Below are 57,671 nucleotides of genomic sequence, written 5' to 3'. Positions count from 1 at the left end.
CGGGCGCGGCGGAGCGCTGTTATCCGTCGGCTCGATTCACCGGGCCAGCGAAAGGTGTTGCCTTATAGCGTAAGCGGCCCGACTCGGCGTTTCCGGGCGACGATGGTCCGCAGCGGCGGCGCGGATGGCTATTCGTGGCTCGGTTCGAGCAAGGTGGCGATCATCGCCGTGGCGAGCCACCGCTCGAATTCCCGGTGACTCCAGCCGCGTTCGTCGACCAGGCGCTGATAGTTCGTGTACTGGAGTTGCAACCAGAGCACGTCGATGGCCGCGCGGCGGGAGATCCCCCGGCGCAGCGATCGGGTCGCCGCGACGGCCGCCACGACGCTACCGGCTGTCTCGAGGAGTCGCTGCTGCGTCGATTTCAGGAGTTCCGCCAGCTCGGGATCGGTGCCCGCGGCCTGCTCGAGCACTCCCTGCAACGGCCGCGCTCGCCGCATGATCGCGGCCGTGTGCGTGGCGAACCGCTCGAGCAGCCGGCGGGGGTCGTCGATCTCGAGAATCTGCGTCATCGTCGAATCGGCTTCGGCGCCGTCACCGTCGTTGTCTACGTATTGGCGGGCGAGCGCGAACAATTGGGCTTTATTGCCCGCGGCGAACACCGTCGGACGGGAGACGCCGGCGCAGTTCGCTATCTGGTCGATGGTGGCGCCGGCGTATCCGCGTTCCGCGAACACCTGCATCGCGGCGCGCACCACGATGTCTCGGGTGCGCCGCGCAGCATCCTCGCGCACCGGGGAACGGTAGGTGCGCTGTAAGCGATTGTCGTCTGCCATCTGGTCCGATTTACTCTCAGTTACGTTAATTTATTCATGATAAGCGGAAGGCGGGCGGACGTGAACATGCCGGGATCGCAGGTTCAGTGACCTGAGGCAGTGCGGCCGCCGGTAGATGTCGGCGCACGCCACTCTCGTTGGCGTCTAGCTGATGTCGGCCTCATCCGGTGTCGTCCCCTCCCACCTGCGGCGGTGTCCGCCGGAATGTTTTCTACGACAGGGAGCGTATCAGTCCGATGTGCGAACTTGTCGGACGCTGGTGACAATGCCGTTCGGGGATAGAGAAACGGCCGATCGAAACAGAAACTGACGGATGCTGGCGCGCGCAACCGAATTCAATGATGTCATCGAACGGCTCACAATACCTATGAGGCTCCCGTGCATTCTCCGGAAAGTCCGGGCGCGGACCGGGTGATGAGATGTTCGCCAGAATGCAGGAATACGCGAGATGAGCAGCAGGCTACTGCCTACGCCGACTACCTGTGCACGCCAGGCTCGAACAGCAGATGCTGGACGGAGGAGGGCCGAAAATCGGTCGTGCGCCGCATGGCGTGGTTGCTACCGTGCATCTATGAAGGTCAACTCAGGAATCGCTGCCGCCGCCGCACGAGCTCTCAGCTCGCCGGTCGCTGCCGCCTGACCTTCTCCCCACGCCGGCTGACCGGAAACGGTCCGCTGGCATGCGTCGGTCTTGTTGCAGGACTTGCCATCTGCGGGCGCTTCCGGTCGATTTCCCATCGATGGAGCAATCACCGTGATCACGACAGACCAGACTGTTCGAACCTTCCTCGACTTCTTCCGCGAACGCGGGCACGAACTTGCGCCGGGCGGATCGCTCATTCCCCCGCCGGGGGATCAGGTGCTGTTCACCACCTCCGGCATGCACCCGTTGACCCCCTATCTCATGGGCAGACCTCACCCGCTGGGCCGGCGGCTCACCGGCCTGCAACGCTGCCTGCGCACCACCGATCTCGCGGAGGTCGGCGACGACACCCACCTCACCGTGTTCGAGATGCTCGGGTCCTGGTCGCTCGGTGACTACGACGGGCCGCAAAGCCTGCGTTGGGGATTCGAGCTGCTGCGCGACGGGTTCGGTATCGATCCCGGCCGGATGCACGTCACGGTGTTCGGCGGTGACGAACAGGTCGAGCCGGACCATGAGTCGTGGCGCACATGCGATGGACTGGACTTGCCGGTCGAACCGACCACCGACGAGAACTGGTGGTCCAACGGCCCGACCGGACTCTGCGGACCCGATGCTGAGATCTTCGTCTGGACGGGAGACGAAATGCCGCAGGGGACACCGACATCCGATGACCGGTGGGTGGAAGTGTGGAATCACGTCATGATGCGATACGTCCGGCATCCCGACGGCATCCTCGAACCGTTGCGCCGGCCTGGTATCGACACCGGGCTGGGTCTGGAACGACTGGTGCGCATCCTGCGAAACACGCAGTCCGTCTTCGAGATCGACGTCTTCCTGCCCTGGTTGACCACTCTGCGCCGACTTTGGGGCCCGCTGGACGAACGGTCGCTGCGATTGCTGTCCGACCATTTGCGATCCAGCATCGTTGTCCTCGGCGATCGGGTCACTCCCTCCCCGTCCGGCCGCGGTTACGTACTCCGCCGGTTGATCCGCCGCACCCTGACCACGCTATGGCGCGACGACCCGACCCGGACCCTCTCCGATCTACCGATCGAGCTGATCGAACACACCCTCGGGCACTTCCGGCAATCTGTCCACCCACACGATGTGCGCGCCGTCCTGCTCGACGAGGAACGCAAATTCGACCGGCTGCTCCAGCGTGGACGAAAGATATTGTCCCACAGCCGTTTCACCGGACGCTCCCTGACCGAGGACGACTACCGCTATCTGCACGACACCCACGGCCTGCCCCGCGATCTGTTGGTGTACCTGAACATCGGAGCCGATGTCGGTTGACACCGGGCTGTGTCGGGTCAACTCGGCAGTATCGAATGTCGAACGCCATAGGCCGCCTTCACCGTGCTCTGGTACGCGATGGCCGACCTGAGGTGGCGTGGCTCGTCGGCGGTCTCCACCGAACTGGCTCGGGACGTTGCGTACTTCGGCAGGCAACCCCCTTTGCTTTGTTTCCATACAGATGACATAATACAGTTGACTTGGAAAGGGGTGTCGAACGATGACCGCTCGACCAGGGATGTTCGCCAGCCTCGAGCTGGAAGCGGAATATTTCGCGGCCTACGACGCGGTAATGAGGTATTGGCCGGTACCGGCCGAGACGGTAGATCTTCCGGGTCGGTACGGAACGACACGAGTCACGTCCGCAGGTTCGACCGCAGCGCCGTCGCTGGTCCTGCTCCACGGATACAGCGGGACGGCCGGAATGTGGTATCCGGTCATCGGTTCGCTCGCCGAGGAGCATCACGTGCGGGCCGTGGACATCATCGGCGAGCCGGGCCGCAGTCGGCACACCGGCGCGGCCGTGACCAATATGGACGATCTCGTGGACTGGCTCGCGGAAACGTTCGATCTGCTCGGACTGCCCGCCGCCGACCTGTGCGGCCAGTCGCTGGGCGGGCACCTCGCGTTCCGGTTCGCGCTCGCCCATCCCGAACGGGTGCGGCGGCTGGTCCTGCTCGATCCGCCGCTGGTCTTCGCCGGGCTCAGCCCCGAGTTCGAGGAGTTGGGCCGCAACCGCGACCCGCACCCGACGTTCGAGGATGCCCGCGCGATGCTCGCACCGGGCGCGCCCGGCAGCGGGCCTGCGCATCTGGAGGCATACCTCGATCTGCTCGCGCACGGGGCCGCGCATTTCCCGGCCTCGCCGATCGTTCATCCCCACCTGCCGGACGGGCTGCCGCACCTGCCGGTCCCGACCCTCGTTGCTCTGGCCGGGGCGAGCCAGGTGCACGATTCGGCGGCGGCCGCGCAGGTCGCACGGCGTGCCGGGGCGCACACGGTGATTCTCCCCGGTGCGGGGCACGGCCTCCTGGCCGACATCGAACCGGTCCGCAGCCTCGTCCTCGAACACCTCCGGCAGACGGACTCGCCGACCTGATACCGCGACAGCGAACCCGACAGGACCGATGGACATCGTGGCGGTGCGCGCCCGCGTCGGCAACGCGTGCACTGTCCCGGCGAAACATGTTGGCGGTGGGCGGCGGAGGTCGGTCACCGAGAGCTGGCGTTCGCCGCTCGTCACCCCCCCCAGTTGGATCCGGACGTCCCGGTGAACGAGTGACTAGTGGCGGACACTCAGGCAGGCGACCCGCGCGCCTGCCATACCCGCGTTGCCGTCAGTGGTGTCGGTTCTCTTCTCGTGCAAGACAATCGAGGCGGGCTGGCCCTTACGGAAGGGCCATTCGACGGTGGCGACCTGTGCGGCCTTGCCGTCCTTGTCGGTGGTGAAGTCGAGCCAGAGCTCGTTCTGCGGGTTGGCATATCGCGCGTCCATGGACATGGTGTCCTTGGCGTTCGGGTCTTGCACATTCTGGTAGTGGAAACCGGAATCAGCCGGCTTGGCGCCACACGGCTTCAGGTGCGCGTGCGAGCCGTAGACGCGGTTGGGGAGCAGCCCGCTGACGAGCAGGACCGCCGTGGTCTTCTCGTCGTCGCTGACGGCGACGAGCATGGCACGGCTGCCGGCGGGGGCGAGTTTCTGGTCGTAGGTGACGGCGTCGGCACCGTCCCGCCAGGGCTCGAAAGTCCCTGAGGAATAGATGGGTTCGGCGGCGCTCGCGGGCGCCGCAGGAATCAACAGAGCGGCGGCAATGGCGCCGAGAAGCAGCGGCTTGTAGTTCATGCGACCAGGCTCCGCCGCGGTGACAAACCACGTCAATGCCCTCATGTGGGGAATGCCCGCGTCTGCCCTCGGTGTGATTGCTGTTGGGCAGCAACCTGTCTGGGCAGTACACTTAGTTCAATACTTGAACAAAATAGGAATGAATATGGCGAAGCCGACTGCTGTGGACAAGTTCTCGTTCGGGTTGTGGACCGTGGGCTGGCAGGGGAGAGATCCGTTCGGAGACGCCACCCGGCCGGAATTGGACGCGGTCGAGGCGGTGCATCGGCTCGCTGAGCTCGGGGCCTACGGCCTTAGCTTCCACGACGACGACCTGTTCCCGTTCGGGTGTACTGCCGCCGAACGGCAGCGTCGCATCGACCGGCTACGCACGGCGCTGGCCGACACCGGAATGGTGGTGCCGATGGTCACCACCAACCTGTTCACTCATCCGGTGTTCAAGGACGGCGGCTTCACCAGCAACGACCGAAGTGTGCGCAGGTTCGCGCTGCGCAAGGTGCTGCACAACGTCGAGTTGGCCGCCGACATCGGTGCGCGGACCTACGTGCTGTGGGGCGGTCGCGAGGGTGCGGAATACGACTGCGCGAAGGACGTGCGAGCGGCGCTCGACCGCTACCGCGAAAGCCTGAACCTGCTCACCGAATTCGTGCGCGACCGCGGCTATGACCTGCGCTTCGCGCTGGAGCCCAAACCCAATGAGCCGCGCGGGGACATTCTGCTGCCGACCGTCGGACACGCGCTCGCGTTCATCACCACCCTCGACCATCCCGAGCTGGTCGGCGTGAATCCCGAAGTGGGGCACGAGCAGATGGCGGGATTGAACTTCACGCACGGAATCGCGCAGGCGCTGTGGCAGGGCAAGCTGTTCCATATCGATCTCAACGGCCAGCGTGGCATCAAGTACGACCAGGACCTGGTGTTCGGCCACGGCGACCTGATGAACGCCTTCGGTCTGGTAGATCTGCTGGAGAACGGCGGCCCCGGCGGCGCACCTGCCTACGACGGTCCGCGCCATTTCGACTACAAACCCTCTCGCACCGAAGACATTGCCGGAGTGTGGGATTCGGCGGCCGCCAATATGCGCACCTACCTCCTGCTGAAGGAACGCGCCGGCGCCTTCCGGGCGGATCCCGAAGTGCAGCAGGCACTGTCGGTCGCGGGGGTCGCCGATCTGCGCACCCCGACGCTGGCCGCGGGAGAGGGATACACACAGCTGCTGACGGATCCCGCTACGGCCGACTTCGATCCTGCCCGTGCCGGGGAACGCGGGTACGGGTTCGTCCGGTTGAACCAACTGGCGCTGGAACATCTGCTGGGCGCGCGGTGATCGGATGACACCGGTCGCCGGGGGCGATTTCGCGACCCGGTCGCGGTGTCTCGGCCGATGAGTTCGCGGCCCGGCCCGGCCCACTTGCGGCAGGTGCGCACCGGAAATCTGCGGGCGCTGCTGCTGGCCGTGCTCGACGGCCCGGCCTCGCGGGCTGAGCTCGCCAAGCGCACCGGCCTGACCAAGGCCACAGTCGCCAGCATCGCGGAACCGCTACTGCGGCAACGAATTCTGACCGAGGACCCGGTGGTGAACACCGGCCGCGGCCGGCCGTCGCGGCCGTTGCGCTTTTCGGAGGCTGCTCCCGTGGCGATCGGCGCGGAGATCAACGTGTCCCACCTCGCGGTCACCGTGCAGCGACTGGACGGGTCCACCGCGCTCGAACGACGTCTCGACCTCGACAACCGGCACCGCGAGACCGAGGATCTGATCGAGCGGCTGGCCGTGCTCGTCCGCGGGGCGAGGACGGAATCGGGGGCGGACCTGCTGGGCGTCGGGCTGGCCGTGCCCGGCCTCGTCCGCGACGGAACGGTCCTGGACGCCCCGAACGTGCCCGGCCTCAATGGAATCCGGATCGGTGACCGCTTGGCCGCCGCGCTCGGAGAGTCCGCGGTGGCGGTGGACAACGAAGCCAATCTCGCCGCCCTTGCGCACGTGTGGCCGCACCGCTTGGCCGGTGACGACTTCGTCCATGTGTCCGGCGATGTCGGTATCGGCGCTGGAATCGTCATGGGCGGGAGCCTGTTTCGCGGGAGCGGCGGTTTCGCCGGTGAGCTCGGGCACGTCGTCGTCGAGCGCGGCGGCCGGCACTGCACGTGCGGCAGCCGCGGCTGTGTCGAGCAATACGCGGGCTTGGCGGCGATTCTCGCTGCCGCGGGCACGCCGGGACTCGCCACATTGCGCAGCGCCCTGGATCGGGGCGACACGCGCAGTCGTTCCGCCGTCGACTGCGCCGGATCGGCCCTGGGTACCGCGCTCGCGTCCTTGATCAACATCTGCGATGTCGCAACCGTCGTGCTCGGCGGCGGCTACGCAACGTTTTTCGACGATCTCGCGCCCGGTGTTCGCGCCGAACTCGGTACCGGCGTCGTAGCGGCCGCCGATCGCCCGGTCACACTCACCGCCTCGCCGCTGGGACGCGGCGCCGTCGTCCGCGGCGCCGCCGCACTCATCACCCGCCGCAGTTGCCTCGAACCCGAACTCCTGCTGGCCGCGGCGCCGAGCCGGCTCTGACCTCAGCGCAGATATTTGGCGGGCCTGGTGGTCGCGTTGAGCAGATACTCCAGGGGCCCGCGCCGGAAGAAGCGGGACCAGATCGTCGCGAACACCATGGCCCCGAGGATCAATACCAGCAGCGGGGTCCAGGAGGCCGCGGACGGCGGGCCGGACTTGCCGGGCGGCAGGGCCAGTGCGGACATCACGACGAAGTGGCCGACGTAGGCAGTCAGGGACATCGCGCCCACGGCGATGAGCGGCCCGGCCATGCGGCGTAGCCGCGGCAGGTACTCCGTCGCCGCTGTCGCGCCCACGATCACCAGGATCGCGAATCCGACGCTGCCGATGATGTCGAATGTCGTGTTGCTGTGCGGTCCGGCCGCCAACAGCGACGAGGCCGGCATCTGCGAGATGGCCTCGCTGCCGACGGGCGGCATCGCACCGCTGTCGGGGCCGGATTCCGCCGTGCTCTTCAGTGCGTCGGGGCCACCGAGCAGCCGGGACGAGCCGTATCCGAGGACGGTGAGGGTCGCGCCGAGTGCGGCCACGCGCCGCTGCACGGCGCCCGAGGCCAGGTCGAGGCGGGCCAGCGCCATGCCGGCGACGATGAACGACATCCACGTGATCGTCGGGTACATGCCGGTGAGCGCCAGATCGACAACGCCCACGCCACTGATCCTTTCGAGGGGGTCGTAGGCATCGATGGCCTGCCGGACCGGCTCGGTCAGCGCCGATCGCAGCAGGTACGCGAGCTGCGGCGTGCTGAGTGCGAGCGCGGCCGCGATGATCGCGAGCGTCTCGGCCCGCAGCCGGGCCAGCGGCAGGGCCAGCAGGAAATAGCAGCCGTAGCAGGCGAGGATCACCACGTCCCCGTAGAACACCGTCATCAGGGTGCCCAGCGCGATGAGAATCAGGGCCCGGATCGCGATCCGGGCCTTCGCCTGCCGACCCGCCCGGCCGGTCTTGGGCCGGCGTCCGGCGATGAGCACCAGCGAGAACCCGGCCAGGGTGGCGAACAGAATCGAGGAACGCCCGTCGACCAGATATCGAATCCAGCCGCCGACGCCGTGGGTGGCCGACAGTGGCGGGCCGACGTGCACGGCATACATGCCGAAAACGGCCAGCGCCCGAGCCAGGTCCACGCCGACCAGCCGTCCGATCGAGGAATCGGACGGAGTCGGCGCGGTGTCGTCGCGCGGTGACGAGGATGTCTGTTGCGACGGCTGTACCGAGGTCATGGATCCAGCGTCGCGGCGCGATGGGCGGATCGACCATCCGCCAGTTTGCGGTTTCTACCCCGCCGGTCGGCGGCCCGCGGTCAGTCGCCGATGCGGGCGATGGTCTCGGCCACTCGCTCCAGATGCTCGGCCATCGCCGCCCGCGCCTGCTCGGGCGAGCCCGCCTCGATGGCCCGCACGATCGCCTCGTGCTCGCGATCGGAGTCGGCGCGACGATCCTGGGTGACATTGAGGAATTCGGACTGCGGGTCGAGCGCGCGGCGGGTGTCGGCGACGAAGGTCGTGAGCATGGCGTTTCCGCTCGCGGCCGCAATGGCGGTATGCAATTCGCCGTCGTAGCGCACCCATTCGCGGGCGTCGGTGGTGTCGGACAGTTCGGCCAAGAGGGTGAACAGGTGGGCCAGCTGCTGCGGGGTGTGGCGTTCGGCAGCGTACCCGGCGGCGGGAATCTCGATGAGGCGGCGGGCCTCGATGAGATCCGCGGCCTGTACACCCGCGAAGGTCAGCCGCGGGCTCTCCTTCTTCGAGATTATGAAAGTGCCTCGGCCGGTATGGGTTTCGGTGAGCCCCAGGGTGGCGCAGGCGTGCAGTGCCTCGCGCACCACGGGACGGCTCACGCCGAACTCCTTGGCCAGGGCGAGTTCGCCCGGCAGCCGGTCGCCGACCGCGTACTGCGTGCCCTGGATCAGGCTCTTGAGTCGCCGGAAGACCGCTTCTGTAGCGCCGATGCGCTGCACCTGTCCCTCGTCGACCGTCACGCGACCAAGTATCCAGAGCGGGTCATACGGCGTCAAAGTGGTCGGGCTACCGCATGTCGGGGGTGCGTTGACAGTACGTTGTGACCCGCGTTACTGTCTGCCTGTCTTACAGCCAGACAGGTTGGCGTCGCCGCCGTCGCGGGCTGGATTCGGCCGAGGAAGGTTCCCATGCAGCACCACGACGAACTGCCGGCGCCCGACGCGTCGGCAGCCAAAGTCGACGTCGGCGATGCCGGCTATCACAAACAGCTCCGCAAACGCCATATGCAGATGATCGCCATCGGCGGATCCATCGGCACCGGGCTGTTCCTCGGCGCGAGTGGGCGCATGGCGCTGGCCGGCCCGTCGCTGGCGATCGTCTACATCGTGTGCGGCATCTTCACCTTCATGGTGGTGCGAGCGCTCGGCGAGCTGGTCATGTATCGGCCCTCGTCGGGAGCCTTCGTCTCCTACGCGCGGGAGTTCCTGGGCGAGCGTGGCGCCTATACCGTGGGGTGGCTGTACTTTTTGAACTGGTCGACCACGCTGGTCGCCGATATCACCGCGGTGGCGCTGTACGCGCACTTCTGGGCAATGTTCGTGCCGGTGCCGCAGTGGGTGCTGGCGCTCATCGCGCTGGCAGTGGTGGTCGCGCTCAATGTGGTTTCGGTGCGGCTGTTCGGCGAACTGGAATTCTGGTTCGCGCTCATCAAGGTCGCGACCATCGTGATCTTCATGCTGGTCGCCGTGGGGTTGATCGTCACCGGCACTTCGATCGATGGGAATGTCCCAGGCATTTCCACGATCACCGACAACGGCGGCCTGTTCCCGAAGGGCTTGGCCCCGATGCTGACCATTGCCCTGGGTGTGGTGTTCGCCTTCGGCGGTACCGAGCTGATCGGAGTCGCGGCGGGCGAGTCGGAGAATCCGAAGGCCGTGGTACCGCGTGCGGTGAACTCGATCATGTGGCGGATCATCCTGTTCTACGCGGGCTCGGTCATCCTGTTCACGCTGCTGCTGCCGTGGACGGCGTACTCCGCCGGCGAGAGCCCGTTCGTCACGGTGATGAGTTCGATCGGTATTCCGCATGCCGGCGACGTCATGAACCTGGTCGTGCTCACCGCCGCTATGTCGAGTCTGAACGCGGGTCTGTATGCGACGGGGCGCACGCTGCGTTCGATGGCCGTGGCCGGCACCGCGCCGCGCTTCGCGGCGCGGATGAACCGCCATGGCGTGCCCTACGGCGGCATTCTGATCACCAGTGTGGTCGGGATCGCCGGTGTCGTGCTGAATCTCGTGCTGCCGCACAAGGCTTTCGAGATCGTGCTGAACCTGGCGGGGCTGGGCATTGTCGGCACCTGGGTGTCGATCATGGTGTGTCACTGGATCTTTGTGCGCCGAGCCGAGCGCGGCGAGTATGTGCGACCGGCCTTCCGGCTGCCGTTCGCTCCGGTGCTGAACATCGCCACCCTGGTGTTTCTGGCCGGTGTCGTGCTGCTCATGTGCTTCGATGCCGAGATCGGGCGGATCACCGTGGTGGCGTTCCTGGCGGTGGTGGTCGCGATGGTGGTCGGGTGGTTCCGGGTGCGGGGCAGGCTCGCCGCCGATGTGCTTGCGCCGGTGGATCGTTCATGAGTTCCGACCCGGTCCGTGTCGGGATTCTCTATACCGGTGGGACCTTCGGGATGGTCGACAGCGGGGCCGGGATGCGGCCCCGCGCGGGTCTGGCGGCCGAGATCTCGGAGATGGTCGCCGAATTCGAGTCGGCTGCAGGGGTTTGCGTCGATGTCCGCTACCGCGAGTTCGATCAGGTTATCGACAGCGCGCTCGCCGAGGCGGGTACGGCGTGCCGCATCGCCGCGACGGTTCGAGCGGGTATCGCCTCCGATGAACCGGACGGCGTGATCGTCGTTCACGGCACCGACACCATGGCTTACATCGGCGCGCGGATGGCGTTCGAGTTGCGCGACAGTGCGACCCCGGTGGTGCTGACCGGGGCGCAGATTCCGCTGGGACAGCCGGGCAGTGACGCGCGCAGCAACCTGCACCTGGCGTTGGCGACGATCGTCGGGCAGCCTGCGCCAGCCACCTATCTGGCCTTCGGTTCGAAGCTGCATCCGGCGGTACGGGCCTCCAAACGGGCGATCGAGGACTACGACGGTTTCACCACCATCCGCGACTGCACGCCGCCGCCGGTGCCGCCCGCGCTCCCGATCCGGCACGGGGCGGGTGCGCCGGTGGGTCTGCTCACCATATTTCCCGGCATGCACGCGGAGCTGCTGGACGCGGCCCTTCGGTATTACCGCGGCGGCCTGGTGCTCGAGTGCTACGGGGCGGGCACCGCACCCGACCTGGCCGGGTCCGTCCGCGTCGCGACCGGACGGGGGACCCCGGTGGTTGTGATCAGTCAATGTGACAGCGGCTCAGTGGATCTCGACCGATATCAACCCGGACGCGCGCTACTCGACGCCGGTGCGCTGAGCGGCGGCGACATGACCAGGGAAGCGGCACTGGCCAAGCTCTCCTACCTCGTCGACCACGGATTCGGCGGTGCCGAGCTGCGGCACTGGATGGTGACGAACCTACTCGGTGAACTCGCGAACAACCCTGCCGCACCGGCGGTCTCGTCCCGGGCGGCCGACAACGACTCGAACTCTTGGAGCTACCGGTGACCGACACTCGACTCGAAAGCGACTCCCTGGGTGCGGTGGCGGTGCCACGCGCGGCCTACTGGGGCGTCCACACCGCTCGCGCGCTGGAGAACTTCTCCGTCACCGGCGACCGCATCGGAAACTACCCGGCTCTGATCGTCGCACTCGCTTCGGTGAAACTCGCCGCCTGCCGCGCCAATCGTGAGCTGGGAGTGCTCGATGACCGCCGTGCCGCGGCGATCGAAAGCGCCTGTGCGGAAATACGCGCGGGCGAGTTGCACGATCAATTCCCGATCGACCCCATCCAGGGCGGGGCGGGCACCTCGACGAACATGAACGTCAACGAGGTCATTGCCAACCGTGCCCTCGAACTGCTCGGCCACGCCCGCGGCAACTACGGCGAACTCGATCCGCTCGATCATGTGAACCTCGGTCAGTCGACCAACGATGTGTATCCGACCGCGGTGAATGTTGCTGTGGTGCGCCATATCCGGGATCTCGTCGCCGCGCTGCACCGCCTCGCGGACGCCTTCGAGCAGAAGGCCGGCGAGTTCGCCGGAGTCATCAAAATGGGGCGCACGCAGTTGCAGGACGCCGTCCCCATGACCCTCGGACAGGAATTCGGCACCTTCGCGCTCATGGTGCGCGAGGACTGCCTGCGACTCGAAGAGGCCATCCCGCTGCTGTGCGAGAGCAATCTCGGCGGTACCGCGATCGGCACCGGAATCAACGGTCACCCAGGGTATTCCGCGCTCGCCTGCGCCTTTCTGAGCGAGCTCACCGGTGAGGCGGTGACTCCGGCCGAGAACCTCATCGAGGCCACCCAGGACGCCGGGGCGTTCGTGCAGGTATCGGGCATCCTCAAGCGCGTCGCGGTGAAGCTGTCCAAGACCTGCAATGACCTGCGGCTCATGTCCTCCGGTCCGGTCACCGGTTTCGGTGAGATCCGTTTGCCCGCAAGGCAGGCCGGATCGTCCATCATGCCGGGCAAGGTCAACCCGGTGATCCCCGAACTGGTCAATCAGATCGCGTTCGAAGCCATCGGCAACGACCTGACCGTCACCATGGCCGCCGAAGCAGGACAATTGCAGCTCAATGCCTTCGAGCCGATCATCGCCTACAGTCTGTTGAAGACGACCACCCATCTCATCGCGGCGGCCGACGCGCTGGCGACCAAGTGCGTTTCCGGCATCACCGCAGACCAGGAGCACCTGGAAGCCGGTGTCCGCCGCTCGATCGGCATCGTTACCGCCCTCGCCCCGCATATCGGCTACGCCGCGAGCGCCGCCATCGCGAAACAGGCTCTGCTGACAGGGCAGTTCGTCGGCGATATCGCGGTCGAACTCGGCCTGCTCACCCCGGAGCAGGTCGCCGAGCTCCTCGCCCCGCACCGCCTGGCCGGTCTGCCCACCCCGGTCGTCGAGGGTGCGGCATCGGTCTACTCCGTTCCGTAGCCCGCCATGTGTAGCTCGTCGCTGGGCCTTCGGTGTGGACCCGAATGGGTCATAATTCATCTCTCGGACTACGTCGATCAGTACGCCTGCCCGGCCCTTGGAGCAATCATGAGCACTCCGTCGCCCGATCAAGAGCTGTGGGATGCGTTCGTCGCAGCAAAACGCGAGCTGAACCGCAGGCAAGCCGACTTCTATCAGAACGCGAAGAACAGGACCGAAATCCTCAAAGGCGCCCTGGCCGCCGACAGTTGGCAGCGGGCGACCGCCCTCAGCTACCTGGCGACGTTCTCCGACGACAGCCTCGAACTGCTGCCACAGCTCGTGGACTTATCCCTGACCCACGCGTATGCATTGTCCGCTCGGCAGGCCGTCGACCGGATCCCTCGGCATAAACTCTGGCCCGTGCTCGAACCGCTCGTCTCGGCGTATCTCGACGCGGTCGACCCTGACGACTATCTGCGTATCGCAGAACTCCTCGCTCATATCCAGGCGTGGCCGCTGCTGGAACAGCTCATCCGCCGCGCCCGGACCATCGACGACCCCGACATGCTCGAACTGGCCGAGGACTACGACCGGCACGGGCCCACGTGGCTGGCGAAACCCTGAGCCGTCCAGCGGAACTCGTGATGTTTCGGCGCTGCCTGACACAGGTCCGCCCGAACATGTGCGCTTTGCCGAAGGGCTTGTTGCTGGTCACGATCAAACTCGCGCGCTCGTAGCGGGACGAGACCAGCTGGAGGAACAGATTCGCGGCCTCGGACTCGAACGGGGATGTATCCGACCCCGTCGACTACGAGCAGTGGAATACGGCCCAGCATTATCAGTTCTGCTTGCCGTTTTCCGGCGGAGTGAGCCTCGGCCAGCCGCGCGACCCGTTCCGCGGCGGTCGTGAGCGCGACCCGATGCCCTGCCCGGCAGGCCCGGATGGACGGCCCGATCGACAGATGGGTCTCGGCGCCCGGAAGTCCAGGGGCGGGTCGGCCCGAAAGCTGACCAGCATGCTGGGCTGAGCGATACCACATGGACTCCGAGGTCTTCTGCGAGCGCGCACTACGTTTGCTCGTCGGTGCCGTCGGGCCCGAGCCGGTGATGCTTGGCAGCGACTATCCGTAAAGAGCGACTTCCTTACGTCCGCCAAGCGGGGCACTTATGTCGGCGGGAATGCCGAGCGATTCCTGGGTCTGCGATAGTCCCCGGTCACGATCAGTGCGAGGCCGATCTTTGCGCCGAAAAGAAGTGTCCTGATTCTGAACACAAAGCCTTGAACCTCCAGTGGTCGAATGTGTCACCGGACACATGCCGGCCCATCGCCGATCGCCCGAACGAGGTGTGGTTCACGGACGAAACGGCTTTTGGCAGAACATGACGGCTGCATAGGGAAAGGCCTGCACTGTATGGAAGAACATGGTGAGCTGCCAGTAAGTACGGCGGCGCCCGGCGCTTCGCGTCCTGCGGTATTGCCTCGACGACGGGTGCTGACCGGGATCGCGGCTGCGGCCATGGTGGGCCCGGTCTCCGCGTTGCTCGGACCTGGGCGCTCGGGCGCGGACCCGGCGCGTGGGCGGCGGGTCGCGGTCTTCGGTGGCGGACCCGGGGGAATGGCGGCGGCACACGAATTGGCGGAGCGTGGTTTCCAGGTCACGGTGTATGACAAGAACGAGCGGCTCGGCGGAATGGTCCGGGCCTACACCAACCCGCCCGGCAGCTCTCCGTATCCCTTCGAGATGAGTGCCCAGCATTTCATCCTGCCGAGTTACGCGATCTTGCCCGAAACGCTCAAGCGAATTCCCGACGGCCGGGGCGGCAGCGTGTTCGATCGCGCCGCGTTCATTCCGGAGAATCCCGGAGTTCCGGCGGGCACTCAGGGACAACGTGTTCCGATCGCCATCGGCCAGACGAGGCTCAACGCCCCACTTCCGCTGACGGCCGCCGCGATCCGCAGCATGCCGATCGAGAAATACCCGCAATACTTCCTGGAGGCTTTCGCTCAGCTCGGTGGCTACACTCCGGCCGACGCGGCATTGCTGGCCAGTAAGACAGCCGCCTGGATCACGTCGGGGCCGGCCAGGTGTCGCGGCCAGCTCGACAGCATGACCCTGCGCGAATTCTTCCGCACCGACCAGATGTCACCGAATGCCGCGTGGATCCCTTGGGGTATAGAGCATTGCCTCGGCAGCGACGCCAAAGACCAAGGCGGATCGGCGAATGCGCTGAAGGACTTCTTCATCGAGCCCATTTTCCGAACAGCGGAAGGGCGGCCGGGGTACTACTGGGGCCTGAATCCCGCTGCGACGTCGGCCCTTCCGGCCGGGATCTGCTTCGACGGTCCGGAAACCGAGGTGTGGTTCGATCCGTGGGCGCGGTACCTGGAATCGCATGGCGCCTCGTTCAACCTGCAGCACACGCTGACCGAGCTCACCCTCGACAGCGGCCGGATCGTCGGTGCTACGGTCCGGGATCCGGCGGGCCGGGCGATCGGGGTGCAGGCGGACTATTTCGTTGTGGCGATACCGGGTGACCGGATGCAGAGTGTGTTCACACCCGATCTGCTCGCTGCCGACAGTGGGCTGCGTGACGCGTGGAATGTGGTGCCCGCCTACGAGACCGGCTTCCAGCTGTTCTTCCGCGAGCTGGACGTCACTCTCGGATTCATCGCACCACAGGATCAGTGGTACATGTTCCTCGGCGGCGTCAACGCCATCTGGCAGCGAGATCTGCGGCGGTACGGGTCCGGCGAGGCCGGGGCCGCACTCGATATCGAGATCTTCTCCACCTCGCTGTTCTCGGTACCCGGCACCGTGTACGGCAAGCCGATGCTGCAACTGACCCAGGAAGAGACCCTCGTCGAACTGCGCGAATTCCTGATCAGATACGCGGGCATGGCGGATGCGTTCCGGCCGGGAAACTTCGTGGGCTGGACCCCGCACACCACACTGCGGTGGGCGAATTCGGGTTGGCAGGTAACTGATACCCGGGCCGGAGACGCGCTCGGGAACGCGGGCCGCAGCCCGCGGCCGGCCCCGGTCGGCGCGATTCCCAATCTGTTCCTCGCCGGTGGCGCGGTCCGTAATTCCACCGCGGTCGACTCGCAGGAAAGCGCGATGGAGACCGCCCGCATCGCCGTCAACGGCATTCTCGACCAGGCGGGCGCGCGCGAGGGGCGCTGCTGGTTGCCGGACTATTCGCCGCCGAAGCTGCTCGAGGGGATCCGCGCCGAGGATGACCGGCGCTATGCCGCGGGCCTGCCCAATGTCTTCGATGTCATCGCCCCTGCGCCGATGCCGAGCGGCGGTTAGTCGGTATGGGGTTCGAATTGTTCACCATTCGGGTCAGCCGGAGTGCGCGGTCTGGCCCGCTCGACAAGTCCTGGAAGTCGAGGCTTCGGGAGAGAAAGTGGTCCGGTATGTTCGATGTCACCAGTTCTGTTCGATATCATCGTAACCTGTTGCCCCGCAGTGAAAATCGTCTTGGTGCTGCGGTTGGACCGCGGCGGCGACGCGGATGGTGGGCGACCGTGGCGCGATCGTCGATTGCCTTGTTCGCCATCACCGTCGCGGTGGTCGGCTCGCCCGGCGCCGCGGTGGCGGTGCCGCCGGAGTGGGAGCCTACTTCCTACGACCTCGATCCGAACGACTATCCCGTTCGGGTCGCGACGCCGGAGGACTCGCAGCTCGAACGCAACGAGTTCGGCGATGTCGGCATCTCCTGGTGGTGGCTCAAGGATCCGCAGAACCCGCAACGGATGATCGTTGTGGTGGAAGCCGAGCCGTTCTGGGGTGAGCGAGCGATCGGCAAAGGTGGTCCGTTCATGTGGGCGGTCGGGCAGCTGTCCTACGAGAAGGGGCCGCAGCTCCCGTTCATGAACGGGATCCTGTCGTTCAAGGACGGGCTGCCCGGCGGGGGTTGGGCGGATTGGGCGACGGCCGACGGCAAACCGGGAATGCGTGGCTCCAACTACAGCATCAATTACGCGGCGGACACCAATAGCTGGCAGGTTAAGGGCTCTTCGCCACTGGCCGCCGCCGACTTCACCGCTACCGAACCGGTGGCCGGGCCGCATGGACTGATCAAGGTCGGCGGTGATCCCGGTACCGATTCGCTGATGGACGAGATCGTGCTCAACAGCAGAGCGACCGGCTCGGTCACCATCGCGGGCCGGCAGATCGATATCACCGGCTGGCGTGCGGGTTACTGGCGCATGCGCATGTTCGGCAGCGTGGTGGATTCCATACTGGACCCGAACAAGTCCTGGGCAGGCTGGGAATACGCGCCGGTAATGGAGCCCGACGGCGGCGCGAGCGAGTTCTACGGCATCATGCGCAACGACGGACGGTACTCAGGATCGCTGATCGACGCGCGTCCGTCAGGGACGCGGATCTGCTCGAAAACGACGCTGGAATTCGGTGATTACAAACAGGGACGGCCGATGGTCGGGCAGCTGACGCCGCCGTTCACGTTGCACACCATTCCCGGGTGGATAAAAGTCAAATGCGCACCCGGACAGGAGGTTCAGATGGAGAAGACGTTCTACACCGACTCGACGGATTACGTCTCGGCCGGCTGGCTCGACGGCACAGAAATGCCGGTGCACACCGTGCCGGGATCCTTCGGTACCTATGAGCACTTCCGGTGGGCCTACTACAAGCTGAAGCCACAGGGCAACTAGTCCGCCGCGAGGGAGGTGAGTGTGGTGCCGGTATCGGCACCACACTCACGCCTTTTGTGCGGTCGGGATGGCGATCGTTACTCCTGACCAGCATCGTGAAGATCGCGCGCTGTCGCAATTTTTACCGATACACTACGTCTCACTCGAATCCGGTCGACCGTACGCGGTGGGCTCGCGAGGTGTCAGAGGAGGTCGGATGAGCAGCCAGCGTTCCCTGTTACGGCCGATCATTGCCGCGTCATGGCGGCGCGCCGAACTGGCTGGCCTGGACCCTGCGGTACCCGTGCGCAGCGCGGGGATCGACGAGGTGGATCCGCAGAGCCGGTTGGCCCGAGCCGCATCGCCGGTCCTCGAAGATCTCGGCGCTGTCCTCGGCGGTGCCGAGGTCGCCGTGGTGCTGGCCGACCGGGACCTGCGGCTGGCCGACCTCGCCAGCGGCGACACGCGCTCTCGAACCCGGCTCGAACGGATGGGCCTCATCACCGGCCGCCGCCTGGACGAAGCGGCCATCGGTACGAACTCGCTGGCCACGGCCGCCGAAGCCGGCGTCGGCGTGGCGGTGCAGGGCGGCGAGCACTATATCGACGAGCTCAAGCAGTTCAACTGCTATGGGCACCCGATCACCCATCCGGTGACCCGCAGGCTCGAGGGTGTCCTCGATATCACCTGCTCGGCGACCGAGTCCAGCCAGTTGCTGGCGCCGTTCGTGCTCTCCGCGGTGCGGCGGATCGAGCAGCGACTGACCTCCGATGCCAAACTTTCCGAGCAGCGACTTTTCGGCAGCTTTCAATCGGCGGTGTTGCGGGATCGCACCGTCGCGGTCGCGGCGGTCAGCGGCGAGTTGTTCGTGGCCAACAAGATCGCGATCGAAACGCTCGAACCCGCCGATCACGCGGTACTGCGGGGTATCGCCGGCGATACCCCGCGCGCGCAGACCCGCATGACGCTGAACCTCAGCTCCGGGCGCACGGTGCGTGTCGCGGTGCATCCGGTCGGCGGCGGTGTGCTGTTCATCTTCGAGCGGGGCACAGCCGAGCCGCCGGTAGCCGATCCGCTGCAGGACGGGCACGTCGCGATCTGCGGCGAGCCCGGTACCGGGCGCACCCGCACGGCCCGCGACATTGCCGGTCATTGCACGACGACCTGGTTCGACGCGAGCGACACCGTCACGCTCGACCCTGCCGCATGGCTCGGGCGGGTGACCGATGCCTTGGCGAATACCGACGTCGTGATCATCGAGTCGACCGAGCTGCTCACCGAGTCGACGGCACGATGTCTCGCGCGAGCGCTGACCGGCAGCCGGGCGCGTGTGGTGCTGACCAGCGTGCCCGAGAGCAGGCTCGACGCCCACCACGGCACCGTGCGGGCACATTGCGTGCATCAAATCGACTTGCTGCCCTTGCGATCCCGCTCGAGCGACGTCCCCGCCCTGGTGCTGTCGATGACGGCGGAGCTGGGTGCGCCGCGGGAATTGCGATGGACGACCGCTGCGTTGGAGTCGCTCGCCGCGCAGGCGTGGCCGGGAAACCTCACGGAGCTACACGCGGTCGTGCGGCATGTGGTGAGTACGCGACGCATCGGGGACGTGACGGTGCACGACCTGCCGGAGCGCTACCGGGGCCGAGCCCCGATCCGGAAGCTGACGCCGATCGAGCGGGCCGAACACGACGCCATCGTCGACGCATTACGTGCCGCTGAGGGAAACAAACTGGCCGCGGCCAAGCGGCTGGGCATCAGCCGAACCACGTTGTATCGCGCGATCCGCCGGTACGGTATCGCGCCGCCGACCTCCGCGCGGTGAGCGGGATCCCTGCCGGACCACGCAAACCGCGGTGACGATTGTCAGATGGACGGCGACGCGGGTCCGCTCAGGTCAGCGGGTAGTGGATGATCTGTGCCCCGCCGGTGGCGTAGTTCGCGACGTCGGCGACCACGGCCTGCCCCTCCGGGGAGGTGATCGCCGCCCCCATGGCCGCCTGCGAATCGAATTCTGCCTCCCACACCGCGAAGTACGGGCTCTCGCCGTCCACCGCGGCGACCTCGAGGCTGTACCGCATCGATTGCAGGCCAGGCAATTTCGCCGCCAGCGGCAAGTGAGTCGAGAGGTAGTAGCTGGTGAAGTGGTCGGCGTCGGCAGGGGGCGGGTAGAGCACGGTCAATCGGTACATGCGATCTCCTCACTGGTGTGGTCCAGTTCGAAGCTTGGCCCGATCTCCTGTCGCGCGGTGTCGCAGATGTGAACAGCGGTCCGCGCCTGATGTCGGTCGCCACGCGGGCGCATGGCGCGGCGTGTCCAGAATTGGGTCACCGCGCACCCCGGCGGGAGTCGCATTCTGCACTCGGAGCGATCGAGCGGGCGGATGCTCGCCCCGAATGTCGAGGAGACGAATGTGACCATCGCCGTTGAATTCCCGGTACTGCCCGCGGTCGGTGAATTTGTGAGTACCTCCCGGAACATGCTGATCGGGGGCGAGTGGGTGCCTGCGGCGTCGGGCAAGGTGTTTGCGACGCACGATCCGGCGACCGGCGAGGTCTTGACGACCGTCGCCCATGGGGAGCGCGAGGACGTCGACCGTGCGGTCAGAGCGGCACGAGCAGCGTTCGAGGACGGCCCGTGGGCGCGGATGAAGCCGAATGAACGCGAACGCCTGATCTGGCGCGTCGGCGACCTGATCACCGAGCGGGCCGAGATCTTCGGTCAGTTGGAGTCGCTCGACAACGGCAAGTCGGCGGGTGTCGCGCAGGTGGTGGATGCGGGCTGGTCGGGGGACATCTTCCGCTACTGCGCGGGGTGGGCCAGCAAGATCGAGGGCACGACGGTCTCGGTCTCGATGCCGTTCGCGCCGGGCGGTGAATTCCACGCCTACACACTGCGTGAGCCACTGGGCGTGTGCGGGCAGATCACGCCGTGGAACTTTCCGCTGCTGATGGCCACGATGAAGATCGCGCCGGCCCTGGCCGCCGGGAACACTGTGGTGCTCAAGCCCGCCGAGCAGACCCCGCTGACCTCACTGCTGCTGGGCAGCCTGTTCGAGGAGGCGGGGTTTCCACCGGGTGTGGTGAACGTGGTGCCCGGTTTCGGTGACGCCGGTGCCGCGCTGGCCGCCCACCACGACGTGGACAAGATCGCGTTCACCGGCTCGACGGAGGTGGGCAAGCGGGTGCTCGCCGCGGCGGGCGGCAACCTCAAGAAGGTCTCGCTCGAGCTCGGCGGCAAGAGCCCCAGCATCGTGTTCGCCGACGCGGATCCGGCGGTGGCGGTGCCCGGTGCGGTCAACGGATTGCTGTTCAACCACGGCCAGTCGTGTGTGGCCGGAACCAGGCTCTTCGTGGAGGACTCGATCTTCGACGAGTTCACCCGCGCGGTGTCCGACGCCGTCGCGGCGGTGAAGATCGGACCGGGTCTCGATCCCGCGACCCAGCTCGGGCCGCTGGTTTCGCAGGAACAGCTCGACCGGGTCGTCGGGTACATGGCCCAGGGGCACGCCGACGGCGCGCGGGCGTTGACCGGCGGAAAGCGTTGGGGCAACACCGGTTACTACGTCGAACCCACGGTCTTCGTCGACGTCCACCCGCAGCAGAGCATCGTTCGCGACGAGATCTTCGGTCCGGTCGTGGTGGCCCAGCGGTTCACCGCCGCGGACGGCCCGATCGCCGCTGCCAACGATTCGATCTACGGGCTGGCGGCGGGCATCTTCACCCGCGACCTCTCCAAGGCGCACCGCACCGCCAAAGCGTTGAAAGCGGGCTCGGTCTGGATCAACCAGTACAACGCCTTCGACAGCGCATTGCCGTTCGGCGGGTTCAAACAGTCGGGTTGGGGACGCGAGCTCGGCGGCGCGCTGGATCTGTACCTGCAGACCAAAGCGGTGAACATTGCACTCTGAAGAAGCATCGGACGCATCAGCGGGCACCACCGCGGCCGACCTCGCGCGGGCCCGGCGCCACGGAGTCGCAGATCTGCTGCATCGCACTGCTCGCCGGTACCCGGGCAAACTCGCCGTCATCGATGGGGCCCGGCGCTTCACCTACGCCGAGTTCGACGCGGCGGTCGACCGCGCCGCGCACGCGCTCGACGACCGCGGTATCGAAAAGGGTGACCGGCTGGCTCTGCTGAGCCACAACCGGTGGGAGTTCGCGGTGCTCACCTTCGCGACGGCCCGATTGGGGGTGGTGCTGGTGCCGATCAATTTCATGCTGACGAGCCGGGAAGTCGCCTACATCCTGACCGACTCGCAAGCCTCGGGGTTGCTCGCCGAAGACGCCCTGGTGCCGACCGCGGCCGAGGCGATAACTCGAGCCGGTCTGTCGATCGCCCTGCGCGGACAGCTCGGTGGGGAACCGGCCGCGGGTTGGTCGGACGCGAGCCGATGGTGTCTCAGCGGGTCCACTACGCCGATCGACGTCCCGATCGCGGACGACGATCCGATCCGGTTGATGTACACCTCGGGCACCGAGTCGAGCCCGAAGGGGGTGATCCACACCAGCCGCTCGTTGATCAGCCAATACGTCAGCTGTGCGGTAGACGGTGAGATGAGCGTCGACGATGTGGAGGTGCACGCGCTGCCGATGTATCACTGCGCGCAGTTGGACTGTTTCTTCGCGGTGGACGTGTATCTCGGGGCGACCAGCGTCATCCTGCCCAACCCCGACCCGGAGGTGCTGCTCGCGAGCATCGAGAGCCACCGCATCACGAAGTTGTTCGCGCCCCCTACGGTGTGGATCTCGTTGCTGCGCAGTGCCGCCTTCGACACCACCGATCTGTCGAGCCTGCGCAAGGGGTACTACGGGGCCTCGCCCATGCCGGTGGAGGTGCTGCAGGAAATGCGGCGTCGCCTGCCCGGCGTGCGGTTGTGGAATTTCTACGGCCAGACCGAACTCGCCCCGATGGCGACCATCCTGCGTCCGGAGGAGCAGATCGACCATGCCGGCAGTGCGGGCCGGCCCGCGATCAACGTCGAGACCGCGGTGGTGGACGACGACGGCAATCCGGTGCCCGCCGGCGTGGTCGGCGAGATCGTGCATCGCAGCCCGCACGTCGCCGCGGGCTATCACAACGACGCGCCCAAGACAGCCGAGGCTTTCCGGCGTGGCTGGTTCCATTCGGGCGACCTCGGCGTGCTGAGCCCGGACGGCTACCTAAGCGTGGTCGACCGCAAGAAGGACATGATCAAGAGCGGGGGAGAGAACGTCGCTTCCCGTGAGGTCGAGGAGGCGTTGTACGGGGTCGACGGCGTCGCCGAGGTCGCGGTGTTCGGTATCCCGCACCCGCATTGGATCGAGGCGGTGACCGCGGTGATCGTCGTCAGAGACGGACATGAGGTCACCGTGGACGCGGTCCTCGACCACGCGAAAACGGTGCTGGCGCCGTACAAGCGGCCGAAGTATGTCGTGTTCGTGGACGCGCTGCCCAAGAATCCGAGCGGAAAGATCGTCAAACGCGAACTACGCGCGCAGTTCGGTGGATTGGCTCAGTAGCTCCGCGTTGCGGTGCGGCGGCGGTCAGGGCTGGGTGGTGAGGGCGGGCCAGAGGGCGGCGGCGAGCTGTTCGGGCAGCCGGGCGCGGGTGGCAGTGTCGTCGCCGCGCAGGAACGCGCCGAAGAAGGCGCCGAAGACCATGGTCGCTACGGTGCGGGTGTCGGTATCGGCGCGGACTGCGCCGCGGTCGATGAGCCGGCGCAGCACGTCTTCGACCTGGGAGACGCGGGGTTCGACGGCGCGGGTGACGACGTGGGCGAGGAGTTCGGGCACGCGTTCGGCTTCGCTGATGAATCCGCCCTGCAGGATGATGGCGTCGGGGTTGTAGTAGCAGGGGTCGACGCGGCGGATGGCCTCGGTGAACGCCTCTTCCGGTGTCATATCGTCCAGCGGGAAGGGTGGGGTGGCGGCGAGCTGGGCGCGCAGGCCGTAGTCGAGGGCGTCGATGACGAGTTCGAGTTTGCCTGGCCAGCGCCGGTAGAGAGTGGGGCGGGTGACTCCGGCATCGGCGGCGATATCGCCCAGGGCCATGCCGATGTAGCCGTCGGTGACCAGGCGGCGGCGCGTGGCGACGAGGATCGACTCGTCGACGGCGGGGTCGCGGGGACGTCCGCCGCGCGGGCCGGAACGGCGGCCTTGCGGGTGGTCGGTGGCTGCGCTGCGCTGGGTCATGGCCTCCCCGATCGTGTTTCGTTACAGGACACGACTGTATTCCTTCATCGGGTGCGGGCGGCGTCGGGACGGCGATCGGTGTGCCCCTGCGTTCTCACCGGTGTGCGGTGGTGGTGCCGTGGGTGGGTGGGGCCAAGTGGTAGCGGGCGATGACGTCGTCGAGCCAGTCGGGGTGGCCATAGGTCAGCCCGTACCGGGCCGCGAGATCGTCGAACGCGGTGGGGGCCGTCGCGTCATCGGCCAGCAGGTCACCGAGTTCGGCGAAGTACTGTTCGAAACCGCCGGGGACGATGATCTCGACGATCCGGCCGGGCACAGTGCCCGCGTTCCACATGGCGTGCATCTCACCGCGCGGCTTCAGCACGTACCCGCCGGGGCTGAGCACGATCTCGGCGTCCCCGCAGCGGAACCCGATCTCGCCCTCCAGCACGATCGAGTACTCGTCTTCGAAGGTATGGGTGTGCGGTGGGGTGATCTGGCCGACGGCGAAGGGGTGCTCCACCATCGACACCGCGCCGTGGGTCAGATAGGTGTCGAATTTGAAGTCCGCACCGAACCCGGGGATCGGCACGTGCCGTCCTTCACCCGGGCGGACCACGGTGAACGGCGGAATGATTGTGTGCGGCATGGGTTTTCTCCTCTGGGCGCGAGCGCGCGGGGTGTGGTGGCCGGACAGCGAACGGGTCAGGCGCTGCGGGCGGGCACTGCGCGGGTCCGCTCGGCCAGCTCGATCAGGCCGTCCAGCAGCTGGCGCAGCAGGGTCCGGGTGATCTCGTCGGGGACGAACGTGCCGGTGGCGTCGAGGCGCAGGTGGGATCGGAAGACGGTCACCTCGGGCCCGGCGACCACCGGAGCGCCGATGCGGTGCAGGATCTGGCGCAGGACCAGCTGGGCGCGGGCGGTGCCGAACTGCGACGGGGACGCACCCAGGATCGCGACCGGTTTCCCACCCAGCGCAGGGTCGGTGGCGGGGCGCGACAGCCAGTCCAGGGCGTTGCCCAGTACACCCGGGATTGCGGAGTTGTATTCGGGGGTGGCGAGCAGGACCCCGTCCGCGGCGGCTACCCGTTGCCGCAATTCGGCAACCGCCGCGGGTGGGTCGGTTTCGAGGTCCTGGTTGAAGTGGGGCAGGGCACCCAGGTCGGTGTCGAGGTCGATGGTCACTCCGGCGGGGGCGAGCGCGGCCAGCGCGGCCAGCAGGCCGGTGTTGTGCGAGCCGCGGCGCAGGCTGCCGGACAGGGCGAGAAACCGCAGGTCGGACATGATAGTGGTACTCCTGATCAGCGGGAAGGATGTAGTAGTGGCGGCGGGGAGGGGCGTCCCCTCCCCGGTCATCGGCAGCGAACGCGGGTCAGCGGGTGCCCTGATACGCCTGCTCGATCACCTCGACGACCGCGTCGGGGTGGCTGAGCATGACCGCGTGCGAGGAATCGACCTCGCTGACGGTGGCGCCGGCGCGGTTGGCCATGAACCGTTCCAGGCGCGGCGCGATGGCGTGGTCCTTGGTCGCGACCAGCGCCCAGGAGGGGATGGTCTTCCATCCGGCGGCCGTGGCCGGTTCACCGAACGCCTCGGCGGCGACCGGGCGCTGGGAGATCGCCAGGTAGGCGGCGGTGGCGGCGTCGACGTCGGCGGCGAACGCGTTCGCGAACCGGGCGTGGTCCAGCCACACCTCCGTCCCGGTCGACCCGTCGGGACGGGTGTACTGGAACACCTGCTGCGGCAGCGGCGGCACCGACGCGTCGGCGTGCGCTTCGAGGAGGCCGCCGAGCGCCTCGCCCGTGTCGGGGACGAACGCCGCGACGAACACCAGCGCCGTGACGTCGGCGATGGCGGGGGCGGCATTGGAGATGACCGCGCCGGCGTAGGAGTGCCCGACCAGGATCTTCGGACCCTCGATCCCGGCCAGCAAGCCTTGGAGGTAGGCGCTGTCGTGGGCTAGGCCGCGAAGCGGGTTCGGGACCGCGATCACCGGGAACCCGCGCCGGTGCAGCCGCGCGGCGACGGCTGCCCAGCCGGAGGCGTCCGCGAACGCGCCGTGCACCAGCACCACTGTCGGCTTCGGCGCCCCATCCTCGGCACGGTCGGTGTGCGCGCCCGGCACCAGGGAGGCAAGGGCGGCCTTGATCGAGACGGCGAAGTGGTTGCTCATGGATGTCTCTCCTTCAAACGAGGGTGGTCTCGCCCGCTCTGGTGCGGGAGAGCCACCTACTTTCGTTACAGTGAGTGACTGTAACGTAACTCGGGATGTTTGCCAAACTAAGGATTTGCGGTCCGCGACGTCCGACGCCTGCGCGCGCCCGGGCCTCGGCTACCGGGACCGGGCGCGGACCGTCAGCTCGGTGAGGTTGGCGCAGATCAGCGCGCGCAGTGCGGCAATTTGCGCGGGTGCATGGAATCGCGGGGAGAAGGCGAGCTCGAGGCTGGCGCGCCCGGCGAAGGTGGAGACGAAATAGCCGACCCAGGAAACCGGTTCGGAGGTCGCGAAGCCGTGGAAGTCGACGATCTCGACCCCGGCCGGGACGGCGAGGTCGGGCACCACGCCCCAGTTGGTGAGGAAGTTTCCCACACCCTTGCGCGGTCCGCCGTGTGCGGCGTTCCCCGCTGCGGCCCGCATAACTGTCAGTGCCGCTCCGGTCTGAATTCCGGCGACGATCTGCGTCTTGGCCTCGGCCGCAAGGACTTCCAGGTCGGTGCCGGGCTCGCAGGCGGTGACCGTCGGCGCGAATCCCAGCGCATTGGTGACCTCGTCCGCTCGCGCCACGGGCCACAGGTGGGCGCGCAGGTCCACCAGATGAAACATGATCATCGGCAGATCGGTGGCGTCGCCGAACTCGGTGTGGATCGCGCGTTCGGCGCGCACGATCGCCGCGGTCAGCAGAGCGTGCAGCGTCACGCCCGCTGCCCGCGCGTGCGCGCGTAGCGCGGCGGTGTCGGCCCGGGACAGGGTGATCCGTCCTTCCGGCGCGGGCGCGAATCCTGCCCCTTCACCGCGGTCGGCGGCCGGGATGCTGTGTACCGCGCCCGACGCTGGGAGATCGAGCTCGGGCAAGGCCAAGCCCCGCGCACGGTAGGCGTGTTCGAGACTGTGCGGGTAGACCGGAGTGGTGCCGGGGAACGCGGTGGTCCTGGCGAGGGTGGCGGCGGTGTGCCAGAAAAACGCGAGTAGCTCCAAGCCGAGGGTGGCGTCGTTGATCGCGTGACTGACCTGCAGCGCGACCGCAGTCCGGTCGCGGTCGCTGACGATGGTGAGTTTCGCCAGGCTGTGGGCAGGATCGAGGGGGGAACGTGCCGCGGTGGCGAGCCAGTCGGCGATCGGGCCCACCACAGTGTCGGTGCCGGCCGCGCTGGTGCCGTCGCCGGGAATCCGGAGGCAGCACTCGTCGCCGGTGATCTCGATCGTGCCGGTCAGCATCGGATACTTGCGGCACAACAACCCGAAGGCGGTGTGCAGCAGCGCGATATCGACCGTCCCGGTACAGATCGCCACATAGCTGACGGTGAGTTTGCGCGGCACGAAACCGTGATCGATCTGTCCCAGCCGGTGTCGCGTGCTGCTGTCCACTCCTGCTGGCGCGGACCGGCTCACGCCAGCCCCAGCAGCGCCGGGTCGGTGGCGCGCGAACGCAATTCTCGGGCGGGGTCGGCGACCATGCGTCGGGTCCGCATATCCAGCAAGCCGCTGACACTGTGCACCTCGGCGACCAAGGTGCCGTCGGGTTTGGTCAACGTGTGTTCGACGCGATGGGTCTTGCCCGGACCCCACACGAACACGCATGTCACATCGACAGTGTCGTCGGCGCGCAACTCGGCGTGGTGGCGCACGGTGGTTTCGAGGTTGATCGGCCCCAGCCCGTCAGCCAGCAGCCGCTGCGGAGACAGCCCCGCGGCCTGCCCGCAGGCGAACCGAGTGTGTTCGGCGTACTGCAGATACACCGTTGAGGCCAAGTGATGGTTGGTGTCGAGCTCGTAGCTGCGCACCGCGAATCGCAACGTGAACTGCGTGGTGCCAGTCGCATCCGAGGACCTCGTCTGCGGGGACGCTGTTGCGGGCGTGTCTGTTTCGGTCATGACAGGTGGACTCCTCGTCATAGGGGATGTCGAATGGTGCGGATCGCAGCTTGCCGGGGTCGCGGCACCGGTACCAAGACACTGGTGACACTGGTGTCGCCAGCACCCGGCAACCGTCTGGCATCCCTGCCGGGTGTGGCCGATGATGGACGCCGTGACCGTCTCCGCCTCGCCTCGCCGTACCGAACTGGCCGCCTTCCTACGCAGCCGCCGCGACCGGCTGTCCCCCGTCCAGGTCGGGCTGGCACCGGGATTGCGGCGCAAGACACCAGGATTGCGCCGCGAGGAGGTCGCCGGACTGGCTGGGGTGTCGGTCACCTGGTACACCTGGCTCGAACAGGGCCGCCGGATCAATGTCGGCGCGCAGGTCCTCGACGCCATCGCCGCCGCGCTGCGCCTGGACGGCGCCGAACGCGCCCACCTCTACCGTCTGGCCGAGGTTCCGATCCCGGCCACCGCCACCCGTGCCGAAGCGCTCACCCCCACCGTGCAATCGATCCTCGACGCCATCACCGCGTATCCGGCCGCAGCGATCAACACCCGCTGGGACCTGTTGGGCCACAACGCCGCCGCCGCGGCGCTATGGCCGCGCCTGACCGCCCCCGAGGGCTCCCGCAACGTGTTGTGGGAGTTGTTCACCACTCCCGCCGAAGCCCGCTGCTTCGTCAACCGGGACGCCGGCCTGCCGCACATGGTCGCCTCGTTCCGCGCCGACTTCGCCCACCACCTGCACGACCCCGCCTGGACCGACCTGATTCGCGGACTCGCCACCGCCAGCCCGGAATTCACCCGCCTGTGGGCCACCCGCGACGTCGCCGCCCCACCCACCCAAACCATGATCTACCGCCACCCCAGCGCCGGGGAGCTGGCGCTCACGCTGACCCGCATGGAACTACCCGCCACCCCCGACACCATCCTCACCGTGTGGACTCCCGTCGATGACGACAACCGCGGGCGGCTCGACGCGCTGCTCGCCCACTCCGACACCCTCGCACCCCTGCACTGACCATCCGCGGCCGATTGCACAACGCCGAAAGATACTCGGCCGAGAACTTCGGGCATGCAGGAAATCGTCGGCGTAGCAACAGGTTTCAGTCGTCGGCGGCGTCCGGATCGCGCGGTGCCCGGTGCCGGGTAGACGGTCACCAGGGTGTGTTCAGCGTGGGAAGGGAACCACCGCAGTGGTGGTTCCCTTCCTCCCCTCCTTGTCTTCGGCGCGTGGGGTCAGCGCAGGCCGATGAGGGCGGCCGCGTCCGTCGGGATCATGTCGACGACATCGCGGGGAATCATGGCGCTGATCTCAGCGGGCACGGGCAGTGGAGCGGCCACCGGCGCAAGCGCCTCGGGCGCGGTCACCGCCGCAGCGTCCACAACATGCGCCGCAACGGGCTTTCCCTGGCCGGCCTGGCGGGAGCGCTGCAGGTTGGCCTGGGAGTCCGCGGTCGCCGCACCGGTGTCGGCTCCGTTCATCTCGCCGATGGGCCCACCGATCGCTCCGCCGATCGCAGCACCCACGCCGGCACCGACTGCGGCGCCGGCGCCCGCACCGATGACGGGGCCGTACACGGTCCCGGCCACACCGACGATGATGCCGCCGATAACGGCACCGGGCAGGCATCCGATGAGCAGTGCCGGCAAGCCGACGACGCAGCCGAGGCCCATGCCGGTGAGCGCGCCGATAGCCGGCCCGGCCACCAGACCGGCTGCGGCGCCGGTGGCGGCGCCGACTCCCGCACCGATCACGGCGCCGTCGGCGGCGCCGAGGGCCGTGCCGTTGACTCCGCCGGTGGCCGCACCGTCGACGGCGCCGTCGCGGACCGCGTCGTCGTGCAGTTGGTCGAGTTCGGCCTCGGACAGCTCGCCGCTCTCCGTATTCGATGTCGTGCGGGGGTTACCGGGCAGGGTCGTGCGGCCGTCATCGAGATTCGACCACGAGGGCGGGGCCACCGGCAGGTTCATCAGGGGCGGCATCGGGTTGGCCGGTGCCGCCGCTGGGGGGTTGTTGTAGATGATGACGTCGGCATTGGCCGTGGCCGTCTGAAGGACCAAGGACGTGGCCGCAGCGATACACACGCTACCGGTCGCAACACACAGAATCTTTTTCATCGAGAGATACTCCTCAGGTGTGGCTAATTCCCGGCTACCACCAGGTGCATGTGTTCGCCACTGGTCGACTGCAAGGAAATGCTTGTGCGATATGCCAAAGACTTCAACATCGCCGATAGATGGAAAGCAACCTGCTCGGGCACTGGTTTACGCAGCTCAACCGCCAGTTACTCGGGATTACACTGGTGAAATGGCACCCCTGAACGACGATAATGACGCACATCACGAATTGGCGGACTACCTGGCAAGGGTGCGCCAATCCAGGGGGGCGCCGAGTTTACGAGCAATCGCTTCCGACACCCACTACAGCCACACCACGATCGCGCGGGTCTTCAACCCGGGCGCGCCGCTGCCGTCCTGGCCGATAGTCGAGCAGGTCGCCCGAGTGCTGGGAGCGGACGCGGCCCGCGTGCGCCAACTGTGGGAATGCGCGTCCGCGCCGGCCCCCTCTGCCGACGAATCGGGGCCGGCCGTGGCGACCGGGCAGGGCGAACCGCCAGCGCCAGTGTTGCGGATCGGGTTGCTGCTGCTGGGCTTGATGCTGTGCGTGAGCATGGTCATTATCGCCGTGGTCCAGGCCATCGACACCAATGGGGAACACGCGCTCGCTATCACTGACCTATCGCAGATAGTGTTCGGAAGCTCAGCGGTGGCGATCCTTCTGGTGCGGGTGTGGCTGTTCCGTCGACGTGGCGATCGCCTCAACACCGGTTACTTCGGGCTGTTGCTCGCCGCGGTCGCCGCGTGGACCGGCGGGCAGGTGGCGTGGTTCGTGGCTCGGAATATCCAGGGTCAGGACATGCCGCCGGGGCACCTGCACGACGTCGGTTTTCTCGCGATGCCGGTCTTCTTGGCCGCGGCGCTGTGGATCCGCGCCAGGCGACTCGGCATCGCCAGCGTACGCAGCGATATCGACAACGCGGTCACTTACTTCTGCATGTTCTGCGGGGCGTATGCGGCGGTCTTGTGGTTGCTCGTCGCCTTGAACCGCGACGTCGAGTCCACCCTGACGCTTGTGTTCGCCCTCTATCCCGCCACGGACATCACCCTGAGCCTGGCTGCGTTCGGACCACTGATCTGCGGTCGCAGGATCGTCGGCTCGGCCTTCCTCGCCACCGCGCTCTTGGCCGCAGCGGCCTCCGACATCGGCTATCTGCTGTTGAAGACATCACCGGATGCTCAGGGCTTCCCGCCGACGGCGGGCCTCGGCTACGTCGCGTTCACGGCAATACTGTCGGTGTACGCACTGATCACCCAACCGCTGCCGACCACCAATCGACCGCCTCGGGCCATCCGCGGCATATCCGCCCGCCCTCGTCACCTCGTCACTGCCATCACCGGCCTCGCGGCGACCGTCACCACGGCCGCCGCGGCTCTCACGTTACGAAATTCTCTACCCGCCCCGCTCTCGACCACACTCACCACGCTGACCATCCTGACCACCCTGGCCCTCGCCCTCGCCTACTTCAACAGGGAGAGGATCGATGAATCGCCTCGGTGAGTCCGGAGATGATGTGTCCTGGATTTTCGGGGTCGGTTTGGTTGACTGCTGGGCCCCTGCGGACTCGAACTCGGGCCTGAGCGGCCGCCTGCTCAGAGACGGCTATGCCCTCCGCGGCGATCCGGCCACGGCTCGGTATCTCGGCCCGTGTCGATGTCGCACAGGCCGAAAGTGCTTCGGATACAACACATTCGGCGAACAGTGGGTCCGTGCAGGCGGCTGCGGCGTCGAACACGTTCCGAAACCGTAGCAGTCTCAGCGGGTTCCGCTCCGACCAACCCGGAGGCGGCGCTGGTCACGCTGCGTAGCCGAACAGATGCGGGGCTGCCCCCGGTTCGTTGCTCCCGGCCCCGGGACTCCGCCCTCGCCGCAAGGATGTCCATTTCACCGCCGTGTCCGGCGGAGTTCCGCCGATGTGATCAGCCTTCGGCCTGCTGTTTCGGTTCGGGCTTTTGCCCGATATGCCTGTGGCGCTTGTGGACTGGAAGCGGAGGGGGCAACCCGTGCTGTGCTGCACGTACCTGTGGCGTGGTTATATGGGTACCGATCGGGAAGGCTGACCGCAGGTGACCTAGGGGGTGGCGGCAACGCTGGGAGAACAGCGTCGGAGCGGGTTGTCGGTGGGCGATCGCCGCCCGGATATGGGGGAGTGAAACTGTGCGAACCGAGTTGAAGCCTGATCTCGAGACCACCGACAAGCGATCTTTTCGCTACGCGCTGCTGATCTCGCTGGCGAGCGGGATCGGTTATCTGCCATTCGCTTTGACGATCCCGATCCTGCCCGGCTACGTCACCGACCGGTTGCACGGGGGCCCGGCGGAGGTCGGCGCGGTCATCGGCGCTTACGCGGTGACCTCACTGCTGGTCCGCCCGGTATCGGGCGCGCTGATGAACCGTCTCGGCGCCCGCGCCCTGACCATCGGCGGAACGGTGCTGACGACGCTCGCCACCGTCTGTTATCCGCTCGCCGGATCGATCACCGAGCTGATCGCCCTGCGCCTCTTGGTAGGGGTCGGGATGGGCGTGATGCTGGCTGCGACCGGGGTCTGGCCGGTGCAGCTGGTCGCCAAGGATCGACAGACCTGGGCGCTCGGTTTGAGCGGCACCGTCGTCTACGTGTCCATCGGTCTCGGCGCTCCGCTGGGTACCTTGCTGGAGCACCTGGTGGGCACGGCCGCCACGTTCGTGATCGCCGGGCTGGTTCCCCTGCTCGTCATCCCGATCGCCCTGTACGTGCCCGAGGTGCGTATCTCCGCGAAGAAGGAGCGGACCGGCATGGAGCGGGGCCGGGCGCTGGTGGGCACCGTGCTGCCCTGCGTCGCGCTGATCTTCAGCGCGTTCGGTTTCGCGGCCGTCTCCAGCTTCGCGGTCGCAAAGTTCAATTCCCTCGGTATCTCCGGGGGAGCGGCCGTGGTCACCGCGTATTCGATGACCGTGGTGCTGTTGCGAACAGCGAGTACCTGGATCCGTTGGGAGGCCACGCGACCGGTGGCGCTGGCCGGCCTGTTCGTCGTCGAGGCCGCGGGGCTCGCGCTCCTCGGCGTGTCTGATGGTCTCGTTGTCGGTGCGATCGGCGGTGTACTCATCGGTGTCGGAATGTGGCAGATCTACCCGGTGCTGGGGGTGATCGTGGTGCGCTCGGTCAGCGAAAGACAGCGCGCCACAGCGCTGTCGACCTTCGGGGCTTGCTTCACCGTGGGCGTCGCGGTGGGCAGCGGCTCCCTCGGTCTGGTTGCCGATGCCGCCGGATATCAGGCGATGTTCCTCGTCTGCGCAGCCTGTGTCGGTGTGGGGCTGTCGGTCGCGGTGACCGCGGCCCGAGTGGCCCGGATCAGCTGAAGGCCCGACATCCAGCGGCGATCGACGTCAATGGTCGGCTTCGCTCAATTGCCGGACCAGCTCGACGAATTCCGCCGCGGTCGAATGGCGGTAGAACTGCTTCGGTGACACCTTCGGCAGGTTTCGTTCCCGCATCTCGGTGAGCACCCGGACGACCAGCAACGAGTTTCCGCCGAGGGTGAAGAAATTGTCCTGCAGGCTCACCTCGGTGTTCAGCTGCTTGCGCCAGATGGTCAAGATGTCCTCGGCGATTCCACCGGAGGCGGGCTCCTGCGCGACGGGTGTTCCGGCGGATCTGATGTGCGGCTCGGGCAGTTCGGCGATATTCGGTTTGCCGTTGATCGTCAGCGGAATCTCGGCGACCTCGGTGATCGTCGCGGGCATCATGTAGTCGGGCAGTATCGCTCTGGCATGCGCGAGCACCTGTGCGGTGGACGTGGCGGACTCGAGGACGACATAAGCGTCGATCCGGCTGCTCGCCGGATCATCCGGCTGTTCCCGGTTGACCACGACGGCCGCGGCGGCCACCCGGGGTGCACCCAGCAGCACCGTGCGGATCTCGTCCAGCTCGATGCGGTGCCCGCGCACCTTGACCTGGTTGTCCAGGCGGCCGAGGTGGTCGAGGCGGCCGTCGGGGTGCAGCCGCCCCTTGTCGCCGCTGCGATAGATCCGTTCCCCGGTCAGCTCATCGAGCATGAACCGTTGCTCGGTCAGCTCGGGCCGGCCGAGGTAGTGGCTGGCCACCCCCGCACCGCCTACGTAGATCTCACCCGGGGGACCGGGCGGCAGGACCCGTCCCCGTGCATCCCGAATGGACACCGACCACCCCGGCAGCGGACGGCCGACCGAGCGTGAGCCCGTCACGACTTGCTCCGGAGTTATCGTCTGCGCGGTCACGTGCACGGTGGTCTCGGTGATGCCGAACATGTTGACCACCCGGCAGTCGGTGGCCGGGTGCCGGGCGAACCAGGGCGCCAGCATGCGCACGTCGAGTGGTTCACCGCCGAAGATGATCAATCGAAGGGCCAGGTCCCCGCGGACGCGGTGATCGGTGTGTACGAGCTGGGCGAACGCCGACGGCGTCTGGTTCAGCACCGTGACGCGTTGCTCGGTCAGCAGGGCGTAGAACTCCTCGGTATCGCGGGTGGTCCAATAGGGCACGACGACGAGGCGACCGCCGGTGAGCAGGCAACCCCAGATCTCCCACACGGAGAAATCGAAAGCGCTGGAATGGAACAGCATCCAGGTGTCGTCCCAGCCGAGGGCGAAATCCTCGGCGGTGGCCTGCAACAGCGCCAGCACGTTGCGGTGGGGCACGACCACGCCCTTGGGTGTGCCGGTGGATCCGGAGGTGTAGATCACGTAGGCGGGGTCGTCACCCGCAGCGGCGGATCGGGCATCGGCTGTCGCCCGACCTGCACCGAGTTCCGTCAGCATGGCGGGAGTCAGCAGCCGGGTACCGGGAACCCGCGGGAACTCCGGTGCCGACGTGATGACGACGGGCATCCCCGCGTTCTCCGCGGTGAAGCGCAGGCGCTGCACCGGATAGCGCGGATCCATCGGTACATACGCACAACCCGCCTTGAGCACGCCGAGCAGCGTGACCACCAGATCGGCGTCCCGTTCCAGACAAACACCGATCAGGTTGCCCGGTGCGATGTCCAGCGCGCACAGGCCTGCCGCCACCGCGTCTGCCCGATCGTTCAGCTGCTGGTAGGTCAGCTGCTCGTCGCCGGCCAGCAACGCCACGGCGTCCGGCTGTTTGGCCGCCATCTCCTCGAAAGTGTGATCGATGCGTCCCCGCACGTGCGGTGCGGCACCCGCGCGCAGGAGTTCGGCCTGTTCGTGGCGCGGCAACAATTCCAGCCCGGCCAGCGGCCGATCCGGTGTTCCGTTCGCAAGCTGTTCGGCCAGATGCGCCACATGCGCGCAGAACCGCTGCGCGACAGCGGTATTCACGATGCCCTGATCGAACCGGCAGATCGCGCGGTACGAGCCTCGATCCAGCTGGACAGTGACCGGGAAGATCGGCGTGAGGCATGCCGTATAGCTGCCTTCGGCGAAGGCCGGGCTCAGGACGACGCCGACGGACGGCGGCTCCTGCGGCGTGACCGGCGTCTGATCGAACTGGCGGAGGAACTCGGCGCACGACCACTCCGCAGGCTCGTCCACCGAGTGGACGCGAATATGTTCGCCCGCACCGTCGTTCAAGTCCAGCACACCCAACGCCACTCGGTCACCGCCGCCGTATCGGCTCAGGGCCAGGGCGAGCGCGGGAAGGAAGAGTCGTTCGGCTTGCCCGCCGAGGACAGTGAGATCGATGTGCGCGCTGCCGACGACTCCGTGCAGCTCCGGATCGCCTAAGCCCCAAGCGATTTCACCGTTGTACCGGAAGCCCGGCCGCGCTTCGGCGAGGCGGGGCGCCACGTCATCGCCGGGCCCGTCCAGCGGCAGCCGGGCGATTCGCCGCAGCGTGGCCGGCGGGATCACCGCGCGGACGGTCACCAGCACCAGGTCCATGGTCCCGTCGGCGTACCGCAGGGCTACGGCTCGCAATGGAGGGGCGTCCGGGTGAATCGGCCGCAGAGATTCGGCGCGCCTGCGCTCGGCGGCCGGCGACTCGTCCGCGCCGACCGGCACCGAGGTCTGCCAGACCTGGACCGGATCGGACACTGCCTCGGACAGCAGACGCGCCGGATCGGTGGCGCCGGGGAGTCGCAGCACGAGGCTGTGGCATCCGGCGGCGGGATCATTGAGGGTCGAGATTGTCACGGGTGGTCCTCCTGCTCATCGGGAGGTGAAGCCGCCGTCCACGGTCAGCACGCTGCCGGTGACCTGGCGGGATTCGTCCGTCGCGAGCCACAGTGCCGCGCTCGCGATGTCGGACGGATCGATCAGCGCGTTCATCGGCTGATCCTGGACGAAAATCTGCTCGTGCTCGGCGACCGGAACCTCCAGCGATCGGGCGATTTCGGCGAGCATCCGGCCTTCCAGCACGGGGTCGTCCCGGACTGAGCCGGGACACAACGCGTTCACCCGTACCCGCATCGGGGCGTAGTCCAGGGCCGCGGCCTTGGTCAGTCCGATCAGCCCGTGCTTGGCCGCCACGTAGCTCGCGAAATGCCGATATCCGACCGTGCCCGCCGTCGAGGACACGTTGATGATGCTGCCGGATCTGCGTTGGACCATCACCGGGGCGACCGCCTTCATCATCCGCCAGGCGCCCGAAAGGTCGACGTCGAGCATGAGCGACCACTCCCGCTCGGTGATGTCATGGGCGATCTTCCCGGAGGGCGAGGCGATTCCGGCATTGTTGACCAGCACGTCCACCGTGCCGAAGCGGTCCAGCGCCTGGTCTACCGCCAGCGCGCACTGGTGGGCGTCACGCACGTCGACGGCGGCGGTCACGGTCGCGGCGCCCGCGCGTTCACACAGGGCCGCAGTATGTTTCAACTGGCTCGCTGATCCGAGTGGATAAGGCACGTCGGCGAGATCCCTGGTGATGTCCAGCAGCAGCAGGTCGGCGCCCTCGTCGGCGAACCGGAGCGCGCAGGCGCGGCCGAGGCCGCGGGCCGCGCCGGTGATGACCACGGTCTTGCCGGTCAGCCCCATTCCGAGCTCCCGGCTATCAGACGTAGCAGCTGTTCCGGCTCATCGACCAGATACATATGGCCGCCGGGAAGTTCCCGGTAGGCAAAGCGACCCCGGGTCACCGTGGTCCATTGTTCGGCCTGTTCCCGGGAGACGAGTTCGTCCCGTTCCCCGCGCAGGGCGGTGATCGGCACCGAGAGCGGCTCGGTGCTGGTGGCCCGGTAGTTCTCGTGCATCTCCACGTCGGCGCGCAGCACCGGAAGCAGGACTTCGACCAGTTCGGGATCGTCGAAGGCCGCATGCCGGTAACCGGCGAATCGTTGTACCCCGGCCAGGAATTCCGCGTCGGCCAGGCCGGTCGCTCGCTCGGTCCGTCCGTTGTGCGGACCCGGTGATCCGCTGACGAACAGGTGATGCAGTCCGGGGTGACCGATCCGCTCGAGTTCCCTGGCGATCTCGTAGGCGAGCACTGCGCCGAGGCTGTGCCCGAACAACGCGATGGCCGCCTGTTCGCCGGCGTCGGCCAGGATCTTCGGGGTCAGTTCGGCGACGGCGGCGGCGACCTCGGTGAACGGGTCGTCCGGGAATCGCTCCTCGCGTCCGGGCAACTGGACCGGAAGCACGGTGACCTCCGGTATGTCCAGTTTTTCCCATTCTCGGAAGAATCCGGCACCACTGCCCGCGAAAGGCAGACAGGCGAGAAACAGCTGATGTGTACCCATGGCTACCCTTATCTTTCCTCGTCGGACCTCGTCATTCAGGACGTATCTCGACGTATCTCGACAACCCCCAGTGCCAGTTCGCAGCGTACTCGGCCGCCAAGTCACTGTAAAGGCATCAACAATGGCGGACGGATACCTGACATATTGCGGATGAAGCTGTTGTCCCGAGGGTGGGGTGTGGTTAGGCTCGCTGGTAATGGGGCGATCGCGATCGGGTCGATCGGGAACGCTGCCGGAGTTATCGGACCGGGTGTGAGATTATTCCCTCCACGCTGGGCGATATTCACTGAGCATGGCAACCGCTGGGCAATACCAGCGTATCGCCGGGCAGTATCGAATGATCATGGAAGCAGACGACATCAGGATGTGATGCCATGAGTACCCGTCAGCCCCCGGTCACCCAGACGGAGCGTATCCTCGCCGAAATTTGGTGTGACGTAGTCGAACTCGATGAGGTCGACGTGCTCGACAACTTCTTCGAAGTCGGTGGGTACTCGATGCTCATGCAGCTGGTGCGAGAGCAGATCGCGCAGCGCATCGGTATCCGCCCGACCTTGACAGAATTGTTCACCCACACCACCATCCGGTCGTGCGCCGCTTTCCTTGACGGGTCAATAAAAGAGCAGTCGCCGGTAATTGCGAGCGAAAAAGGCGGCAGTTCCGACGCTGTATTCCAGGTAGCCGATCGACGTGAAACGGATATTGCTGTCGTCGGACTCGCCTGTCGTTTTCCGGATGCGGTGGATATCGACCAGTTCTGGGGTAATCTGATATCCGGCGTGGATAGCGTCAGCCGTTTCGCTCCGAAAAGCATTGCCGGTCCCGGTGGCAGCAAGCGGGAATATGTGCCCGCGGGCGGATTGCTGCAGAATCCGGAATGGTTCGACGCGGGTTATTTCGGATATACCCCGCGCGAGGCGCTGCTCATCGATCCGCAGCATCGGGTCCTGCTGGAATGTGCGGTCGAGGCGATCGAGGGCGCCGGATACGACCCGGACCGATTCCCCGGCTTGATCGGCATCTACGCCGGATGCAGCCTGTCCACCTACACGGAGACCCTGCGGGCCAAGCAACTCGAAGACGGCTCGATCACCACCTGGGACATCTTGACCGGCAGCACCAGTGACTATCTGGCCAGCCGCATCGCCTACAAGCTGGGCCTGCGTGGACCGGCCACCAACGTGCAGGCGGCGTGCGCGACCTCGCTGTATGCCGTGCATTACGCCGCGCGGGCACTGCTGGCCGGGGAATGCGATCTCGCACTGGCCGGCGGCAGTTCGGTGCGGCTGCCCGCCGCGCTGGACAACTACCGAATCGGCGGAATCACCTCGCCCACCGGTGCGTGCCGCCCGTTCGACGCGGCCGCGGACGGGGTGATCGGTGGTCAGGGGTGCGGGATCACCGTGCTGAAGCGGTTGTCCGAGGCGATCGCCGACGGGGACCACATCCATGCCGTGCTGCGTGGTTCCGCGGTGAACAACGACGGCAGGGACCGTGCCGGATTCACTGCGCCGGGAGTCCGCGGGCAGTTCGAGGTGGTGCGCGCGGCGCAGCACGCGGCAGGCGTCACGCCCTCGTCCATCACCTACGTCGAGGCACACGGCACCGGCACCCGGGTGGGCGATCCGATCGAGGTCGCCGGGCTGAATCAGGCGTTCGCCGACGGGAACTCACGCGAGCAGCCGTGCCTGCTCGGCTCGGTGAAGGGAAATATCGGGCATACCGATGCCGCCGCGGGTATCGCGGGGTTCATCAAGACGGTGCTGGCCGTGGAACACGGGATCATTCCGCCGAGCCTGCATTACTCCGAGCCGAACCCGGACATCGACTTCACCGCGGGCCCGTTCGCCGTGGTGACCGAACCGACGCCATGGGCGCCCACCGGGTTGCTGCGCCGGGCCGGTGTCACCGCGCGCGGGCTCGGCGGTGGCAACGCGCACGTCGTGCTGGAGCAGCCGCCGTCACCGCTGCCGCGGGCGGTGACCGCGCAGCCCCAGGTGCTGGTGCTGTCCGCGCATACCCCGGCGGCCCTCAACGAGCTGACGGCGCGGCTGGCCGGCTGGTTCGCCGATCAGCCCGAGCTCGAACTGGCGGATGTGGCGTGGACGCTGCAGGTCGGCAGGCGGCTGCACGGACACCGTCGGTACGCGGTGGTGCGTGATCGGCAGGACGCACTGCGGGTGCTCAACGGTGCGGCGCCGGAGCGACTGGTCACCGGTGATCACGCCAGAGATGCGCGAGCTGTCGCCCTGCTGGTGCGGGAGACGGCCGACACGGAAGTACTGCGGCATTGGCGGGCCCTCGGACTGGAACCGGACCTCATCCTGCATCCGGACTGCAGCGACGACGAGATCGGAGCTGCTTTGGATACGCCGGGCCGGCTGTTCCTGGCGATCGATGACACGGGGTTGTCCGCACGCCTGCGGGAGCATCCCCTGTGGACGCCGGAGCACATTGTCGTCACGGTCACCGATCCGCTGGCCGCACTCGGTGAGCTGTGGCTGGCCGGGCTGCCGATCGACTGGGCAGCAGCCCACACGGAACAGGTGAGAAGGGTCGCTCTGCCCGCCTACCCGTTCCAGCGGCAGCCCTATCTGCTGACGGCGGAGACCGCCGCCCCTACGCGACCGTCCACGCCGGACGCCGGTCTGGACACCGAACAGACGGTGACCATGCTGTTCACCGAATTTCTCGGCTTGCCGGATGTCGACCCGGCGGACAGCTTCTTCGATCTCGGCGGGGATTCGCTGGTCGCGACCGACCTGGTGATCAAGCTAGGGGAGTTGCTGCCGGTGGAACTGGAGGTGCGGGAGATGTATCTCGCGCCATCGGTGCGCGAGCTCACCGCGTTGATCGAGGAGCACCTGCGCGACTCGGCGAGTGCGTCATGACCGGAGTACGGGTGATCGAGCGCCCGGCGCCGGCCACCGCAGTAGCCACCATGTACTGCTTTCCGCACGCGGGCGGTGCGGCGGGGGAGTACGCGCGGTGGGCCGCGTATACGCCCGGATTGCGACTGGTGGCCGTCCAGCCGCCGGGCAGGGCGCACGATCTCGGGGCGCAGGCGTTCACATCGATGCCGGAATTGGTGCGCGAGATCCTTGCGCGGGTGCAGTTCACCCCGCCGTTCGCGCTGTTCGGTCACAGCCTGGGCGCGCTCGTTGCCTACGAGGTGGCAAGAGCCTTGGGGGCGAAGCCATTACGGCTTTTCCTCTCCTCGTGTCCGCCGCCGCCACTGCGCGCGCGGGCCGAGCCGTTGCACCTGCTCGACGATGCCGAGCTGCATGCCCGGATCGAACGACTCTGGGGCCCGCTGCCCGCTGCGACCGATTCCGACAAGGATCTGCGGGCCGCCGCACTGGCCTGCTATCGCGCGGATCTCCAGGTGCTGGAGACCTACGAGCACGCCCCCCGACCCCGGCTGCGTTGCCCCGTCACCGCCATCGCCGGTGCCGAGGAGTCCAGTGGCGGGGACTTGATGGCGGGATGGCAGGAGCACACCGACGGGGCCTTCGAGTCGCTCGGGCGGCCGGGAGGTCATTTCCACACCCGGGCGGACCCCGAGGGCCTGGGCAGGCTGCTCAGCGACACCGTACGCGCCGATCTGATTCGAGCCGAGCGAGGCATGACCAGATGACTGGCGGGGAGGTCGCCGGGGCGCTGGAACAACAGAGAGTGGAGGTCAGTCTTGCATCGGAGTATCACCAGGACCTATCTCAAACATTTCGCGAACGTCCACCAGGGAGCCGACGAGCTGATGCCGCTGACCGGCGCCCAGCGGAGGTTCCAGCACACCCGGTCCGCCGACCCACTCGACCGGGTCAGGATCCTGCCGGTCTTCATGGAATTCCCGCCCGGCCTGTTGTCGGCCGCCCGGCTGGAACGGGCGACGCGCTCGGTCCTGCTGCGGCATCCGGCGTTGCGCGGGGTGGCGGACACGGTCGGCGGCGTGCCCGTACTGCGCATACGTCCGGTACCCGCGGATCCGATCGTGCAGGAAATCGTGTCCTCGGACACCGACAGCGCGGTATGGGCCGCGTTGGCCGACTGGCCCGCCCGGCGTGGTTCGTTCCGGGTGCTGCTGGCCAGGGACGAGAAGCGGGATCTGCTGGCCATCGGATTCGACCACCTCGTCTGTGACGGTGAATCCACCGGCCTGGTGCTGGACGAGCTGATGTCCGGTTATCAGAGCGCGGAGCAGGTGCCGGATTCGGTCGCCGCCACGGAACTGAGCCGTTATCGGGAGGTGGTGCAGCGACGGCTGGCGAAGGAACACGCGGCCAGCGCTCCGGAGGCGTTGGCGCACTGGATATCCCGGGTGCGGGACGCGGGGCCCGGGCGGTGGGGCAGCGACCGGGACCCGGGTGAACCGGGTGGGCTGGCCACCGCCTGGCAGCACATCGTACTGCCGGAATCAGCCACGGATCGGCCGTTCTCGGTGTTGCTGGCCGCCTGCCACACGGCGCTGGCCCGGATACCGGGAACCGCGCCTGTCGCCTATACCTGGGGCGGCCACGACGAGGCGGGGGTGGTCGGCTGCTTCATCAACACGGTGCTGGCCAACCCGCAGGGCGAGGGTGTTCGCGAGAGTTGGTGGGAGGACCTGGAATTCGTGGATACCCCGTTCGACGAAGTCGTGCGCGCCGCCAGAGCGTCCCATGCGCCGTGGACCGGCCACCTCGATCTCGTGCTGACCGTCGTCGATCGCACGCATCGCCCGGTGCCGGTGCTGGACGGCGTGGCAGGCACCTTCAGGTACCCGTCGGGTAACCGGGTCGAGGATCCGGTGGTTGTCATGGCCGTCCATGACGAGGGGGAGTTGTCGTTGCGCATCGATCACGATCCGACGATCGTGCCTGCGGCCGCCGCGACCGAAATCGCGCACGTCATCGGCGAATCCTTTGTGGGCACAGGTCATGTCGCGGGCTGAACGCACCGATCGGTCACTGCTGATCTGTCTCGACGGGCCGTCACCGGTCGTGGAGTTGCCCAACGGCGACAGTGTGTTGTTCGGCTGGCAGGGCGGGGAGATCGCCGTCGGCGCGGACCAGGAGCTGACCGCGGGCCGGATCCATGCCTTCGGTGACTATTGGCTGATGTCGAACTGCGGCACGGTGGGTACCTACTGCGTGGAGAACCTGGAGGGGGCAGGGGAATACGTGAAGGTGCGGCCCGGCCGGGCCGGGGTGCCGATTCCCTTCGAGCTGAGCCGGGTGACGCTGAGCGTGGGTGCCGGGGGCAACAGCTTCACCGTCTACGCCCCCGACCGCGGATCCATCGCCGAGCCGGATGGCGCCGGAATTCCGTTGCTGGACGAGGAAAGCCGGTATTTCCAGGTGCTGGTCTGCCTGTGTGAGCCGGGATTGCGGGACTGTGGTGTGTCGGCGGTACCTACCCCGGCGCAGGTCTCGGCTCGGTTGTCCGCCGCCGCCCGGCCGCTCGGTCGCTCCGCGGTCAACTATCACATCGACTATCTGGCAACGAAACTCGGGATCGTGGCCCCGCGCGGCATGACCCGGGCGTGGAAGCGGGTCACCCTGGTGACGCAGGCGCTGAAGTTCGACCTGGTGCGCCCCGAGCATCTCGGCCTCATTCCCGGACCTGTTCCGGGATAAGGTCTTTCGACGGCCGACCGGCACCGCGGCGCCCCTGCCCGTGCGGTGCCGTCTCGGCGGAGCCGACGATTTTCGTGACGGCCTTGGTGAACTCTCCTAGGGTCGTCTTTTCGAACATGATCCGCATCGGCACGTGATGGCCCAGATCGGCGCGGATCCGGCCCACCGCGTGCACCGCGAGCAGCGAATGTCCGCCGCGGTGGAAGAAGTCGTCGTGTTCGCGCAATTCGACGCCGCCCAGCACTTGCGACCACACCCGGCGAACCACCTCCCGCACCGGGCCCGCGGTGGGGGTCGGGCTGTTCGTGGTGCGCACCGTGCTCGTGGCGTGCGCGGCGCGCAAGGCCGCGAGATCTACTTTGCCCCGGTCGGTCATCGGCAACCGATCCACGAACGTGATCGCGGTCGGCACCATGTGGCCCGGCAGCCGGTCCCGCAGGTAATCCTGTATCTCCTCGGCCGGCCGTCGGTTCGCCGCGGGCACCACATACGCGGTGAGCGTCTGATCCTGGGGCAGGATCACGCAGTCCGCGACGCCCGGATGTGCGCGCAGCGCGAACTGTACTTCCCCGATCTCCACCCGGAGTCCGTTGATCTGGACCTGATCGTCGTTGCGGCCGAGGAACTCCAGCACACCCGCAGCGGTCATCCGGACGCGATCACCGGACCGGAATACCCGGCCCCGGTTCGGCAGCCGGACGAAACGCTGCGCCGTGAGCGCGGCGTCGCCGAGGTAGCCACGCGCGACGCAGGTGCCACCGATCAGCAACTCCTCGTCCGGTGCGATACGCAGCTCGGCGCCGGTGATGCCACGGCCGATCGGTACCTCCGGCCCGTCGTCCGTGCCGGCATCGAACTCGTGGTAGGTCACCGCCACGGCCGCTTCGGTCGGTCCGTACCGGTTGAAAAGCCTTACCCCGGGCAGTATTTCGGTGATTCGGCGGGCCACCGAGGTCGGCAGCCGATCCCCGCCGCTGATCAGGTACCGCAGGCCGGTCGCCTTGCGGAATTCCGGTTCGCCGAGCAGCAGCGACAGTATCGCCGGAGGGAGCCGGACCGCGGTGATCTCGTGCTCGACGAGCGCGGTCGCGATGGCGAGTGGGTCCAGATGTTCGCCCTCGGCGAGTGAGATCACCGCGGCGCCCGCGCCGAGCGGCCAGAAGAAGTCGGTCAGCGACGCGTCGAATGTGTACGGTGCCACCTGCAACAGCCGGTCGCCCGGCCCGAGCGGTAGTCGCTCGGCCAGCCAGGCCAGATGCGGCGTGAGGTTACGGTGCTCGACGACCACGCCTTTGGGCGTGCCGGACGATCCGGAGGTGTACACGACGTACGCGGGATCGTCCGGCGTGCCGGCGTCGGCCGGTTCGCCATCGCCGTTGCCGGCTATGTGCAGGGTGCGGACGCGGTGCTGCCGGAACCGGTCCGCCGTCGCGTCGTGTACCAGCGTCACGGCCGGTGCGCAGTCCGCGAGGATCAGCGCCAGTCGAGGGGCGGGTTCCTGCAGGCCGAGCGGCACGAAAGCCGCACCGGCGCGCAGCGCGCCGAGCATCGCGACCGCCATGTCGGCTCCGCGCTCCAGGAACAGCGCGACCCGCCGGCCGGGACCGGCGCCCGCGTCGGTCAGACGCCGCGCGAGCTGTCCGGACCGCTCGATCAAATCCTGATAGGTCAGTGGCTGTCCGGCACTGTCGAGCCAGGCCGTGGCCTCCTTCGCCTGATCGAGAACCGAAGTGTGCAGCAGGTTTTCGTTCGACATCCTCATCCCCCGTGGGTGGATCGATTACCGAGCCTCAATCCGATCACGGGCCGGTGGCCGAGTCATCCTGTCGAACGTCAGGGACGGTCGAGCGCCCCGGACTGGCATAACTGAACATGAGGAAATTCCTCGGACGACCGCAGGACCGCACCGCGGCTCCCGCACGCCGCGAGATGAGGAGACGCCACGCTCATGGACGCCGTTTCGAGTATTCCGCTATCCGACGGTCAGGAGGCGATGCGCCGGATGGCCGCCGTATGGGAGCAGGTGCTGGGGCAGGACGGGATCGAGCCGGATGACTCGTTCTTCACCCTGGGCGGGCATTCCGTGCTGGCCGGTGCACTGCTGAGTGCGGTAGGAGAGCAGTTCGGGGTGCGGATCCCGATCCGGACGCTGTTCGAGCATTCCCGGCTGGCCGAATTCACCGAGCATGTGCTGGGTTCGGCGGCGCCTGCGACAGCGCCGCCGGAAGCCGTTGTCACCGATGTTCCCTTGGCAATGACCGCTTTCCAGCGGCGGATCTGGCTGGCCGAACTGATCGATCCGAGCGTGCGCAATCATGTGCCGCTCGCCTGGCTGGTAGAAGGGCGGCTCGACCCCGACCGGCTGCGTACCGCGCTGGGTCGACTGGTGGCCGAGTACGAGATATTGCGCACCCGATTCGTCGACGACGATTTCGCGCTTTCCGTGCGGCTGCGGGAACCGTGGGTGCCGCCGCTGGAACTGCTCGACCTGCGCGATGCCCCCGAAGGCATGACGCAATGGCAGGCCGCAGCCCTGCGCACGCCCTTCGATCTCGCGTCCGGCGAGCTGCTGCGGGTCGCCCTCGGCGAGCTCGGCGCCGGCCGCCAGGCGCTGCTGCTCTGCCTGCATCACCTGGTGATCGACGGGGAGTCGATTCCCGTCCTGCTCGCGGAGCTGGACCGGCATTACGCCGCAGCGCAACGGCCGCGCCCGGTCGTGCAGTATCGAGAATTCGCCGCTTACCAAGAGGCACAGCGGGACAGCGATTCCTGGAACGCCGATCTGGACTACTGGGCAGCCACCTTGGCGGGCGCATCCGCGGATACGCCGTTGCCCGCGCCGAGCGCGCCGGAACCGAACGGCGCGTTCCAGATTCCGTTGCCCGAAGGGCTGTTGGATTCGCTGCGCGCGGCGCAGTCCGAGCACGGCGTCAGCTGGTTCATGGTGGCCGCCACCGCGCTGATGGTGACCTTGCATCGGTGGACCGGCCTCGACGATGTCACCATCGGGTCGCCGACGGCGAACCGGAATCAGCCCCGATTCGTCGATCTGCTCGGCCCCTGTCTGAACACCGCGGTGCTGCGTTCCCGGGTGACCACGGACAGCACCGTGCTGGATGTGCTGCTGCGGATACGCGGCACGGCGCTCGGTGCGCTGGAGCACCAGGCCGTCGAGTTCGACGACGTGGTCGCCCGGCTGAATCCGGCCCGGCGGTTCGGGCATACGCCCTATGTGAACGTCACGCTGAACATGAACCTGCTGGACGGCCACGCCACGGAGCTGGGCGGGACCCGGCTGACGCCGGTACTGAACGACACCCTGCGCAGCGACAACGCCAAATTCGGCCTGACGGTGACCATGGCGCAACGGGACGGACACCTGATCGGGCTGGTGGCCTATCGCGGAGATCAGCTCAGCGCCGAACACGCCCGCGAACTGGCCGACCAGTTCACCGATCTACTGGCCCGATTCCCGAAGGCCTTGGACGAGCCGGTCATCCGGGAAAGCTGAGCCGTGTCGCGCGCCTCAGTGCTGGCCCGGCAGCTCGGTGATGGGATGTCCGACGACGCTGTGCGGCTGGTACGGCTCTTCGAGGTAGTTGATCTCTTCCTCGTCGAGTTCCACGTCCAGGGCATCGATGGCGTCTTGGAGATGGCTCATCTTGGTGGCGCCGACGATGGGGGAGGTGATCGTCGGCTTGGCGAGCATCCAGGCGAGCGCGAGTTGCGCCATCGGCAGTTCCCGTTTCGCGGCCAGTTGTCCGAGCCGGTCGACGATCTCGCGATCGGTGTCGCGGTAGAGGGTCTTGCCGAACGCGTCGGTTTCGCTGCGGGCGCTGACGCTGTCCCACTCCCTGGTGAGTCGTCCCCGGGCCAGCGGGCTCCACGGGATGACGCCGATGCCCTGGTCGGCGCACAGGGGCAGCATTTCCCGCTCTTCTTCGCGGTAGATCAGGTTGTAATGATTCTGCATGGTGCTGAAGGGGGTCCAGCCGTTGCGCTCGGCGGTGTACTGGGCTTTGGCGAACTGCCACGCCCACATCGACGACGCGCCGATGTGCAGCGCCTTGCCCGCCTGCACCACGTCGTGCAGCGCCTGCATGGTGGTCTCGATCGGCGTCGCCGGATCCCACCGGTGGATCTGGTACAGGTCGACGTAGTCGGTGCCGAGCCTGCGCAGGCTGTTGTCGATCTCGGTCATGATCGCCTTGCGAGACAGTCCAACGCCGTTGGGGCCGGGGCGGGTTCGCCCGTGCACCTTGGTCGCCAGCACGATCTCGTCCCGATGGCCGTATTCGCGCAGGATCTGCCCGACGATCTGTTCACTGGTCCCGGCGGAGTAGACGTTCGCGGTGTCCACGAAGTTCACGCCGGATTCCAGGGCGTGCAGCATCATCGGCCGTGCTTGTTCGAGGTCCAGGGTCCAGCGGTGGACGCCGTCGCCGGGCACGCCGAAACTCAAGGCGCCCAGGCAGATTCGCGACACATCCAGGCCGGTCGAGCCCAACTTGACATACTTCAAGATGTTCCTCCTCGATCGAATCAATATCGGAACGGCAACACCCTGATGGTGGCAAGCACGCGGCGGTGCTTGCAAGCGATTGCGACAGAGTTTCGGACGAAAGGTGAATGTAGGAGCCAGATCTGGTGCTTCGACGGGATGGCCATCCGGGCAGTCGGCAAATCTCTTCCGCCGATTCAGAGGCGTGTCGAAAAAACTTTCCCGACAGCGGAATACGCGCAGTTGTCCGGTCGGCATGCTGTGTGGTCGGCTAGCGCAGATCGCCGAGGGCGATCCGGGCTTCGTCGACGAAGTCGGCGGCGGCGGGGCCCCACGCGTAGCGGGCTGCGTCGAGGGCACCGATCGCGGCGCCCAGTGGGTCGGGGTTGGTGGCTTGGTGCAGCGCGGACCAGAACCAGTAGTTCGTCCGGTCACCGACGGTCGATCGACGTGCGCGCAGTTCGGCTTCCGCTGTCAGAGTGCGGGTCTCGATGCAGGCGACCACGTCGGGGTCGTCGACCAACTGCACGTATTCGGCAGTTCGGCCGACGGCCCACCACGCCATTGCCTGCTGGCGTTCGGTGGGCAGCTCCGTCAGCAGGTCGGTGTCGGCACCAAGCGGGCCGTGCCCGCGATTGGCGCGAGATCCATCGGATCGGCGCGACACAGGGTTGAGCTCACCGAGCAACGGCAGCACGGCAAAGCCGATCCCGGCCGATGCCACCCGGGCGAGATCACTCTCGGTGAACGCGCTCCCGGTGAAACGTTCCACTGCGACAAGCCCTTTGGCGATCCGGTTGCGGTAATCATCGAAATCCAGGTCGCGCAAGATCGGTTCGAGCGTGCGATCGCGCTGCTGCTCACCGAGTTCGAAGGCGGCGACGATCCGGCCGTCGGCGGCGAACGACAACTGAGTCAGACCGTTGACGTTCCAGTACAGCGACGCGGCGCGAGTACCGCGGGACAGCGCGCGCAGCTCCGGGCCCCGGCTGCCTTGATAACCGTTGTACTCCACCGCCAGTACCGCGTCGGTGAGGGACGCCACCGCGATCCACGGACGCTCCATCGCGCGTTCCTCGAGTTCATCCATTCGCTCGGGGACGGCCGGGTCGGCGCCGAAGGCCCGTACCACGGTCTCGGGATCGACCGCGGCGACAACGGTGATCGTCCCGGCTTCCGCGAGCGCGGTCTTCTCGACCCAGCGATAGGCGTCCTCGGGTTCGGCCACGAGCGGTGGTTCGGCCTCGCCGCGCAAACGGTGCCCGAGTCGATCGGTCCGCTTGTGCACCACCGTTTCCGTGTCCGGTGACTGCCACACGGCCAGCTTGTAGGACTCCCCGCCGTCGGCGTCGTCGCGGCCGGTGGCATGCACCCGGACCCGGTAGGTACCCGGCCACGGCGGCGTCTGTTCGACCAGCGAACCGTGGCCACCGTAGCCCGGGGACTGTGGCGCACCGAGTATCGATGCCAGGCCCCGGGTCGCGGTCCAAGCGACCTCGACCACCTCGTCCCATGCGCTCGCGTCGATCTCGGCCGGTGGACTGTCGAACACCTCGACCCGCACCTGAACGACGGCATCGGCGGTCCCGGTCCGCACCACCAGCCCCGCCGGACTCACGACCACCAGACCGTTGTCCCGGAAATCGGCGGTATCGGGAAAGTCCGACTCGGTCAGCGCGAACCGATGGTCGCGAGCCTGCACGGTACCCGAGGAATACCGCGGATACAGATACCCGGCGCGGATCTTCGCGATCCGCGCGGCGTCGTATGCGGCCGGCATCGGGGCAGCGCGCAGCAGTGGACACGCCGCGGTCAGTGCGGCGCCGACCACCGTCGCCGGATCACCGCCATACCCCAGATTGCGCAGTACGATCACCGCCACCGCCACCCCCAGTGCCAAGTGGGACGCGCCATGAGCCGCCGCGACCGCGGCCTCGTCCGGCGCGCCGTCGGCGTCGCGCACCGGAGCCGAACGCAGTTGTGCGACAACGTCGCAGTGTTCGCTCAACCGGGCGGTCAGCGCCACGACCAGCGCCAGTGCGCCGGGCCGGAAGGCCTCGAGTTCGTTGATCGCCGTCGTCGTCGCACCGGCGCCCACCATGTGACCGACCATGACGGCCCGCCCGTCGTCGGGCATGGGCAGCAGCGCGGCCAGGCTCGGCACCACCGGCACGACGAGTTCGGCTACCAGCAACTCGAGCGCGCCGAGTATCCGTTCCGGCAGTAACTGCCCGAGCCGCGACAGCTCACCACGAATCCCGCTCTCGCCGAACGCATACGCCCCGAACTCATCGCTCGACAGCCGTAATCGGCCCAGCGTCGCCGCGGGGGAGGCGGGTATCCGTGGCCGCACCGTCCGCATCGTCTCGGCCACAGCCGATCCGAGTTCCTCGACGACCGCGTCCGCGATATCGGTCATGGTTCCCCCTGGTTGCGCCGCTGGTGCGCCCTCGAATGTACCCAACGCGCTTCGATGTCGATCCCCGCTGTTCCCTGCCTGCGAGGCAGCCGTCAAGGGCACGCGGCATGGTTCGACCCGGCGGTCGTCGGCGGCGGCTGCACAATGACAGGCAGGCAAACTGTCCAGCGGGCCGGTACGGGCTCCGCGCGTTTGGGGCTCAACGCGCACAGCCCTCCGATGACCAGCGCCAGTAGCAGCGCAAATCCCAGCAGCGGCCGGACCAACCGCTGCCCACGCGGCCGAGCGAGCTCGTGCACGAGCCACCGGTGCACTCGACGCCACCAGATCAGTAGGCATTTCTTCATCGCACAGCCCTGCTTTCGCCTGTACGAATCGAATCGCTCTGGCGAGCAACATGTTACGGGACGCCGCGGAGTCGCCCATACTCGATCGCCGCGGACAGAATCAGGCGTCGTGCAGGGCGTTGACATCAGCGCCGGGAGGCTGCAGCCGATCTGTTCGAGAAGTCGGTTACCTGATTCCTCCTGACCGCTTGTCCGGCAGTGAGTTTCAGAAACTGCTCGGCGCGCGCAGAGGGGTGTCGAGGGTCAGCGCAGCGGCTTGTGGAAGATGAGGAAATCGCAGGGGGTGGCGAGCAGCGGCACCAGATCGGGGTAGCTCTCCTCCAACTCGCCTTTACGTTCGAGGACGTACCCGAGGCGCTGATACCAGCCGTGCGAGAACTCCTTTACCGGATGCGTCCAGTTGCGGGGCACCAGGAGCTCCAGTTGCATCGTCCGCGCGCCCTGCTCGACACAGTGACGCTCGGCGAAATCGACCAGGGCCCGGCCGATTCCGGCGCCACGCCGTTCGGGCGCGCACACCAGCATGCCGAATTCGCCTGTACCGTCGGTTAATTGCTGAATGCGGACGGCGCCGACGATTCGGCCGCCCTCGTCGCGGGCCACCGCGATCTCCGCGGCGGTGATCAACCCCGCCAGTTCGGATGTCGTTGTGCGGCTGGCGCCGTCACGCCACAAACCTTCTTCGGCGACCTCGTACACTCGATTCACCAGGTCGGCCAACTCGGCGACCAGCGCGGTATCGTCCGCGGCCTCGGTCGGCACCATCTCGATGGTCACCATTGGTACCTCTCTCATCGTGGCGTTCTCGTGTCCGTGATCGCATCCAGGTATACCCGTGGCCAGGAATCGGTGGTCGGCCGTGGTTCATCGGCTACCGAATCGCGGAGGTGACGGCCGCACGCGGATCCCCGGCCTGGGTGGCATAGACGGGAGTGGACAAAGCGTGTAATTCGCCCACTGCTACTGCCCCTGGCGGCGCTCGTCGGTGGTCAGTGCTGCCTGCAGCTGCGGCACGAACGTTGCGGCAACGAACGTTTCGATGCTGGTTGTGCGCGGCGGTCATCCCGATGTCGGCGGTGCTGATGAAGGGCATCGCGACATCGGGATCGAACGGCGCACAGATGACCCCGGCGCTGCGGATGGTCTCGACCTGACCGAGCAGGTTCTCCATGAAGCTGCTCAGGGTCACCACCCGCCGGACTCCCGCGCCGGCGAGCGCCGTGGTCATGGCGTCGACGATGGGACGCTGGTGTGCCAGAAAGTCGGGGCTGTCGGGGATGTAATCGGGCTGGATCATCACATAGACCCCCTCGGCTCCGTCGAAGGCGTCCGCGAGTGCGGCGTGGTCGGTCGGATCGGCCACGAACGCTTGCGCGCCAACAGCTTCCATCGGCGCCAACCGTTCGTGACTGCGTCCGATGGCGCGCACGGCGCGGTCGGCTCGCAGTAGCTCCTCGACCACCACACGCTGCACCAGCACGTGCTGAGCATTCCCGATCAACCCGAGCTGCAGCTGTGGATCTACCAAGCCGAGCCGGGTTCCGAACATGCTGTACGCAAGCTCGCAGGGTCAGTGAGGGCAACGCCTTGCGTGTAAAGCGCGGTCGTGGCCCGCAGGCCTTGGATGTTGCGGGCCAGCGACTGCTGATTCGTACACGGAATACTCCGTAGCCGATGTGGTCTCCGCTGCGGCCACACGCGGCGCTTTCGATCGACCGCCCGCATAGGGGAGGAGGTTGCCTGCGCCGAGTCGTGCCACGAACTTGCGCCCGTACTCGGTGGAGTTGGTCGTCGAGGAGGTCGAATGCGCTGACGCAGTTGGGCGCGCGTTCGCGCGCAGCCGGACCGCGTGCGAACTCGCCCCGGGCTAGGCGGCCGCTTTCTCGTAAGCGGCTACGACCTCGGCGGCGATCCGGCCACGGCTCGACACCTCGACCCCGTTCTGCCGCGCCCACTCCCGGATCGCGGCGGTCTGCTCACGATCGCGCACCGAGCGCCCCTTACCCTCTTTACCCCGCGGCGCCCGGCCGACCCGGCGAGCTGCCTCGATCCAAGGTGCCAGTGCCGCACGCAACTTGTCCGCGTTCTTCGCCGACAAGTCGATCTCGTAGTCGACCCCGTCGATGCCGAACCGGACAGTATCTTCGGCCTTGGATTCGCCGTCGAAGTCGTCCACGAGTTCGACAGTCACCTTGCGCGCCACAACAACTCCTTCTGTTCAGTCCGAAACCGGGAAACGCCAGCCTAATCCGAACACGAGCAGAATTCAGTTCGCCGCGCGCCAGGCACGCCGATGAGTACCCGAAATTACCGGGCATGTGACCGTCGCCGGAAACAGCAGGGCGCCGGATCTTGTGATGCACCGCCTACGCAGGCGAGTCTTCGCCCATCACACATCCTTTCGCCAACCCAACGAGTGCACCCTGTCCCGTCGGCTCCTCCTGATCATCCAACCCGGGCGGGGTGCGGTGCGGGGCGCTTGCTCAGAAGCCGTGGTAGAACCGGTACCAGGGGCCGTCGAAGTGTGTGTAGCCGTCCTCGGGACTGCGTGGCTGCTGCTTGCTCGAACGCGTCTCGCGACAACGCCCAGCCGACTTTTGCTCGGTCCTGCCCGTGTTCGAATCGGCAACTGGGGATGCGAAAACAACTGTGTGCCAGGATAATTGTGGACGACCTGGTCAACCGTGCATGAATCGTCACGGCGCCGTGGATTCGTGGGTGACCGCACTTTGCCGGCCCCTGCCGGGCCGCGTTCGCGTTGGAGGACGGTCGTGCGTCGTCGTAATTTTCTGCGGGTGAGTGTGGTCGGTGGATCCGCCGCCGCGTTCGGTGGCGCGTCCTGGCTCGAGGCCTTCAGTGCCGGCGCCGAGGCCGGACAGTCCCCGTACGGGCCGTTGGCGAAGCGGCCGGACGCCAACGGCTTGTTCCTGCCGAAGGGCTTCACGAGCCGGATCGTCGCCCGGTCGGGCAGGCAGGTGGCCGCGTCGAACTACACCTGGCATGCCGCGCCGGACGGCGGCGCTTGCTTCGCCGACGGCTCAGGCTGGATCTACGTGTCCAACAGCGAAATCGACGCCACCGGCGGAGTCGGTGCGATCAAGTTCGCCGCGGACGGGTCGATCGTCGGCGCGCACCGCACGCTGTCCCGGACCAACCGCAACTGCGCGGGCGGCGCCACGCCGTGGCGCACCTGGTTGTCCTGCGAAGAGGTCGAGCGCGGCGCGGTGTTCGAAACCGATCCTTGGGGCGTCAAGCCCGCCGTGCGCAGACCCGAGATGGGATTGTTCACCCATGAGGCGTGCGCCGTCGACCCGGAACGCCGAGTCGTGTACATGACCGAGGACCGCTCCGACGGCCGGTTCTATCGTTTCGTTCCCGCGGTCTGGCCCGACCTCGGCGCGGGCAGACTCGAGGTGCTCGTCGACAACAACGGCACCGTGAGCTGGCGGGAAATACCGGACCGGTCGGGGGCGGCCACGCCGACTCGGCGCCAGGTATCCGAGTCGAAGCCGTTCAACGGCGGCGAAGGATGCTACTACGCAGACGGAACATGCTGGTTCACTACCAAGGGCGACAACAGGGTCTGGGCGTATGAGGCTGCGAGCAACCAGCTTTCGATCATCTACGAACCCGGTGGCGGTGCGCCGCTGTCGGGAGTGGACAACGTGACCGGCGCGGCCAACGGTGACCTGTTCGTCGCCGAGGACGGTGGCGATATGCAGATCTGCATCATTTCCGGCGGCGTGGTCGCGCCGTTCCTCCAGGTGGACAAGTCCAGCCGGTCCGAGATCACCGGACCGGCCTTCAACCCGCCGGGCAACCGCCTCTATTTCTCCTCCCAGCGCGGCACCCGCGGCTCGAACAGCGACGGCATCACCTACGAGGTGACCGGCCCCTTCCGGCGCTGACAGTGGCATCACCCGCGCCGGTTCGATCGGCCGGTGCGCAACCGGCGGCTAGGTATCTCGGCGGGCCCCGCAGCATGTGGTCGGTCGACGCCCGGCAGACTGAGGGGATGGGTTCTGCTTCGTCAGCACGGCCGTCGCCCGCGGATCTGGCCGCGGCGCAGGACAGGACTATTCCGGATCTAATCGGTCCCGGCTTGCGTGTGCTGTTCTGCGGCATCAATCCGGGCCTGTGGTCCGGGGCCACCGGACACCACTTCGCTCGTCCGGGAAATCGGTTCTGGCCCGCCCTGCACCGATCCGGCTTCACGCCACGCCTGATGCAGCCCGACGAACAGCAAGAACTCCTCGACCTGGGCTTGGGTATCACGAACGTGGCCGCACGCACGACCGCCAAGGCAGAGCAACTGACCGCCGACGAACTACGCGCCGGCGGACGTGCTTTGGTCGAAAGGGTCGAGCAATATCAACCCCGGGTGCTGGCCGTCCTCGGTATCGGCGCCTACCGCACAGCTTTCGGCCGTCCACGCACCACAGTCGGCCCCCAACCCGAGCGGATCGGGGAAACCGAACTGTGGGTGCTGCCCAACCCGAGCGGACTCAACGCCCACTACACCCTCGATGCCCTCGCCGCGGAATTCCGTACGTTGCGCGAGGCGGTCGACAAGCATTCACCCTGAGCCGCAACGGGATTCCGATCTACTGCTCGCAGCTTGCGGATTCGCCTGCGGCGCAGTTGATTTCATGGACGGTTCCACATGCGGGCCTGTCGCCGTTCAAGCGTCCACCGGGTGCACACGCTGTGCGCCGATCCGATCGATCCGCCGTTTACCCCATTCGCCGAGCGGCTCGAGTGCGCGGTTGAGCGCGACACCGAGTTCCGTGAGCTGATATTCGACGCGCGGCGGCACTTCGCGATAGACCTCGCGGTGCACGATCCCGTCCTGCTCAAGCTCGCGCAACTGCTGGATCAGCATCTTCTCCGAGACGCCGGGCAGTCCGCGGCGCAGCTCTCCGAAACGCCGGACGCCGTGGTTCGCCAACTCCCAGAGAATCAGCGATTTCCATTTGCCGCCGATCACGTCCATCGCGGCGTCGATGCCACAGAAGTATGGCCCCGATCTCTTCTCGCCCATCGCCCGACCTCGCTACCTGTTCACATACCCAACAGTAAGTACCCGACAAAATAGTAGGTACTTGTCGCCATCGCAGGCAAAGAGCAGCCTTGGTTTCAGCGCGCTGACCACTCAGTCCACGAACTTCCAAGGAGTTGACCCCGCAATGGCGGAATCCACGAACACCTCGGTGACGGTCCTCGGTCTCGGCGCGATGGGCCAGGCCCTGGCCGCGACCGCGCTCAAGGGCGGCAAGCAGGCCGTGGTGTGGAATCGCACCCCCGGCAAGGATGCCGACCTCACCGCCGCAGGCGCCATCAGCGCCGCCACGGTCGCCGAGGCACTCGACGCGGGCGGCCCGATCATCGCCGTCCTGTTCGACCACGCCTCCGTGCACGAAACCCTCGACCCCGTCGCCGAAAAGCTCCGCGGCAGACAACTCGTCAACCTGACCAGCACCGCCCCCAACGAGGCCCGCGAACTCGCCGCCTGGGCCGCCGAGCACGGCATCGACTACCTCGACGGCGGCATCATGGCCGTCCCCCCGATGATCGGCCACCCGGGCGCGTCGATTCTCTACAGCGGCTCCCGCACCGTCTACGACGACAACCTACCTACCCTCCAATTGTTCGCCACCGCAGAGTATTTCGGCGACGACGCAGGCTTCGCCGCCACCTACGACTTCGCCCTGCTCTCCGGCATGTACACCATGTTCGGCGGCTTCCTGCACGGCGCCGCCATGATGCGTTCCGTCGGCGTCCCCGCCACCGAATTCGCCGAACGCGCCATGCGCTGGGTGAGCGCCATGACCCAATCCCTGCCCGCCTTCGGCGCCCTCATCGACTCCGGCAACTACGCCGACCCCACCCAAACCATCTCCTTCCACAAAGCCGCCATCGACGCCATCACCCGCGCAACCCGCGACGCCGGCGTCACCACCGACTTCATCGCCCCCCTCAAAACCCTCATCGACCGCCAAGTAGCCGACGGCAACGGCGCCGCCGACCTGGCCCGCACCGTCGAAGAACTCCACTGACCCACCCGACCGGGGCCGCCACCCCCACGGCCCCCCAACTCCCGCGTAAAACGCGAGGTAGAACCGCGATTTGGTCCACGCGCCCACATCCGATAATCTTCTTGAGCACCACCGGTCCGGGTGGCGGAATGGCAGACGCGCTAGCTTGAGGTGCTAGTGCCCTTTATCGGGCGTGGGGGTTCAAGTCCCCCTCCGGACACTTCACTCGATCGACGGCTCATGCTCATAGAGAGCATGGGCCGTTTCTCGTTTCGTCATGTTTGTGGGGGCGCAGCCCCCACGCCCCGCCCGGCGGGGCTTTGCCCCCGGACCCCTCCGCAGCTCGGCTGACTGAACTCGAAGTGCACCAGCCCGGTCCGCAGGATCTTGACAAGGCCGCCCAATGCGTTGACGAGATCACGAATTTCGTTGCAGTTCAGGGTCGGACACCTCTGCATCGGCTTCCATGGCGGGGGTTTCCCGGCTGCGCCGTCGCGTTCGGCTTGGACTTGACGGGTCCAGTTGGCGATCAGTTGAGGGTCGGTGCCCGCCTAGAGAGCGGCGCGGTAGTTGTTGAGTTTGCGGTCGTAGTCGAGCATTGATTGCCGGAGAGCGGTCATGGACGCGACAGCTGCACTGTTGTCTGCCTGTGACTGTTCGAGCATCGTGAGAGTGTGCTCGACATGGTCGCGGTGGAAGACCCGGGCGAGCCAGGAGTCGACCGGGCCGACGATCTGCTCTTCACGCAGGTAGACGACTCTGGGGTGGTCGATCTTGTTGGCAAGCGCGTATTCGGCGGGATAGCGGCAGCGGTAGTGGGCTCTGTCGTGATTCCAGTTGCCTTGCATCCGGCGTCCGCAGCTCTGGTGTACCAGCAGTCCTTTGAACGCGTAAGGATGCTGGATGCTGATCTTATTGCGGGTGG

At 67.1% G+C, this 57,671-nt stretch carries 47 protein-coding genes, 1 tRNA gene and 2 pseudogenes (1 of these 50 running past the window's edge); 26 read left to right on the top strand and 24 right to left on the bottom strand.

The annotated features are described in order from the left end of the window. Positions 1–68 carry the 3' end of an SDR family NAD(P)-dependent oxidoreductase gene (locus tag TY25_RS26685; protein ID WP_081869127.1) on the top strand. It extends 721 nt beyond the left edge of the window, so 68 of the gene's 789 nt are visible here — the last part of the coding sequence; its start codon lies off the left edge, out of view; the stop codon is at positions 66–68. Between the two features lie 60 nt (positions 69–128). On the opposite strand, the gene TY25_RS26680 is transcribed toward TY25_RS26685, so the two are convergent. Next, positions 129–776: a TetR/AcrR family transcriptional regulator gene (locus TY25_RS26680; RefSeq protein ID WP_052383213.1), complete on the bottom strand. Its 648-nt coding sequence runs from the start codon at positions 774–776 to the stop codon at positions 129–131. Between the two features lie 754 nt (positions 777–1,530). Between TY25_RS26680 and TY25_RS26675 the strand changes: the two genes are divergently transcribed. Both TY25_RS26675 and TY25_RS26670 read left to right on the top strand, forming a co-directional pair. Then, on the top strand, positions 1,531–2,718 hold the full coding sequence (locus tag TY25_RS26675) for an alanine--tRNA ligase-related protein (RefSeq protein WP_081869126.1): 1,188 nt from the start codon (positions 1,531–1,533) through the stop codon (positions 2,716–2,718). A gap of 220 nt (positions 2,719–2,938) precedes the next feature. Beyond that, the gene (locus TY25_RS26670; protein ID WP_081869125.1) at positions 2,939–3,817 is read left to right on the top strand and encodes an alpha/beta fold hydrolase; all 879 of its coding nucleotides are present in this window, start codon (positions 2,939–2,941) and stop codon (positions 3,815–3,817) included. A 183-nt stretch (positions 3,818–4,000) separates the two neighbouring features. Here the strand turns inward: TY25_RS26670 and TY25_RS26665 are convergent, their stop codons facing one another. Then, the gene (locus TY25_RS26665; protein WP_042260456.1) at positions 4,001–4,561 is read right to left on the bottom strand and encodes a hypothetical protein; all 561 of its coding nucleotides are present in this window, start codon (positions 4,559–4,561) and stop codon (positions 4,001–4,003) included. 145 nt (positions 4,562–4,706) lie between these two features. Between TY25_RS26665 and xylA the strand changes: the two genes are divergently transcribed. Beyond that, positions 4,707–5,888 (top strand): xylose isomerase, encoded by a 1,182-nt coding sequence (gene xylA / locus TY25_RS26660; protein ID WP_042260448.1) that lies wholly within the window; start codon positions 4,707–4,709, stop codon positions 5,886–5,888. Between the two features lie 57 nt (positions 5,889–5,945). Beyond that, positions 5,946–7,121 (top strand): ROK family protein, encoded by a 1,176-nt coding sequence (locus TY25_RS26655; protein ID WP_042260446.1) that lies wholly within the window; start codon positions 5,946–5,948, stop codon positions 7,119–7,121. A 2-nt stretch (positions 7,122–7,123) separates the two neighbouring features. Here TY25_RS26655 and TY25_RS26650 read toward each other — a convergent pair whose 3' ends face one another. Beyond that, a complete protein-coding gene (locus TY25_RS26650; RefSeq protein WP_172595799.1) occupies positions 7,124–8,341 on the bottom strand; it encodes a DUF418 domain-containing protein in 1,218 nt (405 codons plus the stop codon). An 80-nt stretch (positions 8,342–8,421) separates the two neighbouring features. Then, on the bottom strand, positions 8,422–9,099 hold the full coding sequence (locus tag TY25_RS26645) for a FadR/GntR family transcriptional regulator (protein ID WP_201773709.1): 678 nt from the start codon (positions 9,097–9,099) through the stop codon (positions 8,422–8,424). 168 nt (positions 9,100–9,267) lie between these two features. On the opposite strand from TY25_RS26645, the gene TY25_RS26640 reads away from it, so the two are divergent. The 4 genes from TY25_RS26640 to TY25_RS26625 all read left to right on the top strand — a co-directional run bounded on the left by TY25_RS26640 (position 9,268) and on the right by TY25_RS26625 (position 13,789). After that, a complete protein-coding gene (locus tag TY25_RS26640; protein ID WP_042260445.1) occupies positions 9,268–10,713 on the top strand; it encodes an amino acid permease in 1,446 nt (481 codons plus the stop codon). Further along, a complete protein-coding gene (locus TY25_RS26635) occupies positions 10,710–11,750 on the top strand; it encodes an asparaginase domain-containing protein (protein WP_052383211.1) in 1,041 nt (346 codons plus the stop codon). The genes TY25_RS26640 and TY25_RS26635 overlap by 4 nt, the downstream gene beginning before the upstream one ends. Further along, a complete protein-coding gene (locus TY25_RS26630) occupies positions 11,747–13,183 on the top strand; it encodes an aspartate ammonia-lyase (protein WP_042260443.1) in 1,437 nt (478 codons plus the stop codon). Before TY25_RS26635 ends, TY25_RS26630 begins: the two co-directional genes overlap by 4 nt. Before the next feature lie 108 nt (positions 13,184–13,291). Then, entirely contained in the window at positions 13,292–13,789 is a 498-nt protein-coding gene (locus TY25_RS26625) for a hypothetical protein (RefSeq protein WP_042260440.1), read from the top strand. Positions 13,790–13,838: 49 nt separating this feature from the next. On the opposite strand, the pseudogene TY25_RS41920 reads toward TY25_RS26625, so the two are convergent. Further along, a pseudogene (locus TY25_RS41920) lies at positions 13,839–14,127 on the bottom strand (ATP-binding protein); the annotation flags it as partial. 513 nt (positions 14,128–14,640) lie between these two features. On the opposite strand from TY25_RS41920, the gene TY25_RS26620 reads away from it, so the two are divergent. The 3 genes from TY25_RS26620 (at position 14,641) to TY25_RS26610 (ending at position 19,650) form a co-directional block, all read left to right on the top strand. After that, positions 14,641–16,479: an FAD-dependent oxidoreductase gene (locus TY25_RS26620; protein ID WP_162184231.1), complete on the top strand. Its 1,839-nt coding sequence runs from the start codon at positions 14,641–14,643 to the stop codon at positions 16,477–16,479. 218 nt (positions 16,480–16,697) lie between these two features. Next, positions 16,698–17,849: a hypothetical protein gene (locus tag TY25_RS26615; RefSeq protein ID WP_146153946.1), complete on the top strand. Its 1,152-nt coding sequence runs from the start codon at positions 16,698–16,700 to the stop codon at positions 17,847–17,849. A gap of 67 nt (positions 17,850–17,916) precedes the next feature. Further along, positions 17,917–19,650 carry a sigma-54-dependent Fis family transcriptional regulator gene (locus tag TY25_RS26610; RefSeq protein WP_081869123.1) on the top strand — a complete coding sequence of 578 codons (1,734 nt, stop codon included), beginning with the start codon at positions 17,917–17,919 and terminating at the stop codon, positions 19,648–19,650. A gap of 67 nt (positions 19,651–19,717) precedes the next feature. Here TY25_RS26610 and TY25_RS26605 read toward each other — a convergent pair whose 3' ends face one another. Next, positions 19,718–20,017, bottom strand: a complete 300-nt coding sequence (locus TY25_RS26605) for an EthD family reductase (protein WP_042260436.1) — start codon at positions 20,015–20,017, stop codon at positions 19,718–19,720. A 288-nt stretch (positions 20,018–20,305) separates the two neighbouring features. On the opposite strand from TY25_RS26605, the gene TY25_RS26600 reads away from it, so the two are divergent. Next, positions 20,306–21,736: an aldehyde dehydrogenase family protein gene (locus tag TY25_RS26600; protein ID WP_226887478.1), complete on the top strand. Its 1,431-nt coding sequence runs from the start codon at positions 20,306–20,308 to the stop codon at positions 21,734–21,736. Next, on the top strand, positions 21,726–23,327 hold the full coding sequence (locus TY25_RS26595) for an acyl-CoA synthetase (protein ID WP_042260431.1): 1,602 nt from the start codon (positions 21,726–21,728) through the stop codon (positions 23,325–23,327). Before TY25_RS26600 ends, TY25_RS26595 begins: the two co-directional genes overlap by 11 nt. Before the next feature lie 24 nt (positions 23,328–23,351). Here TY25_RS26595 and TY25_RS26590 read toward each other — a convergent pair whose 3' ends face one another. From TY25_RS26590 to TY25_RS26565, 6 genes are all read right to left on the bottom strand, one after another. Continuing rightward, positions 23,352–23,999, bottom strand: coding sequence for a TetR/AcrR family transcriptional regulator (locus TY25_RS26590; protein ID WP_042260426.1), 648 nt, complete (start codon positions 23,997–23,999; stop codon positions 23,352–23,354). 94 nt (positions 24,000–24,093) lie between these two features. Next, positions 24,094–24,627: a cupin domain-containing protein gene (locus TY25_RS26585; RefSeq protein ID WP_042260423.1), complete on the bottom strand. Its 534-nt coding sequence runs from the start codon at positions 24,625–24,627 to the stop codon at positions 24,094–24,096. 56 nt (positions 24,628–24,683) lie between these two features. Further along, positions 24,684–25,262 (bottom strand): NADPH-dependent FMN reductase, encoded by a 579-nt coding sequence (locus TY25_RS26580; protein ID WP_042260420.1) that lies wholly within the window; start codon positions 25,260–25,262, stop codon positions 24,684–24,686. Between the two features lie 88 nt (positions 25,263–25,350). Further along, positions 25,351–26,151, bottom strand: a complete 801-nt coding sequence (locus tag TY25_RS26575; RefSeq protein WP_042260419.1) for an alpha/beta fold hydrolase — start codon at positions 26,149–26,151, stop codon at positions 25,351–25,353. A gap of 159 nt (positions 26,152–26,310) precedes the next feature. Further along, positions 26,311–27,564 (bottom strand): phthiocerol/phthiodiolone dimycocerosyl transferase family protein, encoded by a 1,254-nt coding sequence (locus tag TY25_RS26570; protein WP_042260417.1) that lies wholly within the window; start codon positions 27,562–27,564, stop codon positions 26,311–26,313. A gap of 20 nt (positions 27,565–27,584) precedes the next feature. Continuing rightward, positions 27,585–28,070 (bottom strand): acyl-CoA thioesterase, encoded by a 486-nt coding sequence (locus TY25_RS26565; RefSeq protein WP_115347050.1) that lies wholly within the window; start codon positions 28,068–28,070, stop codon positions 27,585–27,587. 142 nt (positions 28,071–28,212) lie between these two features. Here TY25_RS26565 and TY25_RS26560 point away from each other — a divergent pair, with 142 nt between their 5' ends. Beyond that, positions 28,213–29,076: a helix-turn-helix transcriptional regulator gene (locus TY25_RS26560; RefSeq protein ID WP_042260499.1), complete on the top strand. Its 864-nt coding sequence runs from the start codon at positions 28,213–28,215 to the stop codon at positions 29,074–29,076. Between the two features lie 218 nt (positions 29,077–29,294). Here the strand turns inward: TY25_RS26560 and TY25_RS26555 are convergent, their stop codons facing one another. Next, a complete protein-coding gene (locus tag TY25_RS26555) occupies positions 29,295–30,119 on the bottom strand; it encodes a hypothetical protein (RefSeq protein WP_146153947.1) in 825 nt (274 codons plus the stop codon). Between the two features lie 247 nt (positions 30,120–30,366). On the opposite strand from TY25_RS26555, the gene TY25_RS26550 reads away from it, so the two are divergent. Further along, positions 30,367–31,677: a helix-turn-helix domain-containing protein gene (locus TY25_RS26550; protein WP_042260412.1), complete on the top strand. Its 1,311-nt coding sequence runs from the start codon at positions 30,367–30,369 to the stop codon at positions 31,675–31,677. Positions 31,678–32,334: 657 nt separating this feature from the next. Beyond that, positions 32,335–33,516 (top strand): MFS transporter, encoded by a 1,182-nt coding sequence (locus TY25_RS26540; RefSeq protein ID WP_042260405.1) that lies wholly within the window; start codon positions 32,335–32,337, stop codon positions 33,514–33,516. Positions 33,517–33,543: 27 nt separating this feature from the next. On the opposite strand, the gene TY25_RS26535 is transcribed toward TY25_RS26540, so the two are convergent. Genes TY25_RS26535 through TY25_RS26525 form a run of 3 tightly spaced genes read right to left on the bottom strand, consistent with a single transcriptional unit; the run spans position 33,544 to position 37,829 of the window. Next, complete coding sequence (locus TY25_RS26535; RefSeq protein WP_052383206.1) at positions 33,544–36,288, bottom strand: non-ribosomal peptide synthetase; 2,745 nt, start codon at positions 36,286–36,288, stop codon at positions 33,544–33,546. Between the two features lie 15 nt (positions 36,289–36,303). Next, complete coding sequence (locus tag TY25_RS26530) at positions 36,304–37,128, bottom strand: SDR family oxidoreductase (protein ID WP_042260402.1); 825 nt, start codon at positions 37,126–37,128, stop codon at positions 36,304–36,306. Continuing rightward, on the bottom strand, positions 37,119–37,829 hold the full coding sequence (locus TY25_RS26525) for a thioesterase II family protein (protein ID WP_042260400.1): 711 nt from the start codon (positions 37,827–37,829) through the stop codon (positions 37,119–37,121). The genes TY25_RS26530 and TY25_RS26525 overlap by 10 nt, the downstream gene beginning before the upstream one ends. A gap of 374 nt (positions 37,830–38,203) precedes the next feature. Here TY25_RS26525 and TY25_RS40780 point away from each other — a divergent pair, with 374 nt between their 5' ends. Genes TY25_RS40780 through TY25_RS26505 form a run of 4 tightly spaced genes read left to right on the top strand, consistent with a single transcriptional unit; the run spans position 38,204 to position 43,444 of the window. Beyond that, positions 38,204–40,720, top strand: a complete 2,517-nt coding sequence (locus TY25_RS40780; RefSeq protein ID WP_052383205.1) for a type I polyketide synthase — start codon at positions 38,204–38,206, stop codon at positions 40,718–40,720. Continuing rightward, positions 40,717–41,466 carry a thioesterase II family protein gene (locus TY25_RS26515; RefSeq protein WP_042260398.1) on the top strand — a complete coding sequence of 250 codons (750 nt, stop codon included), beginning with the start codon at positions 40,717–40,719 and terminating at the stop codon, positions 41,464–41,466. The genes TY25_RS40780 and TY25_RS26515 overlap by 4 nt, the downstream gene beginning before the upstream one ends. 51 nt (positions 41,467–41,517) lie before the next feature. Further along, positions 41,518–42,759, top strand: coding sequence for a condensation domain-containing protein (locus TY25_RS26510; RefSeq protein ID WP_042260395.1), 1,242 nt, complete (start codon positions 41,518–41,520; stop codon positions 42,757–42,759). Further along, positions 42,746–43,444 carry a hypothetical protein gene (locus tag TY25_RS26505; protein ID WP_042260394.1) on the top strand — a complete coding sequence of 233 codons (699 nt, stop codon included), beginning with the start codon at positions 42,746–42,748 and terminating at the stop codon, positions 43,442–43,444. The genes TY25_RS26510 and TY25_RS26505 overlap by 14 nt, the downstream gene beginning before the upstream one ends. On the opposite strand, the gene TY25_RS26500 is transcribed toward TY25_RS26505, so the two are convergent. Continuing rightward, entirely contained in the window at positions 43,419–45,200 is a 1,782-nt protein-coding gene (locus TY25_RS26500) for a non-ribosomal peptide synthetase (RefSeq protein WP_052383204.1), read from the bottom strand. The two genes, TY25_RS26505 and TY25_RS26500, sit on opposite strands and share 26 nt — an antisense overlap. A gap of 192 nt (positions 45,201–45,392) precedes the next feature. Here TY25_RS26500 and TY25_RS26495 point away from each other — a divergent pair, with 192 nt between their 5' ends. Then, positions 45,393–46,955, top strand: coding sequence for a condensation domain-containing protein (locus TY25_RS26495; RefSeq protein WP_081869119.1), 1,563 nt, complete (start codon positions 45,393–45,395; stop codon positions 46,953–46,955). Positions 46,956–46,970: 15 nt separating this feature from the next. Here TY25_RS26495 and TY25_RS26490 read toward each other — a convergent pair whose 3' ends face one another. The 5 genes from TY25_RS26490 to TY25_RS26470 all read right to left on the bottom strand — a co-directional run bounded on the left by TY25_RS26490 (position 46,971) and on the right by TY25_RS26470 (position 52,914). Then, a complete protein-coding gene (locus TY25_RS26490) occupies positions 46,971–47,966 on the bottom strand; it encodes an aldo/keto reductase (RefSeq protein ID WP_042260389.1) in 996 nt (331 codons plus the stop codon). A 250-nt stretch (positions 47,967–48,216) separates the two neighbouring features. Next, on the bottom strand, positions 48,217–50,364 hold the full coding sequence (locus TY25_RS26485) for a DUF6461 domain-containing protein (protein ID WP_042260387.1): 2,148 nt from the start codon (positions 50,362–50,364) through the stop codon (positions 48,217–48,219). Between the two features lie 590 nt (positions 50,365–50,954). Beyond that, the gene (locus tag TY25_RS26480; protein ID WP_226887306.1) at positions 50,955–51,506 is read right to left on the bottom strand and encodes a GNAT family N-acetyltransferase; all 552 of its coding nucleotides are present in this window, start codon (positions 51,504–51,506) and stop codon (positions 50,955–50,957) included. Positions 51,507–51,582: 76 nt separating this feature from the next. Further along, complete coding sequence (locus TY25_RS26475) at positions 51,583–52,176, bottom strand: NAD(P)H-binding protein (protein WP_162184229.1); 594 nt, start codon at positions 52,174–52,176, stop codon at positions 51,583–51,585. 402 nt (positions 52,177–52,578) lie between these two features. After that, positions 52,579–52,914 (bottom strand): histone-like nucleoid-structuring protein Lsr2, encoded by a 336-nt coding sequence (locus tag TY25_RS26470; protein WP_042260383.1) that lies wholly within the window; start codon positions 52,912–52,914, stop codon positions 52,579–52,581. 592 nt (positions 52,915–53,506) lie between these two features. Here TY25_RS26470 and TY25_RS26465 point away from each other — a divergent pair. Together TY25_RS26465 and mug are read left to right on the top strand one after the other, a co-directional pair. Next, the gene (locus TY25_RS26465; protein ID WP_218568575.1) at positions 53,507–54,619 is read left to right on the top strand and encodes an alkaline phosphatase PhoX; all 1,113 of its coding nucleotides are present in this window, start codon (positions 53,507–53,509) and stop codon (positions 54,617–54,619) included. Between the two features lie 107 nt (positions 54,620–54,726). After that, positions 54,727–55,296, top strand: a complete 570-nt coding sequence (gene mug, locus TY25_RS26460; RefSeq protein ID WP_042260379.1) for a G/U mismatch-specific DNA glycosylase — start codon at positions 54,727–54,729, stop codon at positions 55,294–55,296. Between the two features lie 96 nt (positions 55,297–55,392). Here mug and TY25_RS26455 read toward each other — a convergent pair whose 3' ends face one another. Further along, positions 55,393–55,752 carry a winged helix-turn-helix transcriptional regulator gene (locus TY25_RS26455; protein ID WP_042260377.1) on the bottom strand — a complete coding sequence of 120 codons (360 nt, stop codon included), beginning with the start codon at positions 55,750–55,752 and terminating at the stop codon, positions 55,393–55,395. 145 nt (positions 55,753–55,897) lie between these two features. On the opposite strand from TY25_RS26455, the gene TY25_RS26450 reads away from it, so the two are divergent. Then, positions 55,898–56,767 carry an NAD(P)-dependent oxidoreductase gene (locus tag TY25_RS26450; protein ID WP_042260375.1) on the top strand — a complete coding sequence of 290 codons (870 nt, stop codon included), beginning with the start codon at positions 55,898–55,900 and terminating at the stop codon, positions 56,765–56,767. Between the two features lie 114 nt (positions 56,768–56,881). Next, a tRNA-Leu gene (locus tag TY25_RS26445) sits at positions 56,882–56,966 on the top strand. Positions 56,967–57,297: 331 nt separating this feature from the next. On the opposite strand, the pseudogene TY25_RS43265 reads toward TY25_RS26445, so the two are convergent. Further along, positions 57,298–57,671: pseudogene (locus TY25_RS43265) on the bottom strand (zinc ribbon domain-containing protein); the annotation flags it as partial.

It is taken from the genome of Nocardia brasiliensis NBRC 14402 (assembly GCF_000308475.2).
Classification (GTDB): Bacteria; Actinomycetota; Actinomycetes; order Mycobacteriales; family Mycobacteriaceae; genus Nocardia; species Nocardia brasiliensis.
The sequence above is the reverse complement of the archived record's forward strand: the minus strand, read 5'-3'. Positions and strand labels throughout refer to the sequence as shown.

Excerpts from the sequence above, each read along its gene's own strand:
- TY25_RS26680 (WP_052383213.1), bottom strand. The coding sequence starts at position 776 with ATGGCAGACGACAATCGCTTACAGCGCACCTACCGTTCCCCGGTGCGC.
- TY25_RS26670 (WP_081869125.1), top strand. The coding sequence starts at position 2,939 with ATGACCGCTCGACCAGGGATGTTCGCCAGCCTCGAGCTGGAAGCGGAA.
- TY25_RS26665 (WP_042260456.1), bottom strand. The coding sequence starts at position 4,561 with ATGAACTACAAGCCGCTGCTTCTCGGCGCCATTGCCGCCGCTCTGTTG.
- xylA (WP_042260448.1), top strand. The coding sequence starts at position 4,707 with ATGGCGAAGCCGACTGCTGTGGACAAGTTCTCGTTCGGGTTGTGGACC.
- TY25_RS26655 (WP_042260446.1), top strand. The coding sequence starts at position 5,946 with ATGAGTTCGCGGCCCGGCCCGGCCCACTTGCGGCAGGTGCGCACCGGA.
- TY25_RS26650 (WP_172595799.1), bottom strand. The coding sequence starts at position 8,341 with ATGACCTCGGTACAGCCGTCGCAACAGACATCCTCGTCACCGCGCGAC.
- TY25_RS26640 (WP_042260445.1), top strand. The coding sequence starts at position 9,268 with ATGCAGCACCACGACGAACTGCCGGCGCCCGACGCGTCGGCAGCCAAA.
- TY25_RS26635 (WP_052383211.1), top strand. The coding sequence starts at position 10,710 with ATGAGTTCCGACCCGGTCCGTGTCGGGATTCTCTATACCGGTGGGACC.
- TY25_RS26625 (WP_042260440.1), top strand. The coding sequence starts at position 13,292 with ATGAGCACTCCGTCGCCCGATCAAGAGCTGTGGGATGCGTTCGTCGCA.
- TY25_RS26610 (WP_081869123.1), top strand. The coding sequence starts at position 17,917 with ATGGCGATCGTTACTCCTGACCAGCATCGTGAAGATCGCGCGCTGTCG.
- TY25_RS26605 (WP_042260436.1), bottom strand. The coding sequence starts at position 20,017 with ATGTACCGATTGACCGTGCTCTACCCGCCCCCTGCCGACGCCGACCAC.
- TY25_RS26600 (WP_226887478.1), top strand. The coding sequence starts at position 20,306 with ATGCTGATCGGGGGCGAGTGGGTGCCTGCGGCGTCGGGCAAGGTGTTT.
- TY25_RS26590 (WP_042260426.1), bottom strand. The coding sequence starts at position 23,999 with ATGACCCAGCGCAGCGCAGCCACCGACCACCCGCAAGGCCGCCGTTCC.
- TY25_RS26585 (WP_042260423.1), bottom strand. The coding sequence starts at position 24,627 with ATGCCGCACACAATCATTCCGCCGTTCACCGTGGTCCGCCCGGGTGAA.
- TY25_RS26580 (WP_042260420.1), bottom strand. The coding sequence starts at position 25,262 with ATGTCCGACCTGCGGTTTCTCGCCCTGTCCGGCAGCCTGCGCCGCGGC.
- TY25_RS26575 (WP_042260419.1), bottom strand. The coding sequence starts at position 26,151 with ATGAGCAACCACTTCGCCGTCTCGATCAAGGCCGCCCTTGCCTCCCTG.
- TY25_RS26565 (WP_115347050.1), bottom strand. The coding sequence starts at position 28,070 with ATGACCGAAACAGACACGCCCGCAACAGCGTCCCCGCAGACGAGGTCC.
- TY25_RS26560 (WP_042260499.1), top strand. The coding sequence starts at position 28,213 with ATGATGGACGCCGTGACCGTCTCCGCCTCGCCTCGCCGTACCGAACTG.
- TY25_RS26550 (WP_042260412.1), top strand. The coding sequence starts at position 30,367 with ATGGCACCCCTGAACGACGATAATGACGCACATCACGAATTGGCGGAC.
- TY25_RS26530 (WP_042260402.1), bottom strand. The coding sequence starts at position 37,128 with ATGGGGCTGACCGGCAAGACCGTGGTCATCACCGGCGCGGCCCGCGGC.
- TY25_RS26525 (WP_042260400.1), bottom strand. The coding sequence starts at position 37,829 with ATGGGTACACATCAGCTGTTTCTCGCCTGTCTGCCTTTCGCGGGCAGT.
- TY25_RS40780 (WP_052383205.1), top strand. The coding sequence starts at position 38,204 with ATGAGTACCCGTCAGCCCCCGGTCACCCAGACGGAGCGTATCCTCGCC.
- TY25_RS26515 (WP_042260398.1), top strand. The coding sequence starts at position 40,717 with ATGACCGGAGTACGGGTGATCGAGCGCCCGGCGCCGGCCACCGCAGTA.
- TY25_RS26505 (WP_042260394.1), top strand. The coding sequence starts at position 42,746 with ATGTCGCGGGCTGAACGCACCGATCGGTCACTGCTGATCTGTCTCGAC.
- TY25_RS26500 (WP_052383204.1), bottom strand. The coding sequence starts at position 45,200 with ATGTCGAACGAAAACCTGCTGCACACTTCGGTTCTCGATCAGGCGAAG.
- TY25_RS26495 (WP_081869119.1), top strand. The coding sequence starts at position 45,393 with ATGGACGCCGTTTCGAGTATTCCGCTATCCGACGGTCAGGAGGCGATG.
- TY25_RS26485 (WP_042260387.1), bottom strand. The coding sequence starts at position 50,364 with ATGACCGATATCGCGGACGCGGTCGTCGAGGAACTCGGATCGGCTGTG.
- TY25_RS26480 (WP_226887306.1), bottom strand. The coding sequence starts at position 51,506 with ATGAGAGAGGTACCAATGGTGACCATCGAGATGGTGCCGACCGAGGCC.
- mug (WP_042260379.1), top strand. The coding sequence starts at position 54,727 with ATGGGTTCTGCTTCGTCAGCACGGCCGTCGCCCGCGGATCTGGCCGCG.
- TY25_RS26455 (WP_042260377.1), bottom strand. The coding sequence starts at position 55,752 with ATGGGCGAGAAGAGATCGGGGCCATACTTCTGTGGCATCGACGCCGCG.
- TY25_RS26450 (WP_042260375.1), top strand. The coding sequence starts at position 55,898 with ATGGCGGAATCCACGAACACCTCGGTGACGGTCCTCGGTCTCGGCGCG.